We start from the raw sequence: 57,208 nt of genomic DNA, 5'->3' as shown, positions 1-57,208 counted from the left end.
CATCCACACCCAGGCCTTCCAACGGCGGATCCAGTGCGGGCGCCCCCGCTCGCGAGTGACCAGTCGAGCCGGTCGACGCCCGTGGTCGATACGGGCGGCGTAGGCCTCGCGGTGGACGCGGGGACGTTCCCGCCCCAGAAGCCGGCAGACGCCGGACTTCCGGAGTGACGAGCGTCCGCTCGCGCGGCCGTCGTGCCGTCCGCCCACCAGTCCCCCGTCCCGTTCGACGTGGGCGCGGCCATGGCGGCCCAGCTGCCCGGCAGCGTCGTGGTCGGCCGTGAGGGCGACGACTCCAGCACGTTCCTGTTCTCCCCGTGCGTGCGGGACGCCATGAACCGCTGCCTGACCACCCTCGCCCTGCCCGCCGCCGGTGCCACCTGCACCACCTGAGCCCGGATCACCCGCAGCGCGTGCCCCCGCCCGCCGCTCCGGCCGGGCTGAGGGCACGCGCTGATGCGCCACGACCGCCCGGGCGGCTCCGCCGCCCTCAGCCGAAGCCGCGGGCCACCAACTCGGCGTAGCGGGAGGCGAGATGGGCCATGGGCCCCTTCGCCGCCGGCCAGGACTGACCGCCACCGGACGGGCGCGGTGGCTGCCGCGACGTGTGGCGGGCGCCGGGGCGGGGACGAGGGCCGTTGCCGGTCGGTCCGGTTGGTAGCGTCGCGCCGGCTTCGGGGCCGTCCTGCGGACAGCCCCCCTTTGAGGACAGTGAGGTTCGGAAGTCATGCACAGGGCGACCCCTTTCACGGTCTGGCGCAACCCGTTGATCGGCGCCGGGCAGCTGCTCGGGGCCGAGCTCGGCGGCCGGCCGGCGGTCATCCGGCGGTCATCCGGCCGGTCTTCGCCCCGGTCCGGGGCTTCGCGGCGTACGACGCCGAAGACGGTTCCCTGGTAAGGGAGTTCGCGCTCGACGCGGGATTCACCGGCGGCCCGCTGTGCCGGATGCACCTCGACGCGGGCGGTGAACGGCCGGTGCTGGTGGCCCTGGAGGAGTCCCGGGGGCTGCACGGGACGGTGGTCCAGGTCGACCTGGTGACCGGCGAGCGGGCCTGTCCCGACACCTGGGGCAAGCGGCGCAAGCCATGGAGCTGCGGGTGTCCGCGGCGGCTTCCTGCCGCGGAGAAGACGGGCGGCGGACCCTGCTGCTCGGGTTGAGCGACGGCCGCGTGGACCGGGTCGACGCGGTGACCGGGGAGGTGGCCGGGCCTCGGATGCGCGGCACCGGCCGCACGGGCCTGCGGTCGCTGGCCGTCTTCACCGCGGCGGACGGCACGGCCCGCCTGGCCGGCGCGGACGCCGGCGGGCTGCGGCGCCTCGACGGCGCCACGGCGAGGAATGGCCCGCCGAACCGCCCATGCGGGAAGGGGACTTGTAACGGCGGCAGGTGGCGGGCTCCCCCACCCGGGCCGCCGGTGGAAACCGGGTTGCCCGGACGGTGGCCGGTCGAGGATCATCCTCAGGTCCTGCCCCTCCCGACCCCGGAGACACATGACCACCGAACTGTCCGAAGCCTGGGAGCTCTTCGAGTCCGGCGACCCGCAGGGATCGATGCGGGTGCTGCGCTCCGCGGCCGACCGGCTCCCGCCCGCCGGCATCGCACCGCTGGTGGCCGAGCTGGCCGAAGGCGCCGGTTTCGAGGACTTGGTGGAGGCTTCGACAGCACTGGCGGCCCGGCCCGGGGAGGCCGGCCGGCTCTACGCCTACGGCTACGCCTGCGTCGAGCGCGGCATCGACGCGGTGGCCGTACCCGCGCTGCGGGAGGCGCTGCGGCTGGTCCAGGCCCCGCCCGCCGCCCCGGCGCGCACCGGCCTGTTCCGCCGCAAGCCCCAGCCGCAGGCCGCCCAGGCGCTCGGCCCGCGCAAGGTGCTGCTGGAGCTGGTCTCCGCGCTGGAGGGCTGCGAGCGGCACGACGAGGCGCTGGCCGTGCTGCGGGAGCACGACGCCCGGCTCGGCGACTGGCCGGACCGGTACCTGACGGTCTACAACGCGCTGATGGCCGGCCGGATCTCCCTGGCCCGGGAGGTGTACGAGGCGCTGTCGGCCCCCGAGGGCGTCTGGGTCGGCCCGGCGCAGCGGGTCGGGCGGATGCTGGAGCGGGCCGCGGCCCTGCCGCCGGCCGACGGCCAGGACCTGCGCGGCTGGCACTACGTGCTCACCGGCGGCCTGCTCACCACCCTCTCCCCGCACGGGTTCGACCAGGGCATGACCGGCCGCTGGGCCTACCTGCAGGACGACTTCGAGCACTGCCGTTACGGCCTGGAGCGCCTGCGCGCCGTGCTGGCCGCCACCGACCGCGAGCCCGCCTCGGTCGGCCTGCTGCCCGACCGGGGCAGCCGGGCGCTCGGACTGGCGGCGGCGCGGCTGCTCGGCCTGCCGGCGGCACCGTACCGGCCGGAGGCGCCGGACGTGCTGGTGGTCGCGTACGACCTGAACGCGTGCGATCCGGACGTGGTGGCGCAGCTGCACGAGCGGGCCGAGGGCCAGTTGCTCTTCGAGCACGCCACCTGCTGGACCGACCCGCCCGCCGTGACGGCCGACGTCTCCACCCTGCTGGGGCAGATCGTGAACGCCCCGTGGGAGCCCGGCCTGCGGTTCGGTGAGGACGGCGAACCGCAGGAGGCCGGGCCCGACCGGCGTTCGGCCGAGGAACTCGCCGAGGCGGTCCTGGCCGCCGCTCCGACCGCCCCGGAGGGCGACGGCCGGACCCCGCCCGACCCGGACGCCGCCCTCACGGCCTTCGCCACCCGCGCGGCCGGCTGGCCCGCCGCGGGCCCGCGCGACCGCGTCCGCTCCGCCGGCCCGGTCCGCAGCTCCCGCTTCGCGTGACGCTCCGCGCCCGTGCGATCGAGGGCCCGTCCGGCGGGACGGGCCCTCGGTCGCACGTGATCGGCGCGGGGTGCCGGTGCCGGTGTCGGCGGCGCTGTCGCTGTCGTCCGAGGGATCGTGGCGCCGTGAGCGGTGCCGTCGCAGGTACCAGACCAGCAGGGTGAAGCCGACGCCCCAGGCGAGCCCGCCGAGGGCGTTGTGGAACAGGAACCGGCGGTACGGCATCCGGGACATCCCGGCCAGCGAGGGCACCAGCGGGCGGAAGAAGGCGACGAAGCGGCCGACGAAGACGGCGGCCGGCCCGCGCCGGCGGATCAGGTCCCGCGCCGTGTCGACCCGCGTTCGCAGCGGCGAAGTCCGGGGCGCGGGCCGGGATGTCACGCTACGGCCTGGGGTCGGTGCGCAGGAGGCCGTACATGGCGGAGTCGCGCCATTCGCCGGCGCGGAAGGTCACGGCGCGATGGACGCCCTCACGGGTGAAGCCGATCTTCTCCAGGGCACGCTGCTCGGCGAGGTTGCCGGTCTCGGTGTCCGCTTCCACGCGCATCACCGGTGTGCAGGCGAACAGGTAGTCCACCAGGAGGCGTTGGGCCTGGGTTCCGATCCCGCGCCCGCGTGCGTGCGGGGCCAGCTGGATCCCGATGTTCCAGTACGGCATGGTGGGCAGCAGGCCCATCCGGTCGGCGGCGACGAAGCCGCAGAACTCGTCGCCGAGGGCGACCGCGAAGATCCACTGGTCGTCGCCGAGCAGCCCGTGCTCCTCCCAGCGGCGGCGGAGCCGCTCGGGATCCCGCCAGCCGTGCCACTGGAACTCACCGGTCGCTTCCGGGTCGTTGATCAGCCGGCCGAGGGCGGGGAGGTCGGTTTCGGCTACCGGGCGCAAGGAGACCGCTTCATCGCTCACCCCGGTCACCCTAACCACCCGGAGCGCCAGGCTCCCTGACGCCCGCCTCGTGCGGCGCAACGCGCCGGCCGACGCCGGGTGGAGGGGGTGACGCCCCGGGCCGACGGGACGGAGAAGCGGTCGGGGTCAGCGGGCGACCGAGATCGCGAAGGGTGCGAATCCGGTGGACCGGATGACGCGCGGGACGAAGAGGATCGCCTGCACCCTCGGCTCACCCGTCGCTCGGCCTGGATCGCCGACCAGAACGCCGAACTTCCCGTCCTGCACGGCCTCGTGGTCCGACTGGCCGTGGAGCGCCTGCCCGGCGGACGGGACCCGGGCCCGGTGTGGCTGTGGTCCTCACGCCCAGGGGCCGACGCCCGCCACGTCGACCGGCTACGGGCGTGGAGCCGGACGCGGGCCAGGACCGGCATGCTCAGGTGCGGGAAGGGGTTCTCGCGCAGACGGGGAAGGCGACGGGGGCGGAGGACACGTCGGCGGGCGTGCCTGGGGCGCCGAGAGACTCCTCGACGGCTGGGAGAGGGTGCGGGGATCGTCCTCGTACGGAGCCGGTGCAGGACCGCGGAAGCGGGGCTACCGGGGGCGGTTGCGGCCTGACCGGCGGCATGGATGCGGTCGGCGTACCCGGACTCGTCCTCGATCGGCTCCGCAGCTGGTATTACTGTCACCTCTTTGAATGATCATTCAGCTCGGGGGGCAGTTCAGCATGGTGCAAGACAGCGCGGTCGTCGCGCTGACCGGAGTCCGGCGGGTGTACGGCGACGGCGAGAGCCGGGTCGCGGCCCTGGACGGGGTGACCCTGGAGTTCTCGGCCGGCTCCTTCACCGCGGTGATGGGGCCGTCCGGCTCCGGGAAGTCGACCCTGCTCCAGTGCGCGGCGGGGCTCGACCAAGTGGACGAGGGCCGGGTCCGCCTCGCCGGAGTGGACCCGCGCGGCATGTCGGAGACGGCGCTGACCAGGCTGCGCCGTGAGCGGATCGGCTTCGTCTTCCAGTCCTTCAACCTGCTGCCCACGCTGACCGCCCGCCAGAACGTCGAGCTGCCGCTCCAGCTGGCCAAGAAACCGCCCCGGCCCGCCGAAGTCGACCGGGTACTGGCCGAACTGGGCCTGGCCGCCCGAGCCGCGCACCTGCCGAGCGAGCTCTCCGGCGGCCAGCAGCAGCGCGTGGCCATCGCCCGCGCCCTGGTCACCCGTCCCCAGGTGCTCTTCGCCGACGAGCCGACCGGGGCCCTGGACTCCCGCACGTCCCGGGAGGTGCTGGCACTGTTGCGCCGGATCGTCGCCGAGCACGGGCAGACGATCATCATGGTGACCCACGACCCGGTGGCCGCCTCGTACGCCGGGCGGGTGGTCTTCCTCGCCGACGGCCGAGTGGTGGACGAGCTGGCCAACCCGACGGTCGACGCGGTCGCCGCCCGGATGGCCGCGCTGGAGCCGGCCGACGACGAACCCACCGGTACCGGCCACGGCCACGGCCACCTCGAGGAGGCCGCGGCGTGCTGAAGCTGGCCATGGCCAACCTGCGCAGCCGCTGGACCGCCTTCGCCGGGGTGTTCGCCGCCCTGGTCCTGGGCACCGGGCTGATCTCGATGATGTCGCTCGTCCTGGCCGCGACCGCCGGTACGCCCTACCCCGCGCCCCAGCGGTTCGCGGCCGCCACCGCCGTGGCCGTGCCCGCCGACGCACGCGGCGAGGCGGCCCGGCTTCCCACCGGGCTGCCGGCCGCCGTGGCGGGCGGGGCTCCGGCCGGGACCGTCGCCGACCGCACCTTCCCGGCCCGCCGCCCGGGCGGCCCGTCCGACGGCGTCGGGCACGGCTGGTCGTCGGCCGCCTTGACGCCGTACCACCTGACGGCCGGCCGGGCGCCGGTGGCGGACGACGAGATCGTGCTGACCGGCGGCGCCGAGCTGGTCGGCCACCGGATCGAACTCGCGACCGCGGCCGGACGCTCCGCCTACACCGTCGTCGGCGCCACCGAGCAGCGCTGGTTCGAACACGCGGCCTTCTTCACCGACGCCGCCGCCGCGCGGATCTCGCCACCGGTCAACGCGCTGGCCACCACCGGCCCCGCGGCCGCCCTGCCGACAGCCGACGGCGTGCTGCTGCTCACCGGGCCGGAACGCCGCCAGGCCGATCCCGACCCGTCCGGCGGCGCGGACCAGCTGCTGAACGCGCAGGCCATGGCCGCCACCACCAGCGCAATCGCGGTCTCGGTCGCGGTCTTCATCGTGATCGCGACCTTCGCCTTCTCGATCGAGCAGCGCGGCCGCGAGCTCGCGCTGCTCAGGCTGACCGGCGCCACCCCGCCCCAGGTGGCCGGCCTGGTCCTGGCCGAGGCCGGACTGGTCGGCGCGGCCGGGTCGCTGCTCGGGTCGTTGCTCGGGGTGGCGGGCGCCGGCGTGCTGCGCGAGTGGATGGTCGACCACGGCGTCGCACCCGGGTGGTTCGACGTCGGAGCCGATCCGCTCGCGCTGCTGCTTGCCGCACTGCTGGGCGTCGCCGCCGCGCTGTCAGGCGCCGCCGCCGTCGCCGTCCGGGCCGCCCGGGTGCGCCCGGTCGCGGCGCTGCGGGACTCCGCCGCGAACACCCGGGCGATGACGCCACTGCGCTGGGTACTGGCCCTGGGCCTGCTCGCCGGCGCCGTCGCCACCGGCTGGACGATCACCGCGACCTCGCCCGAGTACGCGGTGAACGCCCGCAAGTACGGTGCCGTTCCGCTGCTCTTCGTCGGCGGTCTCGCCCTGCTCGCGCCGGTGCTGCTGCGGCCCGCCGCCCGGCTGGCCACGTGGCCGCTGGCCCGGCTCGGCGCCGGCCCGCTGATCGTCCGCCAGAACACGCTCAACGCCAGGCGCCGGACCGCCGCCACGGTCACCCCCGTGGTGGTGGCCGTGGGGCTGGTCGCGGCCATGATGAGCATGCAGGGCGCCGGCGACGGGGCCCGCGCAGATCTCGCGCGAAGCCAGACCCACGCCGCCGCCGTGGTACTGCCCGTGGACGGCGGGCTGCTGGACCGGCCGACGGCCGCCGCGCTCGCGAACCTGCGGGCCACCACCGTCACCCCCACCCGGCTGGAGATCGGCGGCGCCGACGGCACGATCCTGGACTCGCTCAGCGGAAAGGCCGTCCGGCCCGACGCACTCGGCTCGGTGCTGACGCCGACCGTGGTCGCGGGCTCACTGACCGGGCTCGGCGACGACTTCCTGGTGGTCGACGAACACACCGCCCGCAGTGACGACCTGTCACCGGGGCAGACCGTGACCTGCTGGCTCCCGGACGGGTCACGGACCGCACTGCGCATCGCGGCGGTGGTCCGGACCGGTCTCAACGGCGACGACACCTACCTCTCGGCGGCACACACGACGGGCGCACTGCCCGCGCTGGCCTGGCTCGACACGCCCACCGACGCGGCAACGGCCCGTACGGCGCTCGGCGGCCTGGACGCCAAGGTCGGACCAGCCGACCTGTACTTCGACCGGTCGGCGGCCAAGCAGCGCGCGCAGTCGCGGAACGCGAGCGTGGTGGTGCTGGGGATCTCGGTCGGCTACTCGCTGCTCTCGGTGGCCAACACCCTGGTCATGGCCGCGGCCGGCCGACGGCGCGAACTGGCGGCACTCAACCTCGCCGGGGCGACCAGGGCCCAGACCCTGCGGCTGATCGCGGCGGAGTCCCTGCTTGCCGTACTGGTGGGCACACTGCTCGCCGCCGTGGCCGGCGCGGCGGTCGCGGCCACTCAGGCGACAGCGCTGCACCGCCTGGTGGACGGCTTCGCGGCCACCGTCCCGTGGACACCGGTCGCGCAGGCGGTGGCCCTGTGTGCCGCGGTCGCGGTGACAGCGGCCGTACTCGCCGCCTGGCGCACCACTCGCGGGCGCTCGATCGAAGCGGCGGGGGCACGGGAGTAGCGGGGCCCGGCCACACCGGCGACCCGCGGATCGACCGGACCAGAGGGGAGCTCCGTCCCCTGCGGTGACCTCGGCGACGGGGGCGAGGTCACCGTTCGGGAGCTGCCGAGAGCGGACGATGTCGATGACCGGGCTCCTGGGGTCGGCGAAGCGGACGGCCGCCCCTCGCCGCGCGGCACTTTCGGCGCTCACGACCTGTGTGTGGCGGCGTCCCTGGCGGTTCCTCGCCTTTCGGACGACCCGCGCGTCGCGCGACGCCGCTGCGCCGCTGCGCCGCTGCCGCTGTCAGTGGCGCGCGATGGCCTCTGCCTCGGCGGTGTAGAGCCGGGCCGGGTCGAATCCCATGCCGGTGAAGTGGCCGGCGAGTTCGAGGGACAGCACGCCGTGAAGGCGGGTCCGCCTCGACGCCGCGCAGTGCGAAGGCCGCGGTGCGGGTGCGCTCCAGCCGGCTCATGACCTGGCGCAGCGTGTCGGGGTCGAGGTGGCGGGTGAGGTCGCGGACGGCCTGGTGGTCGTCGTCGGTGAGCGCGTGGAGGCCGGCGCGGCCGAGGGCGGTGCCGAGGGGCTGGGCGGGGGGCAGGCGGCCAGGGGCGTGGAAGGCGATCGTCCCAGGGCCGACGGCCTCCGGCTGCTCCTTTGCCTCGCTGCCCGGGCCGCAGGCGCTGATGCCGTACCCGACTCGCCGGACTGGACACTCCCGACAACCTCGCTGCCTACGGCCAAAGCCAGGCCCACGCCCCGCCCGAACCGGGTGGAATCGACCCCGTCTGACAGGGCGCCCGGGCATGCTGGAGCGACCGAGATCGAAACACGGCAGACTGGCTGGCGCCGGTCAGCCGAAGACCACATGGAGGCGGACCATGGCCACCCCGGCAGAGCCCGGCCGCAATCTGTACGTGAAGGTCTACGAGGGAAACATCCCCGCCAAGGACCTCCTTGACAGCGACCCCTACGTACAGGTGACGGTCGGCGACGAGACGGTCGAGACCCCCGTCGACGACGACACGACCAAGCCGCGGTGGAACTGGTCGCACACCTTCCAGAACGTGACCCCGGACGCAAGGATGAAGTTCCACGTCTACGGCGACGACGCCACCGATGTCGACGACGACCTGGGGTCGATCCAGATGACCGTGCGCCAGTTCCTCTACAACAACGAGGACAAACGCCAGACCATCCACGCAGGCGACAGCCGCATCGACGTCAAGGCCCGCTGGGAGGCATAGCATCACAAGGCGCCGGCCGCCTGACCCTGCGCCCGGGTGCCCCGCTGCCCGGATCGGAGAAGCCGGCGGTGCGGCACGGGCGCGAGCACCTGCCCGATGTCGGCCGGATCCACGCCGCCTTCGTCACCGACGCCCGGGAGCGCGGCGAGGCCTGCGGCCCGCTCGACCTCCTCCCCGCCCCCGGACCTGCCCGCCGCCAGCGGCGGGGTGTACCGGCCCGCCGCCCGCCTCGCCGACACCGGCTACGACCGGCACCGGCTGCGGGCGTTCATCGAACGGCACCGCCCGGCGCCGGCGCCGAGCCGCACCGATCTGGCACCCGCTCAGCGGCAGCGGGCGGGCGGATGGACGGAGCTGTGGAGCGGTGAGCGGGAGCCGCGGGGTGGCCTGCCGCCGGCCGTCGACAGTCGCTGCTGCGACCGCTTGGGACGGCTCACGCTCGGCATGATCGGTGCGGGGTAGGCCGAACGCGGCCGAACCGCGAGTGACGTCCGTAGGGGCGTCGACGGCTTCTCAACGCCCCAGCGGCACGTGGGGCAGGCCGCCGGAGCCGAGCAGCGATGCGGACACCCAGAGGAACACGCCGCCCACCGCCGTGGCCGTGATCGGGAATCCCCAGGGGGCGATGCCGCCGATCCTGCGGGCGCGCTGCGGCTTCCCGGCCGGGTACCCGACCCGGACCGTCTCTCCGACCCGGCCGCGGACGTTCGTCTCGAAGCGTCGGGGAGTACCGGACTCGTCCATGAACTGAACCGTGCAGGAGCTGCCGCCGCGCCCGGCGGCGCTGATGCGCGTGATCATGCCACTGGTGCGGCGCCCCGCGCCGGCCTGCCACTGACGCGCCGCCTGATAGGCCGCGGCTCCCCAGGCGGCGGTCCCGGCTGCGCCGGTGAAGAGGGCTCCGGTGTCGACCATGGTTCCGCCTGCTCGGTGCTCGGTGGCCGCGGGCGGGGTCGCCGACGGCTGGGCGTGCAGCATACGCGGCGCGCTCGGCTTCCTTGGGGCGCGGGTGTGCCACCGGCGCAGGCCCTCGGCGTCGTGGCCGTGGCCCGGTGCCGCTGGAAGCGGATCAGCGGATCAGCGGATCAGCGGATCAGCGGCGGGTGCTCCACGGCTTCGGGGTCTGTCCGCGGGTCGTACCGGTCCGGGCCGCTGAACACCGACCGGTGAGCCTGGTCACGGCGGTTGGAACCGGTGAGGGTCGGTGTGCTGTGGTTTCCGGTCCGTGGGCCACGCTTGTCGGCACCGCGTGGTCACGCTTGGTGCGACCGACCGTGAGTTGTCAGTCTTCTTGGCACCCGTCACCGCCGCACAGCCGGTGCAGGGCCGCGCGGCTCTCGTCGTCCGCGGCGCGGTAGACCAGAAGCCGCAGCTCCGGATCCTCCAGCGGGAGCAGGACCTCGAAGTCGACGGCGATCGTCCCGACGGCCGGGTGCCGCAGCAGCTTGCGACCGCGACCGTTGACGCGGACCTCCCGCTCGGCCCAGAGCCGGGCGAAGTCCTCGTCCTGCGCGGTGAATTCGGCGATCAGCCCGGCCAGTGCCCGCTCCTCCGGGTGGGCGGCCCAGGCCGCGCGCAGATGGGCGACGCCGTCCCGCAGCACCCCCTCGCGGTCGGCGTAGAAGCCGCGCATCGGCGGGTGCAGCAGGCACAGCCACATCGCGTTGCGCCGCTCCGGCGGCACGGCGTCGAACTCCGGTAGCAGCCGGGCCATTTCGGGGTTCCAGGCCAGCAGGTCGTAGCGGTGGTCCAGCAGCGCGGCGGGCAGCGGGGAGAGTTCGTCGACCAGGTGGGCCAGCGACGGCGCCGCACCGGCGGCTGCCCCGCCGCGGGTGCCGCCGGGGCGGCGGTGTCCGGCCAGGTCGAAGAGGTAGTCGCGTTCGCCGGGTGCCAGCCGCAGGGCCCGGGCCAGCGCCGCCAGCACCTCCGCGGAGGGCCGAAGCCCCCGGCCCTGCTCCAGCCGGACCACGTAGTCGGTGCTGACCCCGGCCAGCTCGGCGACCTCCTCGCGGCGCAGTCCTGGCGTCCGCCGGGCCCGCCGGTGCGCGGGCAGCCCCAGCCGGTCCGGGTCCAGCCGTTCGCGCCTGCCGCGCAGGAAGGCGGCCAGTTCCTGGGTGGTGTCCACGGTTCGTGTCGTCATGACCGGTCCAACCGCCAGGGTGGGACCGGCCTTCCCAGGAAAGTCCCTCCCTTATCCGGGGCCCGCCGCCGCCGCAGACTCGGTCCCGGCAACGGAACACGAGCACACGCGAGCACAGGAGAACCTGATGGCACTGGCCCTCGACGACTACCGGCTGCTGGGCCGCTCGGGACTGCGGGTCTCACCGCTGGCCCTGGGCACCGCGACCTTCGGCACCGAATGGGGGTGGGGCGCGGAACGGGCCGAGGCCCGCAAACTGTTCGACCGCTACGTCGGGCTCGGCGGCAACCTCCTCGACACCGCCGACACCTACACCGACGGCAGCTCCGAGCGCCTGCTGGGCGAGTTCGCCCACGAGGAGCGCGAACGCCTGGTGCTGGCGACCAAGTACTCGACCCTGCGCCGCCCCGGCGACCCGAACTCCGGGGGCGGGCACCGCAAGGCGCTGTTCGGCTCGGTGGAGGGCAGCCTGCGGCGGCTCGGCACCGACTACCTCGACCTGCTGTACCTGCACGTCTGGGACTTCCGGACCTCGGTGGAGGAGGTGCTGCGCGGCCTGGACGACCTGGTCCGGCAGGGCAAGGTGCTGTACGTGGCGATGTCCAACACCCCGGCCTGGCAGGTGTCCCGGATGCAGGCGATCGCGGACCTGCGCGGCTGGTCGCCGCTGGTCGCGCTGCAGGTCGAGTACAGCCTGATCGAACGCACCGCGGAGCGCGACCTGATTCCGATGGCCCGGGAGCTGGGCCTGGGCGTGGTGCCGTACTCGCCGCTGGGCGGCGGGGTGCTCAGCGGCAAGTACGGCCGGGAGGACGTGGGCGCGACGGGCGCCGGCCCCGACGGGAGCACCCGCCGGAGCCACAATCTCGCCCTGGGCACCCTCACCGAACGCAGCCTCGGCGTGGCCGGGGTGGTCCGGGAGGTGGCCGGCGAGCTGGGGCACACCCCGGCCCAGGTGGCGCTGGCCTGGACGCTGCGGAAGCCGGGCGTGACGAGCACGCTGCTCGGCGCCCGCACCCCCGCCCAGTTGGAGGACAACCTGGGCGCCCTGGCGGTCGAGCTGACGGACGCCCAGCTGGCCCGGCTCGACGCGGCGGGCGCGATCGCCCTCGGCCAGCCGCACGAGCTGCTGACGAGCGAGCCCATCCGCCGGGTGACCACCGGCGGCCTGCGGATCGAGACCCGCCGCTGACCCGGCCGCCGGCGGCGGGAGCCGGGGTACGGAGCCGCGGTCGGTTCACCGTCCGGGCGAACCACGTCCGGATCGCTTCCGCCGTCGGACTCCGTCGAACCCGGCGAGCCTCACCGTTCTCACGCCCCCGACCGGAGGTGGTTGACCATGGACTGCGCGCGAGGGTCAGGGGCCGGGTCAGGACCGGCGCCGTCAGGACCCGGGCGTGGGTAGAAGAGCAGGAGTGGTCCGGGGTCGGGCCCGTGGTGTCGGTCATTCTCCCGCCAGGATGTCGGCGAAGACGATCACGGCCGCGCTCTCGCCGTACTTCGCCGACTTCTCCTGTCGGCGTTTGCCGCTCCGCACGAGGATCTGCCTGATGTGGATCTTGGTGCCGATGGGGAAGGTCATCTCCTCCTCGGACTGGTTGTTCCTGCCGAGCGCCCTCCCCCGGTGGCCCTCCGGGAGGCGGAACTCCCAGACGATCTCCTTGCCCGCCACGTACGTGTGGGTCAACGGATCGCCGTACGTGGTCGACAGGATCGCCGGCCACTCGATCGTCTGGTCCACCGGGACGTAACCGCCGTCCGGGTGGCCCTCCTGCTGCTTGAGGATGCCGCCGAACGACTCGTACAGGTGCTTGCTGTCGCCCCGCATCACGTTGCCGTCCGCGTTCGCGGGGGGCGTCGTGAAGTCGTCCCACACGCCGTTGATCCGGGCGAAGATGTCGAAGGTGTCCGCGAGGTGCTTCTCGTCCCACGACTGCGTGGTCTGCTCGTCCGCGTAACCGCGCGCCATGGCGACACTGCGCCACGTGTGGAGCACCTCGCTCTCCCTCGACTTGTAGGAGAAGCCGGGGGCGGCGATCTCGCCGGGGGCGAAGCCGACCTGCCCGAGGGCCGCGAGGAGCGGGTTGATCCGGCGGTAGTCGGCGCTGAGGTAGTTCTCGCCGAGGTCGAGGTCCTTCTGCTTCTGCTTGGCGGCGAGGACCGCCGGGTCCAGCTCCAGGGCGCGGGCCGCCTCGTAGTTCGCGCGGGAGGCCACCCGGTCCTCGACCGTCCCCCACGACTTGTCGCTGAGGGACGCCCGGGACCTCTTGCCGTCCGGGCCCTCGATCAGGTAGGACCCGAAGCGGGAGCTGAAACTGAGGATCGCCTGCCCCTCGACGTCCCCCTCGTCCGTGTGCCTGACGACCGGGGTCCCGTTCTCGAGGCCTGCCGCGAGGGTGCGCTGCACGGTCGCCTGCGCCGCACCGGCCGTCCCGGCCCCGGGGCCGGCCGCACGCTGCACGTCGGAGGAGGCCTGCGGGGCCGGGCGGCTCATCGCCGCGCGGGCGTTGGCCTCGGCCTCGCGCTCGAAGCGGTCGGAGGGGTCGGAGACCTTCAGCCCGTTGCCGTTGTCGGTGCCGCTGACCGGCCCCCGGCGCTGCTGGATGACATGGGTGAGCTCGTGGGCGAGGGTGTGCGCGTCGCCCCCTCCCTCGCCGATGACGACGTGGTTGCCGGAGGTGTAGGCACGCGCGCCGACCTCGGCGGCGGTGGCCCTGGCGGCGCCGCCGGTGTGGATGCGCACGTCGGAGAAGTCGGCGCCGAGGCGGGACTCCATGTCCGTACGGGTGGCCCGGTCCAGGGACCGGCCGGGGCCGCGCAGGACGTCGTGGACGGAGGAGCGCTGGACGGCGGGGGCCACGGCACGCCGGACGGCGGGGCCCTCGAAGCCCTCGTGTCCGCAGCCGCCCCCGTGCCGGTGCGCCTCCTCGTCCGGGCGGCGGCCCGCCCGGCGGAGCATCTGGACGACCGCCGCGTTGCCCACGGAGCCCTGGAGGGCGAGCAGTCGGGACCGCGGGCTCCCGGCGTCGACGGGCGCGCGCCTCGCCGCCCGGCCGGCCTTGGCCCTGGTCGCTTCCTCGTTCTCCCGCTCGCGCATCGGGCTCCGCCTCTCCTGGATCGTCGACGACCTCCCACTGAACCCGACCGCCGCGGCGCGGCGGAAGGTACTCCGGGGCAGAGTCGGGGATCTCCGCGACGGTCTCCGGCGGCACTTCCGTACTGGCGGCACGCCGGCAGGGGAAGGAGGCGGTCGGCGGTGCCGGGCGGGGTGGGACGACGCGGTTCGCCGGTGCGCGGGTCGAGGTCGGCGCGCCGGTGGGGGTGGCGGCCCGGGCGCACGCTGTTGACGCGGCCTTCGGGCGGCGGGCGGCGGCGGCAATCCGGCGGCGGACGCTCAGGTGTCCGGGGTGAGGAGGGGGATGTGACGGAGGGCGCGGCCCTGGGGGTCGAGGAGGCGGCCCATGCGCTTGTGGGTGCGGAAGGTCACGGTGCGGCCGTCGAGGCGCAGTTCGGGGGCACGGTCGGCGAGGACGGCCTCCACGGCGGTGATGTCGTCGGTGGTACGCAGCCAGACCGAGAAGAGGAGGTTGGTGGAACCGGTGACGGAGGCGCACAGGCGGGTCTGGGGAAGGCGGGCCAGCATCGCGCCGACGCGGTCGAGCGCGCCGTGCGGGACGGCCGCGCGGTAGCCGACCACGACGGGCCAGCCGGCGAGGCGCTGGGCGAGGTCACAGCGCAGTAGGAGTCCGCGCTGGCGCAGCCGGCGGTTGAGGTGGCGGCGGACGGTGGATTCGCCGATGCCGGTGCGGGCGGCGAGTTCGGTGTGGCCCGCACGGCCGTCCTCGCCGAGCGCGCGCAGGAGTGCCAGGTCGGTCGGGCTGTGGAGCAGTTCGGGGCCGGCGGCCGGCCCGTCGGGAGGGGTCCGCTGGGTGAGTTCGGCTCGGCGGGCCGGGGCCAGTGCCCGGATCTGCCAGGCGCTGCCTTCCAGGTAGGTGCGCAGGGAGAGCCGGGTGCGCACGGCACGGACCTCCGGGCGGGCGCCGATGTCCTGGACGAGCCGGCCGAGGCCCGGGAGGTCCGTGGCGCAGACGGACAGGAAGAGGTCGAACTCGCCGGCGACGTGTTCGATGCTGAACACCCAGGGCAGTTCGGCGAGCGCGGCGATGAGCTGTGCCACGGAACCGGCGTCGCACGTGACTTCCAGGTAGGCGACGGGCGCCGTGCCCGGGGCGGCGTACGCGGTGACCCAGGCGAGGCCGGCGGTGCTGAGGCGGTCCCAGCGGCGGGCGGCGGTGGTGGCGTCCACGCCGAGTGCGGGGCCGATCCGGGTCCAGGGCGCCCGGGGGTCGGCCTGGAGGGCGTCGATCAGGGCGAGGTCGATTTCGGAGAAGGGGTTGCCGGATTCCGGTGGGACGCCGGGTGCGGTGCCGTTTTCCTGCATTTCGGGCTCCTCTTCGCCGCCGGACCGGATTCTGTGTCCACCCTCCGCGTGCCGCGGCACGACCGCTGTCCGAGGCCCCGCTGTCCGACCGCCCCCACTGTAGGGAGGAACGCCCGTGGCCACACCCCCCACTGCTGCCACGCAGGCCCCGGTCCGCCGGGAGAGACTCGACCGAACGGCCCGGGTGACGGTGGCGCTGCTGTTCAGTGCCTGGCTGGTCGACTACGTGGACCGGCTGGTGATCAACCTGGCGCTGCCGTCGGTCGGCCGGGAGTTCGGCCTGGACCGCACGGAGCAGGGCCTGGCGGTGGCGGTGTTCTTCCTGGCGTACGCGCTGTGCCAGATCCCGGGCGGGCTGCTGGCCGACCGGTTCGGCGCGAAGCGGACGGCCGGCTGGGCGCTGCTGGTCTGGTCGGCGTTCACGGCTCTGACCGGGCTGGCGGGCTCGTTCGCGGTGCTGCTGGTGGTGCGGTTCCTGTTCGGCGCGGCCGAGGGGGTCTTCCCGGCGGCGGCGATGAAGGCGGTCAGCGAGCGCACCACGCCCGGCCAGCGGATGGGTGCCAACGGCCTGGTGTCCAGCTCGAACGCACTGGCCGCGGTGGTCGCGCCGGTGCTGGGCGCGCCGCTGATCGTGGCGTTCGGCTGGCGGTGGGCGTTCTTCTCGATCGCGGTGGTCGGCGTGCTGGTGTCCGTGGCGCTGCGGCTGTGGCTGCCCGCGCCGGCCGGCTCGGCGGTCGTGCCGGTGGGGCCGGCTCCGGGCGGGGTGCGGACCGTGCTCGCCTCCGCGGTGATGTGGCGGTTCGCCGCGATGTTCTTCGGCTACGACCTGATCGTCTGGGGCCTGAACACCTGGGTGCCGACGTACCTGAACGACGAGCGCGGCATCTCGCTGACCGCGGCAGGGGCCGCGGCGCTGGTGCCGGCGGTGGTCTCGGCCGTGGCGGCGGTGGCGGGCGGCCGGATCGCGGACCGTCTGGGCGGGCGGCACGCCCTGGTGGTGGCACCGGCGATGGCGGTGACGGCGGTCTGCGTGCTGCTGATGGCCTCGGCGCAGTCGCTGGCGGCGTTCGTCGGCTGGCTGACGCTGGCCGCACTCGGTGCGGGGCTGAGCTTCATGCCGATCTTCGCGGTGCCGATGCGGAGCCTGCCCGCCGAACTGGCCGGGGCCGGCTCCGGAATGATCATCTTCGGCGGCCAACTGGCCGGCGTGGTGGCCCCGGTGGTGATGGGCACGCTCGCCGACGCCGTCTCCTTCCGTGCCGCCTTCGCCTTCCTGGTGCTCGGCGCGGCCCTGGCCGCCGCCCTCGCGCTGACCACCCCTCAGGACACCGAGGGCTTCCTGTCCGCGCTCCACGGCCGGCGGCCCTCCGAGGTGGCGGCCGACAGCACCCGCACCGAAGCCGGAAGCACCGAAACCGACAACGAAACCGACAACGAGACCGACAAGGAACCGGCATGACGAACACCGATCGACTCCCCCTCGCCGCAGGCCTGGCCGCCCGCCTGCCGGAACTGGAGGCCCTGTACCGGGAGCTGCACCGCCACCCGGAACTGGCCTTCCAGGAGCACCGCACCGCCGCCGTGGTCGCCGCGCACCTGCGGGCGCAGGGCTGGGAGACCACGGAGCGGGTCGGCGGCACGGGCGTGGTGGGCGTGCTGCGATCGGGCGACGGGCCGGTCGTGCTGCTGCGCGCCGACATGGACGGCCTGCCGGTGCGGGAGGCGACCGGGCTGCCGTACGCGTCGACCGACACCGGTGTCGACGAGGACGGCGACGAGGTGCCGGTGATGCACGCATGCGGGCACGACATGCACGTGACCTGCCTGCTCGGCGCGGCGGGGCGGCTGGCCGCGAACCGGGACGCCTGGCGGGGCACGGTGGTGGCGGTGTTCCAGCCCGCCGAGGAGAACGGCGAGGGAGCGGCGGCGATGGCAGCCGACGGGTTCCTCGACCGGTTCCCGCGTCCCGAGGTGTGCCTGGGCCAGCACGTCGGCCCGCTGCCCGTGGGGGTGGCGGTGACCCGGCCCGGGCCGGTGATGTCGGCCTCGGACAGTTTCCGGGTGCGGCTGTTCGGCCGGGGTGGCCACGGCTCCTCCCCCGAGCACGCGGTCGACCCGGTGGTGCTGGCCGCCGCCGTGGTGCTGCGGTTGCAGACGGTGGTGTCGCGGGAGGTCGGCGCGGCACAGACGGCGGTGGTGACGGTCGGTTCGATCCATGCCGGCACCAGGCAGAACATCATCCCGGACGAGGCCGAGCTGAAGGTCAACGTCCGGACCACCGACATCCGGGTGCGGGAACGGGTGCTGGCCGCGATCGAACGGATCGTGCGGGCCGAGGCGGCCGCCTCGGGCGCACCGAAGGAACCGGAGATCACGCCGCTCACCGCGCTGCCGCTGACCGTCAACGACGCGACGGCCACCGAGCGGACGGTAGCGGGCCTGCGGTCCGCGCTGGGTGACGAGGCGGTGGTGCCGTTGCCGCGGCCGCTGACCGGCAGCGAGGACTTCGGCAACCTGGGCACCGCGTTCGGTGTGCCGTCGGTGTTCTGGCACTTCGGCGGAACGGACCCGGCGGCGTTCGGCGAGTCCGGGATCGCCTCGCTGATGTCGGGCGAACTGCCGGCCGGGATCGCCTTCAACCACTCGCCGCACTACGCGCCGGTGCCCGGTCCGACGATCGACCGCGGGGTGCGGGCGCTGCTGGGCGCGGCCGCGCAGTGGATCGGCCGGTAGGCCGGCCCGGGCGACGCGGCGCCCGCCGGATGCCGCGGGCCCGGCATGAGCTTGCGAGCGGATCAGGGCCGGGCCGACGCGTACGGCGCGGCGGGTCCGTTCGCGGTCGGCGGCGGTCGGCGGGTCGAGTGCCTCCACCCGTGAGCAGCGTCGCGTTCCCGTCGGCGAAGGCGTCCCGCAACCGCTCCGTCTTCGGGACCCGGCGGCAGTCGGCGCAGGTCAGGGCCCGCACAGGGTCGCGGTCGACTTGGCGTGCCTTCTTCTCCCGGGGCCTTCCGGTGTCGGTCGTAGGCGTCCCGTCCGGGGCCGTCGCATCGCATTTGTGCTGGGTGGGGTGCCCCGGTCATGATGTGCCCCCTCGCGAACAAAGGAACGAACGTGAACGTCCAGGTGGAGTACGACGCAGCACCTGAGGAACTCGCCGCCGCGGTGAGAGCCAACTTCCCGGCCCCGGCGGTGCGCTGGGCGGTCGCCGGCGCCTGGTTGCTGCTCTCCCTGCTCTGCCTCGCGGCGGACGGTGTCCTCTTCGCGATCGCCGCGCTCATCGCCTGCCTGCTCCAGGTCCAGAACATCACCGTGGTCGTCAAGAAGCTCGGCTCTCGTGCCGCCCAGCGCCAGGCCGGTCCCACCTCGGTCGCGCTGACCGATCAGGAGGCCGTCATCCGTACGGCGTCCGGGGAGCTGAGGTTCCCGTGGACGTCGGTCGCCCGGGCCACGGACACTCCCCTGGCCTGGTCGATCCTGGTCAAGAGGCCGAGCGGAGCGCCGGTGCCCACGACCGTCCTCAAGAAGGCCTTCACCGACGCCCAGGCCGCCGACGTCACGGCCGCGCTCACACGGCTGACCAAGGCCAAGGTCAAGGTACGCGGGTCGAACGCCCCCGGCGTCGCCTCCGGAGCCCCGGCCCGGTAGCAGAAGGCTTCAGGTCACACACACCGGCCCTTCGCCGAGCAGAGCCTCGTCCGGCCCTCCCACCGCTGGTCGTCCTGTTGTCGCAGGTGGCCGGGCGTGGCCGCCCCCACGCCCGGCCACATGGCACCTGCTCAGACCCGCGGCACAGCCCCGTGTCGCACCCCACCGCAAGACCGCGTGGCACCCATGGTCCACCGTGATCGGAAAGCAGCTCGCGGGACGAGCGCACACGCGACGGCTGGTATTACTGGGGCATGCAGGAAGAGACGGCACGCTCCGCGATCGATACGTTCATCTCCGCGTTCAACGCCTCGGACGACAGCTATGTGACTGCCCTGCTCTCCCAGGCCCTGACCTCAGACGTGGTCTTCTGGGGCCCGTTGGGTCGCAGCGAAGGAATCGCGGCGGTCGAACGGTTCGTGCTGGACATCCGGCGCCATCCGGCGGGGACCGGCACGATGGCACGCTGCTCGGCGGTGGACATGCCCGACGAGTGGGCCCGGTACCGGTGGGTCTTCACCACGCCGGACGGAGGCCCCCGCCTGGCGGGAACGGACGTCGTCCATCTGCGACGCAACCTCATCGACCAGGTCATCGTCTTTGCGGGAGAGATCGAGCCGTCCGCCTCCTGACTCGCCCTGAAGGACGGGGCATCCTGGGAGATCAAAGGTGAGAGTTCTCCGTTGGGCCCCGCTCACCAGGTCACGGGCAGCGACCGCATCCCGTAGATGAACGACTCGGTACGGAACCCGCGCTCGCCGGCCGGCCGCAGCCCCGGCAGCCGGCGGAACAGCGTCTCCAGGGCGATCTGGAGTTCGGCGCGGGCCAGCGGCTGGCCCAGGCACTGGTGCACGCCGAAGCCGAACGCCAGGTGCCGCCGGGCGTCCCGGTACAGGTCCAGCTCGTCCGTCGCCCGATGGCCGGCGCCGCCGAACACCGCCTCGTCCCGGTTGGCGGTGGAGAGCATCGCCATCACGCCCTCCCCGGCCCGGACGGTGACGCCGCCCAGCTCCACGTCCTCCAGGGCCACCCGGGGCAGGCCGGTGTGCACGATGGTCAGCAGCCGCAGCAGCTCCTCCACCGCGCCGGGCAGGGTGGCCGGGTCGGCCAGGCCGGGGATCTGCTCGGGGTGCTCCAGCAGCAGCGCGGTCGACAGCGAGATCATGTTCGCGGTCGTCTCGTGCCCGGCGACCAGCAGCAGCACGCCCATGGCGGCCGCGTCGTCCGGGGTCAGGTCGTCCCGCGCCGCGAGCCGGCTGAGGACGTCGTCCTCCGGCTGTGCGCGCTTGCGGGCCGTCAGGTCGCGCAGGTAGTCCAGGACCTCCTCCTGGGCCTCCCGGAGCTGCTCCACGGTGCTCTCCCGGTTGAGCATCGTGCGGCTCAGGCTCTGGAAGCGGTCGTGGTCCTCGTACGGCACGCCGAGCAGCAGGCAGATCACCAGCGAGGGCACCGGCAGCGCGAAGTCGGTGACCAGGTCGGCCGTGGTCCGGCCCGCGGTCATCCGGTCCAGTGCCTCGTCCACGATCCGCTGGATCTCCGGGCGCAGCGCCTCCACCCGCTTGACCAGGAATTCCGCGGTGAGCATGCGGCGCTGGCGGGCGTGCTCGGGGTCGTCGAGCCGCAGGAAGTCCGGATTGTCGGTGATCAGCTCGCGAGCGCCGGCGACCAGCAGCGGGAAGGCCGGGTGGCGTATGTCGGCACTGAACCGGCGGTCGGACAGCACGGTGCGGACCTCGGCGAAGCCGGTGACCAGCCAGCAGAGGTCGCCGTCGGGCAGCTCGGCCCTGGTCACCGGCCCGGTGGCGGCGGCCTCGGGGTACGCGGGCGGCGGGCCGAACGGGCAGCCGCCGGAGTGCCGGGCCGGCAGTGGGAGGACGGGGGTGGTGGGTGCGGTGGTCACGGCGGGGGTCTCCTCACGTCGCGGGTGTTCTCGTGGGGTGCGGGGCCCGGGAAGGTTCCCGGCGGCCTGCGGGGCCGGCGGCGGGGTCCGTCAGGCCCCGGTCCGCGCGGGCTCGTCCCCGGTGACGGTGATCGCCCGGCCCGGGCAGAGCTCGGAGGCGAGTCTGACGTCGTCGAACTGCTGGGGCAGCAAGACGGTCTGACGGAGCCTCACGAGACTGTCCCGGTCGTCCTGGTCGAAGACCTCGGGGGCGTTCGTCACGCACATGCCGGAGCTGCAGCAACGGTCCCGGTCGACGCTCACCTGCATGTCGGGCACCTTTCGCCAGGGCGGCGCCAACTGCCCTGCGGCCGCCTCTCGTTGTCACGGTCAACCTAGCCGTCACCGGTCCGTTGACGGAGGAGTACGGTGGCCGGATCGAGAACGGCTGATTCGGCCCCTGTGTGTGAACCCCCGTTGCGGCGCACCGCGTTTCAACCCGCGGTACTTCGCCGGACGGGTCGGCGGACCCGGCCGCGCGGACGGCCTCACAAGCCTTCGGCGGTGGCCGACTCCCGTACGGAGGCCACCGTGTCGGCCTCGGCGGCGCTCCTGTCCGGCCGGTAGCGCACCGCCCGGGCGAACCGCGGGGCCGGCCCGGCGGGGTGGCGGGGGGCTGCGCCGGAGGCCGTCGAAGGCGACCTCGACGACCGGTTCCTGCCGGACCGGCACCGTCCGGGCGTCCCGCCCGGTCTCCCGGGCGAGCGACTCGGCGGTCTGCCAGGCGATGTCGTCGAGCTCGACGTCAAGGCCCGGCGGCACGACGGCCACCGTCCTTGAAGCAGACATCGACAAGAAGGCCCAGGCCGGAAACGTCGTCTCCGTCCGGCTCCGCTTCCACTGCTGACGGCGGCTCGTCCCGCGCCTCGGTGCGGCGGCGGGCGCCGGCGCCCGCCTTCTCGGCAGGCCGCACCCCGGTCACGCGTGTCACCCGGCTCCGGTCGCGTGCTACCGCTCGTAGCCCATCTCGGGGAAGCGCGGCGACGGGCCGTCCAGGAGGTGGTCGTCGTGACCGCGCAGCCAGCGGTCGAAGAACGACGCGACGTACGAGCGGGTGGCCAGCACCGCGCGGTCCGGGCGGACGTCGCCGACGTCCTCGGTCAGCTTCGCCCCGCTGATCGCGCCCTGGCGGGCGAGCTGGGGCAGCAGGGACTGCGCGTCGGTGTAGGAGCCGTGGCGGGAGCCGGTGAGGGTCACATCGGCGTGCCAGCCGGTGCTGTGCTGCCACAGGGCGTCCCAGCCGGGTTGCCGGTGGTAGCTGCCGGAGTCGGGGTTCTGGGTGCCCATGAGCAGGAAGGGCCGGGTCAGGCCGTCCTCGGCGACGGTGGACAGGTGGACTCCGGTGCCGTCCGGGCCGGGGAAGTGCAGCTGGCCGTCGAGGTTGACGCCGGCCTTGAGGCGCGGATCGTCGTGCATGGTCTGCAGGGCCGTGGAGCCGCCCCCGGAGTGGCCGACCATGCCGATCCGGTCGAGGTCGAGCGAGGCGGCGAGGCCGGCCGGCAGCTGGTCGTCGTGGCGCAGCCCGGCGAGCCGGTCCAGGACGAAGCGGGTGTCGTCGACCCGGGTCTGCAGCGTCTTGCGCAGGAGGGTGCCGATGTCGAGGCCGGGTTGGGCCATCAGCTCGGGGAAGACGGAGGTGGCGAGGTCCCCGTCGGGGAAGGCGACCTCGGAGGCGTCGTAGGTGTGGTCGACGGTGACGACGACGTAGCCGCGCGAGGCGAGGTCCTCCACCAGGCCGGTGCCCCAGGTGCGCGGGTCGCCGAAGCCCGCCGAGTACAGCACGACGGGGTGCTTTCCCCCGGGGCGGGCGGGCGCGTCGGCGCGGGCGTGGGTGCGGATGCCCGCCCAGTCGGTGCGGCCGGGCTCGAAGCCGTAGTCGCCCTGGCCGACGCTCCCGGCGCTGCCGAAGTGGCCGGCGGCGGCGGGGAGCATGTACGGCGCGCGGTCGTTTCCGGTGGCGGGCCGGGTGGTCGGGTACCAGAAGCTGATCGCCAGCTTGCGGTGCTGCCCGGGCTTCCAGGGATCGTCCCTGCGGTCGTCCGTGAGCTGCAGGGACGTCGTGCCGACCGGGTACGGCCCGGTCGGCTGCGGCAGCCAGGCCCCGGCCTGCCGCTCGGTGCCCCGCCCCGCCGCCACCGCGCCCGGTGCGCCGACCACGCCCAACGTCGCCGTCGCCGCCAGCAGCACCGCCGCCACGGCCCGTCCTCGCCCGCTCATCGCCGTTCCTCCTCGTTCGGTTCCGCGTCCGCCTTCGACACGGGCGACGGTACGGGCGGGGAGGGACGGAAACCGTCATCCCGGGGTGCCAAGTCCCGCTGTAGCACCCCGGTATGACGGCGCTCGGCGCTACGGGGTTCCGGCCGCCCCGGCCCGGTCTCCGGGACCTCGCCCTCCAGGCCGTCGCGGACCCGTTCACCTTCGAGCGTCAGGAGCCCGGTAGGCCGGGGTCAGGGGCTCGGTACGGGCTGTTCCGGGGCGAGGGAGTTGCCGGCCGGGATGTGGCCGCAGTCGGAGGGGGCGGGGCGGCCGGCGAAGCGGTCGTTCAGCCAGGCGAGAGCCTGCGGGGCCCAGACGGCGGGGACGGCGAAGTGGCTGAGGGCGTCGTACTGCTGGTACGCGACCGCCGCGGTGCCGGTCGCGCAGTACTGGCGGGCGAGCGCCCGTACGTCCCCGGCGACCATCACGCCGTCGCCCGTGCCGATGCCGGGCGGGTTGGCGAAGGTGCCTTCGAGGACGCCGGCGTTGCCCTGGGCGAGGTAGCCGGGCACGGTCGGGGTCGGGGCCGAACCGAGGTTGGTCCGGTTGACGCCCGTGACGAAGGGCTCCACCGAGTTCGGGTCGGCGTACTGGGGCTTGGCCATCGCCTTCCAGCTCAGCCCGGGGTAGTGGCCCAGGGCGTCGGTGAGCGAGGCGTGCTCCAGCTGCCGGTAGACCGACCGGCCGTAGTCGTTCAGGTAGGGCGAGAGGTCGATGCCGTAGGAGCGCGAGACCCCGATCAGCGCCATCGGGATGATCCCGCTCCACACCAGCGAGCCGTCCATGTACCTGATGTTGTGGGCCGGGTCCACCAGCAGCCCGCCCTCGGCGTAGCCGACCAGCCTGGCGTTCACCTCGGGCGCGTAGCCGGGCGCGAGCGCGGCCGCCCAGGCGGAGGCGACGGCGCCGCCGGAGTACCCCATCAGCCCGACACGGGTGTCCGGGGTCAGGCCGGTCGCCGGGGATCCGGTCGCGGCCCGGATCGAGTCCAGGGTGGTGGTGGCGTACTCCGGCCCGGCTCCGAAGTCGGCGTTCTGGCCCTCGGTGTCCGGGACCACCACGTTGTAGCCCTGGGCGAGCAGCGGCACGATGAAGATCGCCTCGACGCTCGGGATCGCGCCGCCCAGGCTGAGGTTCCCGGCCACCGCCCGGGAGGGGCCGTCCGCCGGGTCGAGCGAGTCGTAGAAGGACTGGTACGAGACGGCTCTGCCGCTGTCCCCGGTCAGGCTGCGGAGCACGGTGGTGACGTTGGCGGCCGGACGCCCCTGGGCGTCGGTGGTGCGGTAGAGCAGTTGGACGGCCGTCACCGGGGTGGGCAGCCCCAGGACGTGGTACGGCAGGGTCCGCGTGCTGAGCACGGTGCCCGGCGCGAGCGAGGCCAGCGGGGTGCTGCCGTCGTAGGTGTAGAAGGGGTCGCTCGCGGCGGCGGAGCGCGCGGCGGTGGAGCGCGCCGTCGCCGAGGCCGGGCCGGCCGTGGCGGCCGTGGCGGTGGCGGTCAGGGCGGCGGTGACCGCGGCGGCGAGCAGCCTGGACGTGCGCTTGCGCATGACTCCCCCGGGTGGCTGGGATTCCTGATGGCCTGTCGTAGGACGCGTGTGGCCACGCTTCGTGTTACCGACCCGTAGCCGGCGTCCCGGAGAACATCATGGCGACGGCCGGGCGCGCTGTCTCCGGAACGGGCCACGGAAATTCCCGGTCCGGTCTGTGACCGGTCACGCCGCGGGTGATCAAGCGTCTCTTCGGGGCAGGCGGCGGCGTCAGCGGTGAACCGCCGCAGGCACGCCGGGGAATCGGGAGCGGCGATTACTTCGATCGGTACGTCGTCTTCGGGGCGCCGGACGACGATCTGCCCGACGCCGTGCTCGCCACCGCTCTCGCCCGGGTTGAATCCGCCTCGCTCCCCAGCGCCGAAGCGCCCCGGCCGCGGCGGGCGGCCTGGGTCTGTCCGGGCGATGTGCTGGGGTCCGGCCGACCTGAACGTCTTCCTCCGCCCCCCGCGCCGACGCCGCATGGGCCTGGTGGGCTTCACGCTCGCCGGGTAGGGAGCGCAGGTCCGCCGCCCGCTGCGAGCGACTCTGACGGCGGACCTGTTCGACATCAGCGGCACCGGCCGGGCGGCTGTCGAGCAATCGGCCGGGTCGGGACCGTCGGCGCGGGCACCCTATGGAGGGGAGGAGCGATTGCACCGGCCCGGCGGCATGGCGCTCGTCCGCGGCCGCGCACTCCGCGCGTCGTGGATACCGTCGCCGCGATCGGCAACCCGCGGGCCGGTCGCGGTCAGTGGCGTCGTCGCCGGGCGAGGCCGGCCAGGACCAGAACTGCTCCGGCGACTAGAGCTACGGCCGCCGCGGCAGCGGCGGTGACGGTGCCGCTCGCACCGGTGTGGGCGAGTTCCCCGTCAGCCGGGGTGGTGGAGGGTCCGGCCGGCTCGGCGGTCGTGCCGGTGGGGCCCGTGGCGCCGGTGGGGCCGGAGCCGGCTTCGTGGCTCGGTGTGCCGGTGGGGACGGAAGTCTGGGACGGGTGCGGTGAGCTGGACGCGGTGGGGTCGGGGGACGGCGCCGGATCGTTCCCGCCGTTGCCCGGCTCTTCCGGCTTGTTCCCGTTTCCGGGTTCCTCGGACTCGCCGTTTCCGGGATCGCTGGGGTCTTCGGGGTTCTCGGTGGGCGGTGGCGTGGGATCAGCCGCGGTCCACACCGCCTTCGCGGTCGCGCTGACGGGGACCCGAGCGTCACCGCCCACCACGAGGAGGTCCTGGCTGTCCGGGCTGGTGAGCGCTCGGCCCGGCGGGGCGGCGACGGCGGCGGTCGCGGTGACGGTCGCCTGGCCCGGCGTGGCGTCGGCCGGGACCTTCAGGAACAGTTGCCCACCGTTCTTCGCGGGGCGGGTCAGTGCGCCGTGGCCGTCGGAGAGGACGTTTCCTTCCTGGTCGGTGAGCGTCGCACCAGCCGTGACCGCTGCCGGGTCGAGGGATGCGGCAACCGGATCACCGCTGGAGGTGATCACGATCGGGCCGAGAACCGTTCCGGCCTTTCCGGTCACCGTGTCGGGGGACAGGGAGAGCGCGGCGGCCGGTTCCGGGATGTCGGCGGCGTGTGAGGTCAGGTAGTCGGCGAGCTTGGCCCCGACCGAGTCGAACGGCACGCCGGCGACGTGGTTGGTGATGCGCCAGATGGCGGCCTGGGTCGCGCCGGCCGCCGCGTCCTTGGACAGCTCGCCGCCGACCAGCTTGCCGAGCTCGCCCTCGGTGACGTTGGGGTAGCTGTGCTGGAGGATCCAGTTGACCTTCCCCGCATCGGGGTTGCCCTTCAGTGTGGTCGCACCGGATGGAGCGGTCTCCTGGTAGAGCGAGCCCTCCCGCACGTCGGTCTCGGTGTCCAGGCAGTACACGAGGAACGTTCCCCCCTCGGCGGTCCTCACCTCGATCAGACCGCCGGGCACACCGTCGTCCTCGTCGCCGCTGAAGCGGATGTAGTCGCTTTCGGCGAGCTCAGCAGCCGTGATGAGGGTGCCAGCGGCCGTTGCGGCCGGCCCCTTCGAGCCTTCGGTTGCCGCGGCGGCCACCGCCGGCGCCAGCCCGCCGCCGGCCAGCAACCCGGTCGCCAGTGCGACGGCTGCCGTTTTCGTTGCGCGATTCCACTTCACTGCCGGGTCTTCTCCTGTATCAGTGTCCGGGCTGAACAGCCCGTTTCCCATCGGCACAGCACTGCTGTCCGACCTCACCCTTCACGCCACGGCTGAGCCGGGGTAGGGGCGGCCGATCGATTACCCCATAGAGCTGTCGTATGGCCTGCCCGGGCTGACACCGGCGATTCGATGCCGGCCTTTTGCGAAACGTCTGATATCGCCGCCGGCAGTGGTGACTTCGAGCCCCTTCGGTGAAGGACCAAAGATTCCCCGGGCTGGGACCTAAGTCCCGTCTTCCGAGAAAGGCCGCAGAGCCACTTCCTTTTCCGTCGTCCCGTATGCCACAGTCCCGGAAGCAAGATCGCTTCGGCTCGGCCGCCCGTCTCCCGGTCCGCAAGCCGGCACTGCCAGGCACCGCGCCTGGGCATCGACGAGGCCGGCACCGGCGGCTCCGCAGGAATCCGCCAGGAACGGACCCCGTCCTCGGGCCGGCCGGGCGGGGGAAGCACGTCACGCGATCCCGCCATCGGCGGCGAATCCCGGCATGCCCGGATGCGTACGACCGGCGTCCCGCGCCGGATTTCAGGAAGCTGCACCGGAATCTGCAGGAAGCTGCGGCCTACTGCGGCCTGCCCGATTGCCTTTCCTGCGACAGATAGATTCAGGAGGCCCACTCGGGGCCTCACTGCCCAGCCGGCAGTAATTCATCGGAGGGACCAATGAATTCCCGGGTTCTTCGCCCGTTCTCGACCGCGCTCGCCGTGGTCGTCACCTGCTCGCTCCTGGCCGCCGCCGGAAATGCCTCGGCCGCCGTGGCGCTTCCCCGCGACAACGGCGCCGTCGCCGTCGCCCAGGCCGACCCAGCGCGGCAAGCCGTCACCGAGCAGATCCTCGCCGCCGTCGACGCCGCGCGCCAGGACGGCCTGCGGCCGGGCCGGTCCGTTCCGGTCTACACGGCGGACGCGGTCACCGTGGAGCTGGCCGACGTGGACGGCACCCTCGTCCTGCGTGCCGACACCGGCCCTCAGCAGCACGGCTTCTGCCACACGGCGGCGATGACCGCCGTCTACACCATCGGCGCGCCGGTCTTCGGCGCGGCGGCGCTGGCCGGGGGCATCACCGTCGTCGGGATCGCGATATCGGCGGAGGCCGCGGGGGCGTTGTCGTCCGCGCTCGCCGTCGGCTCCGGCGTCTCCGGTCTCGTCTCCCTCCACATCTGCTGAGGCCCGGTATGCGTGAACTTCTGGCATCACTCGCCGTGCTCGACATCGTCGTGGTGACCGGTGCGATCGTCACCCGGCGTGAGAGCGAAGGCCGCTCCGGCACCGCGTGGACGGCCGCGCTCATCGCCGTCAACGCCGCCCTGGGCGTGGCCACCCTGTGCTGGATGGCCCTCAGCGGCTGAACCCCGCCGCCACCAAGCCCGCGCAGCCCGGTACGTCCCGTCCGACGGCGGGCGGCGTACCCGGGCTCCGCCCAGACCAGCCAAGTGGGGCCGGCCGACCAGCCGGCGGCCGGCCCCGGACACTCCCTCACATCATGAGCCCGCTGCCGGGCCACCGACCCGGTCCGCCGCCGCCCCGCTCCGGAGCCCTGATGACCCGTACCCCTGCCCCGTCGCCCGCCCCCGCCCCCGGGGACCCGTGCGCGCCGTGACAGCGGACCCCCACACCCAGGCCGTCGAACAGCCTCCAGCCCGCTGGCTCTTCTCCTGCCCGGCCGCCTTCGCCGCACTCGGCCTGCTCACCCTTGCCGCAACGGCCGTCTGCGGTCCGTGGGTACGCCCCCTCGTCCCCTGGTACACGATGTGGCCGCTCCTCGTAGCCCTCGCCGCACGGCACCAGGCCAGAGGCCATATTGGCGGTGCGCCTCCCGCCTCCCTGCCGGACGGCGCCTGAGCTGCTGCCAGCGGAATGCCAGCGGTCTGCCAGCGGGGTGCGGAACTGTCACATGTGCCGGGCGGTGCGCCGCAACCGAGGAGCGCCTACGACTGCCCGGACCGTCGACGAAAGGGCACCCGCGTGACTCGCACCTCCCCTCCCACCGGCCCGGCCGCAGGACCGCGCCGACCCAGGGCCTCCCGCACCGCGAATCGGCGGGAGGCAGCCTGGCGGCTCGTCGCCGGTGCCGCCGCGGCCGCGCTGCTGGCCGCGGTGTGCCCGACGACCGCGGTGGCCGCGCCGGACACCGTCCCGGTGCCCCGACTCGCCTGGGCGGCGTGCGCGGACGGCTTCGAGTGCGCGACCGCCCGCGTCCCGCTGGATCACCACGACCCGCGCGGCGCCGGGATCGACCTCGCTGTCATCCGGCACCTGGCGCAGGACCGAGCCCACCGGATCGGCTCACTGTTCTACAATCCCGGCGGCCCGGCCGTAGCCGGCACCGTGGCCCTGCCCATGATGCTCGGGCAGTTCCCCGAAGAGGTGCGCCAGCGCTTCGACATCGTCAGCTTCGACCCGCGCGGCACCGGTGGCAGCGCTCCCGTCCAGTGCTTCGACGACCCGGCGGACGAGCAGGCCCTGCTGGCGGGCACGGCCGCCGGCTACCCCGAGGGCGCGGACCAGCAGAAGGCCTGGGCCGAGGCCTACCAGCGCCTCGCCCGGCAGTGCGCGGCCCGCAATCCCGCCCTGCTGTCGCACATCTCCACCGCCAACGTGGCCCGGGACATGGACCTGCTCCGCCGCGCGGTCGGCGACCGGCAGCTCAGCTACCTGGGCACCTCGTACGGCAGCTACCTCGGCGCCACCTACTCCAACCTGTTCCCCGGCCGGGTCCGCGCGATGGTCCTCGACAGTGCCCCGGACCCGGTGGCCTGGTCGACCGGTCACGGTGGGCAGGCCGCCACCACGGGCACCCTGCTGCGCAACGGCAGCGACGTGGCCGCCGGCCGCGTCCTGGACGCCTTCCTCGACCAGTGCGGCCAGGCCGGCCCCCGGACCTGCGCCTTCTCCGCCGGAACGGCCGCCGCCACCCGGGCCAGGTACGGCGAGCTGCTCCAGCGGCTGCGCACCCGGCCGGTCGTGGTCGACGGGGCGACCGTCACCGCCGGCTCGACCGTGGAGACGACGATCACCTACCTGTACGCCACCAACCCCGTCGCGAAGCTGCCCATCGACTGGAGCCAGCTCGGCACCAGGCTCCAGACGTTCTGGACCGCCACCGAGACCCTCTCCGCGCCGGGCACCCCGCTGCCGCCCGTCCCCCACCAGTCTCCGGACCAGGCGCTCGCGGTGGTCTGCTCGGACAGCGCCAACCCGACCGCCCGGGCCGACTACCCCGCTCTGGCCGCGTCCGCCCGGGCCCGCTCCGGTGAGGTGGGCCCGTACTTCGCCTGGGCCGACGAGCGCTGCGCCGACTGGCCCGTCCGGGACCGCGACCGCTACGACGGCCCGTGGAACCGGCCGACCGCCCGGTCGGTCCTGGTGGTCGCCAACACCGGTGACCCGGCCATGCCGTACGAGGGGTCCCGCGCGATGGCCCGCTCGCTCGCCCGCGCGCGGCTGCTGACCGTCGACGGCTATGGCCACACCGTGCTGGCCAACCCCAGCGACTGCGCCGCCGAGCACGAGACCCGCTACCTGATCGACGGCGTCCTGCCCGCTCCCGGTACGGTCTGCGCACCCACCAAGCCGCCGTTCAGCGGCTGATCGCACATCCGGCCAGCCCCCCCGGGGGGGCGGTCAGCCCGCCTCCAGAGCCAGCGACTCCGGCCGCGACAACGCCCGACCGCGCTCCCAGGCGGACCGGAAGCCGGCCTCCCCGAGAGCCTCGGCGCAGCCGTCCAGGACGGCCCGCAGCTCCGGATCGCCCGCGTCGTGGGTCCCGCGCAGGCCGTACGCGGCGCCCAGTGCCGCCGCACCGCGCGCTGCCTCGCCGAGGTCGAGGCAGTACTCGGCGAACCCCTCCAGCACGTCCGCCCGCACTGGTTGGTCGCCGCTCCTGGCGGCCAGCTCCAGGGCCCGGCGGTGCAGCGGGCCGGCCGCGTCCGGCGCGCCGCGCCGCTGCTGGGTGCGGGCCAGGCTGGTGTGCAGCAGGGCGAGCAGGTGCAGGCGCGCGGGGGCGCCGGGGCCGGTCGTCGGCAGTTGCTCCAGGCGCCGCAGCGTCTCCTGCTGGCCGTGCAGCGATTCCCCCAAGTCCCCGGTGCGGCGCGCGAGTTCACCGAGCGCGTAGCGGGCCGCGGCCTGCAGGTGCGGGTCCCGGGCCCGTTCTGCTTCGGCCAGCGCTCGCTCCAGGTCGGCCCGGGCCGCGGCCGGTTGGCCGCAGCGCGCCCGCAGGCGGCCAGACAGCAGCGGTGACAGCGGCGCCTCGCCGGAGCCGCCCATCTCGGCGTCCCGCTCACCGGCTTCTGTCAGCGCCGCGAGGGCCTCGTCGGCCGCGCCGGTGACGGACAGCAGCGCGGCGAGCGTGACCAGCGCCATGGCCGTCGCCCAGCGGTCACCCAGGGCGCGGAAGCCGTCCACCGCGGTCCGCAGGCAGTGTTCGGCGTGCCCGATCCGGCCCGCGCCCAACTCGATCCGGCCGAGCACCAGATGGGCGGCGGCCCGCATCCACCGGTCGGGGTGCTCGGCGTACCGCTGCGCGGTCGCGCCCACTGCTTCCGGCGGTCCCGCCATGGCGAGCAGCAGCGCGGCGGCCAGGGCAACCGGGTGGTCGGCCTGCTGTGCCGTGACCAGTGCCGCGCCCATCGCCTCCGGTGGGATCGCGGACTCGCCGCTCTCCCGGAGCGGGGCGGTGAGCTGGGCCAGGACCACGCACAGGGCGTGTGCCTGCTCCAGGTTGGGCGGCGGAGTGCAGCCGTGGGCAGCGAGAACGGCCGCCGTCCACTCACCGGCCTCACGACCCTGACCGCGCATCAACCAGGGCCAGGCCCGGGCGGCCGTCAGCCGCAGCGCGTGTTCCGGTGGGCCGACGGCGACCGCCCGGCGCAGTGCCGCGTCCAGGTTGCCCTGCTCCGCGTCGAGCCGGGCCAGCCAGCCGGCCTGGCCGTCCGTGCGCAGCCGGGGTTCGGCGTTCTCGGCGAGCTCGACGAAACAGCGCAGGTGGGCGGCGCCGGTTCGGTCGTCCTCGCCGGCCTCGGCGAGCCGTTCGGCGGCATAGGCGCGGACCGTCTCCAGCAGCCGGTAGCGCACCGTGCCGGTCTCCCGGCCGACGGCCGCGACCAGGGACTTGTCGGCCAGGGACGCCAGCAGGTCCTCCACGGCCGTCGGGTCGGGCGCCGGCCCGCCCGGCCAGTTGTCGGCGCAGACCAGGTGTGTGTCGGGGAGGGTCGCTCCGCCGGCGAACACGGATAGCCGTCGCAGCAGGGCGCGTTCGTCCTCGTCGAGCAGTTCCCAGCTCCAGTCGATGACGGCGCGCAGAGTGCGGTGCCGGTCGGGAGCGGTGCGTGGGCCGCGGTCCAGCAGCCGGAGCCGGTCGTGCAGCCGCGCCGCGACCTGTCCGGGGCTCAGGGCCCGCAGCCGGGCCGCCGCCAGTTCGAGGGCCAGCGGCAGGCCGTCCAGCTCCCGGCAGATCCGGACGACCGGCTCGACGGTGTCGTGGTCCAGCGTGAAGCTGGGGCAGGCTGCAGCAGCCCGTTCCGTGAAGAGGTCGACGGCCGGGTGCGCGAGCGCTTCCTGGGCGGTGGAGCCGGGCTCGGGCACGGCGAGCGGTGTCACCGGCCAGAGCGCCTCGCCGGTGATTGCGAGCGGTTCGCGGCTGGTGGCCAGCACGGTGAGCCGGGGCGCGGCGGCCAGCAGTCGATGGGTCAACCGGGCCGCGTCCTCGATCAGGTGCTCGCAGTTGTCCAGGACGAGCAGGACCTCTCGGCCCTCCATGGCCCGGACGATCCGGTCGACGGGGTCCCCGGCCTGCTCGCCGGCGGGCAGGCCGCCGGCCAGCACGCCGGCCTCCGCCGGGCGGCAGACAGCTGTCAGTACGGCCTGGGTCACTGCGTCCGGCCCGTCGACGCCCGCGAGTTCGGCGAGCCGTACGTCCGTCGCGGGCGGGGCGGCCGTCGCGGCCGCAATCGCCAACCGGGTCTTTCCGACACCGCCCGGCCCGGTGAGCGTCACCAGGCGGGACCGGTGCAGGCGCTCCCCAACCGCCGCCAGCGCCTCGTCGCGGCCGACCAGAGCGGTGAGCCAAGTGGGCAGTGCCGCACGCCCGGCCGGGAACCCTGTGGGAGCTGGGGCCGGCCTGGGCGCCGGCGACCCTGCGCCGGACAGCACCTGCAGGTGGGCGTCGCGCAGTTCGGCGGACGGGTCGGCGCCCAGTTCCTCGGCCAGTGCCCGCCGGGTACGTTCGTACACCTTCAGCGCCGCCGCCTGCTGCCCGTCCGCGTGGAGCGCGCGCATCAGCCTGACGGCGGCCCGCTCGCGCAGCGGATGCGCGACGCAGAGCCCGGTGAGCTCGGCGACCAGCCGCGGCAGCGCTTCGGTGCTGCCGAGCGCGAGCAGGGCGTCTGCCCGGTCCTCGAGCGCCGCCAGCCGCAGCTCCGTCAGCCGGGCCGCCGGCGCGGAGGTGAACCCGGCGCTCGCGGCGTCCGTGAACGGTGCCCCGCGCCACAGTTCCAGTGCCCCGTCCAGCAGCGCGACCGCCTCGGCGGACCGGCCCGCCGTCAGCGCCGCCCGCCCTGCGGCCACCCGCTGCTCGAAGTCCCAGGCGTCCACGCTCGCCCGGGGCCGGTCCAGCAGATACCCGGCGGGGTGCGAACCGATCACGGTCCGGTCGGCCCCCAGCGCCCGGCGGAGCCGGGAAACCAGGGACTGCAGGGCGCCGGCGGGCTCCTCCGGCGGGGTGTCTCCCCAGAGGTCGTCCACCAGACGCTCACGGGTGACCACGCGCCCGGGGTCGAGAGCCAGCCGGACCAGCAGCAGCCGAAGCCGCGCCCCGCCGACCTCGAAGTCCGCCCCGTCCCCACCCCGCACAACCTGAAGCGGCCCCAGAACGTTGATCCGCACCCCGCCCGCCCCTCGCCCAGCACCAGCCAGCATCCAAGATCATTATCCCGATGTCCCACCAGACCCGGACGGCAGGGCACGATCCGAGCGAGGCCTCATGGCCGCACCACGGGACGGCGTGTAGAACGTCCCGTCCAGTGACGAACGCGTAGCGCATCCGAGCCCGCCTGACGGCGTGCTGGTCGGAGTTGATGAGCGGCGGAAGACCAGTCGTCAACCTGGTGCGCCGTTCATTCGTGACACCAGGACGGTGGCATCGCAATGTCCCACAGCCCAACAGGCACCCGCAGGTCGACCCATCCGCGCCCAGGCCCTGTGCCTCATGAGACACCCGGACTGTAGAGAACACGCCCACCCACCGCCGGCGGGTGACCTCCAGGCGCAGCGTGGCGGTGGGCTGGGGGCGGCCGTGGCAGATCACGGCGGCAGCGGTGCGGCTCGGTGCGGGCGGCTCAGCGCAGGCAGCCGGTGATGCGGACGTTGGTCTGGGTCCGGCCGGTGAGGCCGTTGGCGGGGTCGCGGGCGGTGAGGACGAGCGGGTAGGTGCCGTCGGCGAGCAGCGGGACGGTGAAGGTGGCGGTGGTGCCGTGGCCGAGGGTGAGCGGTCCGTTGGGCCCGATCAGCTGCCAGGTGGTGGCCTGCGGGTCGGTGATCGGCTGGTTGCCGGGCCGGGTGTGGGCGGTGCCGCTGAAGTGCTCCTCGCAGCCACGCCGCAGGGTGCCGCCGGAGGCGGGCTGCTCGATGGTGACGGCCGGTGGCTGCGGTTCGGGGTTCGCGGTGGGCGGGCTGCTCGGGGCGGTCGACGGGGCTCCGGTCGGGCTCTGGCTGCCGGGCCGAACGGACGGGGTGGTCTGCGGGGCTCCGGTCGGGCCGTGGCTGCTGGGCCGACCGGACGGGGTGCTCGGCACGGCGGAGGGGCTGGGCGAGGGCGACTGCGGCGACCCGGACTGCGAGGGCGAGGTCGACGGCGGGGTCGACGGCAAGACGGAGGGCGGGACCGTCGGTACGACGGCGGGTGAGGCGATCCCCCCTGGGACGTCCACGGCGGGCGGCGGTTTCGGCAGCCCGGTGGCGACGTGGACCGCGCCCGGCTCGGTGGGTTCGGCGTCGATGGTGGCGCAGACGGCGGCGGCGACCATGTGCTGGCTGTCCGGTGCGGTGGTGCCGCGCAGGAGTTGGTCGTCGGCGCCGTGCGGGTGGCTGTCGAAGTAGACGTTGCCGGTGGAGGTTTCGCGGTCGCTGTGCTCGATCCACACCGAATCCTCGTACTGGGCGCCGGCCTGCTGCCGGTTACGGCCGGTGATCTGCCAGTCCTTGACGGCGTGCCCGCTGGCGCCGGGGGTGGGCCCGGAGGCCGGGGCGTACAGCCAGCCGTCGCTGTGGAAGCGCGGGGCGCCACCGACTGCCTTCTCCCGGAAGCTGTACCCGCCGCCCACGACGAAGCGGCCCTTGGGGCAGGCGACGGCGGCCGCGGCGGTTCCGCCGGCGGGAACGTCCACCGCGCCGGTCACGATGGTGGCGGAGGGCAGTTTGGCGCAGATCGGCCGGACACCGACCGCGTAGTTGGCCTCGGGCGGCTGCGGATCGACGATCCGGGTCATGCGCTCCGCGCCGTCACTGTCGCCCAGCGGGAACGGTCGGGTGCTGAGCGCGGTCCCGGGGTTGGTCTTGGCGGCCCAGTAACTGGGGGCGCTGGAGCCGGTGTCGGCGGAGGCCGAGTTCAGTTCGGCCAGTGGTACGGGTGCCACCGCCCGTCCGGTGACCAGGCGGGTGGCCCGGAACTCCACGCCGAGCTGAACGAGTCCGCCACCGTCGCAGTAGGGCTGTGCCATCGACTTCGCGGTCAGCCCGGCGAACGGGCCCTGCTCGGTCAGGTCGCCGCCCCCGATCTTGTCGCTGCTGCGGTCCTGGAAGGCGTGCGCCTGCATGGTGTACTCGCCGCGCGGAGCGAACTCCACCGATGCGTTGACGCACAGCACGTAGGCGGTGAGGGTGACGGAGGTGCCCCCGGGGTTGTACGCGGACACCAGCCAGTCGGAGCCGCCGAGGAACTCGCTGGTGGTGGCGAACCCGTCGCCGTCGACGGCGTACCCGCCGCTGAGCGCGGTCTCGTGCTTGGCGCAGCCGGCCACCGCGGTCTGTTCGCCGCCGCCCGCCACCACGACCTGCGCACTGCGCTGCACCACGTGGAGCGCGGGGCCGTGGACGGCCCACCAGACGCCGGCGCCGGCCGCCGTCAGTCCTCCGGCGGCGATCAGTGCGGCCGTCCGCCCGCCGATCCCTCCGCCGAGCTTCGCCAGGACCCCCGAGCCCATCCCCGCCGCCTCCCACCCGCGTCCGTCCGCAAGCCCCGCTGCGGTGCGGGAACTGTAGCGCCGGGGCGACGCCGGGCACAGGGCCCGCGCACGGCGGTCGCAGAAGACGGACGCGACCGGTTCGTAGTGCATCTGCGACTTGAGGAACCGGTGCGCGGCGAGGGAGCCGGTGCCGGTGGCCACCGCGGCGACCATCAGCAGCGGTACGGTGCTCTCCAGTCCGACGACGATGCTGACGGCGAGGCTGCAGCCGGCGATCGGCAGGCTGGTGATCAGTACGACGTTGGCCGGCTGCCGCCAGTCGGCCGGCTCCTGCTGCTGCGTGTTGCCCCAGTCGCCGACGGTGCGGGCCGTCTTCTGCCCGTTGTCGTCGTCGCGCAGCCGCACCTGCCAGACGTCGGCGGTGCCCTCGCAGTCGGTGGGCGACGCGGTCAGCTGGATGCTGTTGCCGATGGCGCGCAGGTCGAGGTGGCGGGGCCCGTCCTCGTTGTTCAGCGCGGTGGCGTACCGGTCGCCCGCAGGCCCGATCTCCAAGCGGGCGGCGTTGGCACGCAGGTCCGTCACCTGTGCTGGATCAGCAGGATGGCGGCCGCTGTGGCGCTCACGCCGACAGCGCAGGCAGCACCTCGAACGGTGCCGAGGCGAGCAACGGCGCTCAGACACTTGACCGTTGGGTGCGGGCGGTGAAACCGTCCACAGGTGATCAATACTGCGGGGGAATCGACTTCGGCCCGACCGGACGACCGCGCCGCGTCCGTTCTGCGCTTCGCGGTGGAACTCGTCGCATGGGTGGCGACGCCCTGGGTGCTGGCCGGCCACTCCTGGCTGCTTGCCGCTCTGTCCGTGGTACTCCTGGTCGGCCTTCCCACGTGCTTCTCCACTCCAGGTGACAAAGCACAGGTGATCATCGCAGTACCGGGCTGGGTCACGATCCTTCTGGTGCTGCTCCAACTCGCCTCGGCCGTGGCTTCCTCATGGCTGGCCTGGCCTGTGTGGGCGGCCGGCCCCGTGACCCTGCTGGCCGCCGCGACTCTGGTCACGGAGCGCCGACGCTGGCGGTGGCTGGTCTCCGGCGAACCGACTCGTCACCCAGGGCACTCATCCGCCAGCTGAAGCGCTCAGTCACAACAGCCGGACGCCAGCGGCCTCCGGCCGCGAAGGCTACAGCTCGACGTCCATCCGTGCGACGTCGTTGAGCTCGACGTCGAGTCCGCCGGCGCGGCGGCCGCCGTCCTTGAAGTACTCGTCGCGCAGGGCCTCGGCGAGGATCGCTCCCTGCCGGGCCTGGGGTCTTTCCGGCGCCCGGGGCGAGGCCTGTGGCCCGCTCGACCTCGTCCCCGCCCCGGAGCTGTCCGCCGGCGGCGCGGGGTGTACCGGCTCGCCGCCCACCTCGCATACACCGCCGGCACCGGCGAGGAGCGGCACCGTCTGCGGGCGTTCATCGAACGGCACCGTCCCTCGCACCGAGGACGGGCAGACCGCGGCGCACCTGGCGACCTGCGCCGGGGTGTGGGAGAAGGCGGGGAGGGCCGGGCGTGGGAGCGGCGCTGGCGCTCGTTTCCACAGCTGGTGGTGGTCCTGGTCGGCACGGCGGCCTCCCGTGCGCGCTGTCGGTGCCGCGTTCTAGGATCAACTTCGTGTACCGAACACCGGTACGACAGGTGAACACGGCAGGGGGGACCACGATGAAGCGGACGAAGACGCGCACGCTCGCCGCAGCGGCCGGGGTGCTGGGGGTGACGCTGGCGTTCGCCGGGACGGCGTCGGCGCGGCCCGCCGATCCGGCACCGGCACCGGACGAGCCCTTCGGCCAGCCGGGGACGGGCCGGATCCTGCCGCCGGCTTCGGACGAGGACACCATGTTCTCGATCCCCGACTGGATCGGGAACGGCGGCGCGGTGACGGCCTCGGTGATCGAGACGCTGCCGATCGCCGTCACCGTCGGCTGTCAGGGCGGCGGTTCGGTGCAGGTGCACGTCGGCGGTCCGGCTCCGGCCGACTTCACGGTGCAGTGCCCGGTGGACTCCGTCGGCGTCGGCTCGGTGGACATCCCCGCCCGCCCGGGCCGGGACTTCCAGTTCACCGTGCACACCTCGGACCCGTCGATCCACTGGGGCATCAACGCCCTCCAGGTCCGCCCCGTCCACTGACCCGGAGCCCGGGGCCGGGGCCTCGGCCTCGCTCCGGGGGGTGACGGCCGTACGCAAACGTGCCCACCCGGGTGCGCGGTTCGCGGTCGGCGGCGAGCACCATGCGAGCCCGCGCCGGATCCCCGGGGCGGGCCTCGCGGGCCCGTTCCACGATCCGGTCGGCCCCGCTGCCGCCCGGCAGCAGGAGCCCGGTCACGCGACCCGCCTGGTCTCGGGTCTGGAAGGCGGCGTGGTCGTCGCGCCACTGCTGCGTCGGCCGGGTCACCGGCGCCGGCACGGCCCGTCGGGGCGGCCGGTGGCGGCCGCCCCGACGAGTGGTCAGGTGTCGGGGTTCGCGCTGGTCCGCTGCGGGCTCAGGTGGTGGTCTGGCCCGCCCCGTCCATCTCCGTCTTCCAGATGGGGGCACCCGCACCCAGGTAGTGCCCCTGGGTGTCGGTACCGACCACGCTGGTCGGGCGCCGCTGGCCGTCAGGGGCGTCGGCGCCGTCGCTGACGGCCGCGGCACCGACACCGACGAGCACCGCCGTGGTCAGGCCGGCAGCGGCGACGGCGTGGGCCAACCCACCACTCCAGTCAGGCATATTGATCATCCCCCGTAGTTCGCGGCCCGTCCGGTGACAGGCTCGACTGACGCAAAGTCAAGCACCGACATCGGGCTCGGACAAGGCGCAGACGGATGCGCTCGGCACTACGCGGCGGGTCGAACCTCCGACTGAACCCTGGAAAGGACAACGGCTGCACGGGTCAAGGGAGTTGGCGCGTGAGTCTGGGGGCTCAGCGGCTGGTGAGCCAACGGAGGCGGTGCGCCGGACGGGGCTGCCCGGGGCTGAGCGCTTCGACGGGCGGATCGTCAGCGGCAGCGGCGACCGTCACCGCCCTGCCCTCTGGCAGCGGTGCGGTGCCCACCTGTAGCTTCCCCATCTACCCGAACCTGTGACAGCCGTCGACCGAAGAGGAACGATCGCAGCATGAGCAAGCATCCTCAGAGCCGCCGCCGGTTCCTGGCCCGGGCCGGAGCGGCGGGCATCGCCCTGGGCGGGGCGGCGGCCGGCGCCGGTGGCGGCCTGTCCGGCGCACAGGCCGCCACCCCGGCGGGCGGCACGGCGAGCGGCATGTTCGGCTACACCGACGACGGCCGCGAGTACACCGTGCGCACCGGCGCCGACCTGGTCTTCCGGGTCAGCAGGAGCACCGGCGACCTGACCTCCCTGGTCTACCGGGGCACCGAGTACCAGGGCTACAACGGGCAGAACTCCCAGGTCGAATCCGGCCTCGGCCAGTCCACGGTGAGCATCGCCCAGCACGGCGGGACCATCCTGGTCAGCGTCGCCCACGGCACCCTGCGCCACTACTACGCCGCACGCCAGGGCGAGAACAACGTCTACCTGTGGACCGACAAGGCGGACGACTCGATCACCGTCACCCGCTACATCGTGCGCGTCCCCCCAGGCCTCTTCCCCAATGACAACCCCGACTCCTGGGACTCCACCCAGGACGTCCTCATCGAGGCGCAGGACGTGCGCCGCCGGCCCGACGGCACCACCCGGTCCAAGCACTACTCCAACCAACGGGTCATCGACTACCGGTACGTGGGCTGGAGCAAGCCCGGCGTCGGCCTGTGGATGGTGCGCAGCAACCACGAGAAGGCGTCCGGCGGACCGTTCTACCGCTCCCTGATGCGGCACTCCTACGAGAACGGCGCGGGCCTGTACGAGATCCTCTACTACGGCGAGAACCAGACCGAGCCGAAGCGCTTCGGCCTCCAGGGGCCGTACGTGCTCGCCTTCACCGACGGCGGCGCGCCCTCGTCGGAGCTGTGGCACGAGCGCGTCGATACCTCCTGGGTGGACGGTCTCGGCTTGGAAGGCTGGGTCGGCGACAGCGGCCGCGGAGCCGTGGCCGGGGTGGGCATTTCGGGCCGCGACCCCTCCCTCGCCTACACCGTCGGGTTCGCCAACGCCGACGCGCAGTACTGGGCGGCCGCCGCCCCGGGCACCGGCGCGTACGCCGCCCGCCGGATGCTGCCCGGCGACTACACCTGGACGGTCTACCAGGGCGAACTCGCTGTCCGCACCGGCACCGTGACCGTCCGGCCCGGCAGCACCACCGCCCTGCACACCATCACCCTCACCCCCTCCGACGACCCGGGCCGGGCTCCGGCGATCTGGCGCATCGGCCGCTGGGACGGCACCCCGGCCGGCTTCCGCAATGCCGGCCTGGTCACCCACGCACACCCCTCGGACGTGCGCGCCGAGCCGTGGACCGGCGACTTCACCGTGGGCCGGTCCACGGACGCCGACTTCCCCGCCTACCAGTGGCGGGACGTCAACGACGGCCGGAAGGTCACCTTCGACCTGACGGCAGAGCAGGCCGCCGCCCCGCGCACCCTCAACATCGGCATCACCACCGCCTTCCTCAACGCCCGCCCCCGGATCCGGCTCAACGACTGGACCTCACCCGTCCTCCCGCCCAGCCCCGAACCGAGCACCCGCTCGCTCACGGTCGGCTCCTACCGCGGCAACAACCACACCTACGCCTTCACCGTCCCCGCCTCCGCCCTGCGGCCCGGCACCAACACGCTCACCGTCACCGTCGTCTCCGGCAGCAGCGGCTCGCGATTCCTCAGCCCCGGCTTCGCCTACGACTGCGTCGAACTGCTCACCTGAACCCGGCACCAGACGGAGCCGCCCCAGCCACGGGCGGCTCCACCGGATGCCTCCGCGCACCCCCCGGGAAGCGCCCCGGACCGCCCGGCCCGATCGGCAGTCCCGAAAACGCGCCGACCCCGTCTCCGCGCCCGGGGAACGAGGCCCGGGGAACGAGGCCCAGCAGCCCGCGCCCGCCGGACTGAGCAGGAAAGGCCGGGTCGGCGGCGGGGGCCGGGGCCCTCTTGATCGTCGGAGTGGTGCGGGAAAGGATCGACAAGCCGTGTCGGCCCGAGCGGCCGACGACGCACACGAACGACGGGGTGGGGCGGGATGAGCGAGCACGGCCAGCGGCGGCGTCACCGTACGGTGGACCGGGTCGTGTGGATCCTGGAGGCCGCCGCGCGGGCGCCGGGCGGGGTGACCGTGGCCGAGTTGGCGCGGGCGGTCGAGGCGCCGGCGAGTTCGGTGCAGGATCTGGTCAACGGCCTTGTCGCGACCGGTTTTCTGCTGGAACAGCACCGGCGCTTCCGGCTTGGGCCCGCCCCGCACGTCCTCAATCTCATCGCAGGCCGGGTCGTCCCGCGGATCGGCCAGGCCGAACTCGACGAACTGAGCCGCGTCGCGGGGACCCCGGTGCTGCTCACGGTGCGGGTCGGGCTCGACGCCGTGCACCTCGCGCGCGGCGGCGAGGACGAGATTCCCCGGCTCGTGCCGCTCGCCGACGAGCACATGGCCCGGCCGCTGCTGCGTACCGCCGCCGGCCGGTTGCTGCTGGCCTTCACCGACGAGGTGGAGCGCCGTGGGCTGCTCGACGAGCTCGCCCGCCACGACCCCGAGGGCGTCGCCGAGTTCCGCCGCGCGCTCCCGGCGATCCGTGCGTCGCGGATCAGCCGCAGCGAGGGTCTGGCCGACCCCGAGGTCAGCGCGCTCGCGATCCCCGTCACCGAAGGCCCCGTCGTCACGGGCGCCCTCGTTCTGACGCACCGGCGTCGCGGCCGCTCGGAGCGTCTGGGTCTGGACCGGGCGGCGGCCCGGCTCCTCGCGCACATCCAGGAGGGGCGGAGGTGACGTTCGCATCAGTTCACGGATATCCGTGAACGCGGGCGCCCGTGCGGTACCGGGAACGAGCATCCCGGCATGACTTCGAACCCGCCCACCACGACCGGGCCGACGCCTCCGCCGTCCACCGGCGAGATGGTCTCCCGGCTGCTGCACACCCTCGGCGACCCCGACCCGGCCCGGGGAGCCGAGGACATCACCGTCGTCGGGGCCGATCCCCTGGTGCCCTCGGTGCACCGCCTCGCCGATGCCATGTCCGCCGCGATCGGGGTCTTCGGGCGGCAGACGGCGGCGCTCGGCGAACAGCGCGGCCACCCGCACCAGAGGGTCCGGGTGCGGGCCGGGGCCGCGATCGACCAGCTCATGGCGACGTATCACACGACGCTCTCGGGACGCCCGCTCGGTGCTCTCCTCGACGATCCGACGCTGCTCGGCAACAACGACTTCTACCGGGCCCGCGACGGCCGGTGGATCTTCATCATCACCACCTATCCGCATCTGCGGGACGCGGTCCACTCCGTGCTGAGGTGCGGGCTCGACAAGGTGGGGATCGCGCGGGCCGCGGCCGGCTGGGACGCCTTCACGCTGGAGGAGGCCGTCTGCGCGCGGGGCGGCGTCGCCTGCGTCGTGCGCACCCGCCACGAGTGGCTCGCGCACCCCGCCGGGCGGTACGTGGCCCGGCGTCCGGTCGTCGAGATCGAACGCGTCGGAGACGGACCGGTCCGGCCGCTGGAGCCGGTCGGTGAGGCCGAGGAGGCGCTCGCGGGCGTGCGGGTGCTCGATCTCACCCATGTCATCGCGGGTCCCGTCGCGGCGCGGCTCCTCGCCCAGTTCGGCGCCGACGTGCTGCACCTGTCGCGCCCCGACCGCCCCGACCCGATCCCGATGATCGCGATGACCGGCGGCGGAAAACGCAACGCCTACTGCGACCTGCGCGACGATCATGACCGCGCGGCCTTCCACGACACGCTCCAGGACGCGGACGTCTTCGTGCACGCCTACCGGGGACTCGCCCGGCACGGGGCGTCGACCGAGGAGCTCGTCCGGCGCCGCCCCGGACTCATCACCCTCGAATACCACGCCTGGGGCGCCGACGGCCCTTGGGGCGAACGCGGCGGGTTCGACCAACTCGCCTGCTCCGCAACCGGATTCGCCGTCGATGAGTGGACCGACCGGCCCTCGCTGCCGCCGACGTACCTGCTCAACGACTACCTCGCCGCCTACCTCGGGGCCGCCGCCGTCGCAACGGTCCTGCGCCGACGTGCGACCGAGGGCGGCTCCTGGCGGATCCGCGTGACCCTGGCCGGGGTGTGCCACTGGGTGCAGGAACTCGGACTCCTCGCGCGGGAGAGCGTACGCGACCTGCCCCGGCCCGGGCGGGCGCCACTCGCCGCGCTGTCGACCACCGACACGGACTTCGGCCCGCTCACCGAACCGGCGACACCGTTCGCGTACAGCGGGCGCCCGGTCCCCCAGCCCGGTCGGCGCTCCCCGCTCGGGTCCGCCGCCCTCCGGTGGCGCTGAGCGCTCCGCGGCACCGGAGTGCGCCACGCGCGGGCCGGTGAGGGCCGGTCGCGCGGTTCACCGCACCCCCTCGCGGCGCGATCCCGCCCGCCGTTCGCCGTTCGCCCGTCCCGCCCCGTTCCCCAAGGAGGACCGGAAGATGTCCGAGAAGCCGAAGATGTCCAGGAAGCCGAACAGCCCGTCCGGCCGAGGACTCCTCGCCGGAGTCCGCGTCGTCGAACTCGCCGGCGTGATCATGGCTCCGTACGCCGCCCAGCAACTGGGAGACCTGGGCGCCGACGTGATCAAGGTCGAGCCGCCCACCGGTGACATGACGCGCCACTACCCGCCACAGCGCCACCCCGGCATGGGCGGGGCGGCACTCAACCTGAACCGCAACAAGCGCAGCGCCGCCATCGACCTCAAGGCCCCGCACGGCCGCGACGCCCTGCTCGCCCTGCTGCGCACCGCCGACGTCTTCATCACCAATGTGCGCCCGCAGGCCCTGGAGAGGCTCCGACTCGGCTACGACGACGTCGCGGCCGTCAACCCCGGCCTGATCTACGCCAACGCCCAGGGCTTCCGCAGCGACAGCCGCTACGGCACCCACGCCGCGTACGACGACGTCATCCAGGCGGCCAGCGGCCTGGTCTGGCTCAACCACCAGGTCTCCGGCCAACCCCACTACGTCCCCACCGTGCTGGCCGACAAGATCTGCGGCATGCAGATCGCCCAGTCGGTCCTGGCCGCGCTGCACTACCGGGAGCACGGCGGCACAGGACAGCACATCGAGGTCCCGATGGCCGACACCATGCTCGCCTTCAACCTGGTCGAGCACCTGGGAGCGGCCGCCCTGGACACCGACGGGGCGTTCGGCTCGCCCCGCTCGCTCAGCCCGCGGCGCCGCGCCCTGCGCACCGCCGACGGCTGGATGTGCATCCTGCCGCAGAGCGACCGCAACTGGCGGGACTTCACCGCCTTCGTGGGCCGCCCCGAACTGGCCGTCGATCCGCGCTTCGCCACCGGCCCCGACCGGGCGGGCAACGCCGACGCGTTCTATCCGCTGCTCGCCGAGCTGACGCCACTCCACACCAGCGCCGAGTGGCAGGAGTTCTGCGACCGGGCGGGCATCGCCGCCGCTGCCGTGCTCGACCTGGCCTCCGCCGCCACCACCGCCTACGCCCAGGAGGGCGGCCTGCTGTACGAGGCCGAGCACCCCACCGAGGGCCGCTACCGGGTCATCGGCAACCCGGTGCGCTACTCGGCCGACCCCGAGCCTCGGCTGCGCCCCTGCCCGGCCATAGGCCAGCACACCGACGAGGTCCTCCGCGAAGTCGGCTTCGACCCCTCCCTGCTGCACCCCACAGGCTGACCGAAGTCCCGTACCGAGAAGAAGTCAACCGCTCGTCCACCAGCCCAGGAGCGAATGAACCATGTCGCCTTCAACGCCTTCAACGCCTTCAACGCCTTCACCGATGGCATTCCCCGACGTCGTCCTGCCCGAATCGGCCTGCCGGCTCCGCGCCGAGGTCCGCGCCTTTCTCGACGAGGAGCGCGCCCGCGGCACCGTACTCGGCCGCCCCGACTCCTGGCTGGCCGGCTGGGACCCCGACTTCAGCCGCCGCCTCGCGGAGCGCGGCTGGGTCGGCATGGCCCTGCCCGTCGAGTACGGCGGCGCCGGCCGCGGCTTCCTGGAGCGCTACGTGGTGATCGAGGAACTGCTCGCCGCCGGCGCCCCGGTCAGCGCCCACTGGGTCTCCGACCGGCAGGCCGGCCCGTCCGTCCTCCAGCACGGCACCGAGGAGCAGCGCCGGTTCTTCCTGCCCCGGATCGCCGCCGGGCGGTGCTTCTTCTCCATCGGCATGAGTGAGAAGGGCAGCGGCTCCGATCTCGCCTCGGTCGCCACCCGTGCCGAACGGACCGCCGACGGCTGGCGGCTGACCGGTACCAAGATGTGGACCGGCGGCGCCCACGTCAACGACTACGCCATCGTCCTCGCCCGCACCGACGACACCGAGGACAGGCACGCCGGTCTCAGCCAGTTCATCGTCGACCTGCGCGCCCCGGGCGTTCGGGTCGAGCCGATCCGGCTGATGAGCGGCGAGCACCGCTTCAACGCCGTCCACCTCGACGGCGTCGACGTCCCCGACGGCATGCTGCTCGGGCAGCGGGGCGGCGGCTGGAAGCAGGTCACCGGCGAACTCGCCTTCGAACGCAGCGGCCCCGAACGCTACCTGTCCACCTTCCCCCTGCTGGTCTCCCTGCTCCGCGAACTGGAGCGGCGCCCGGCCACCGCCGAACAGCTCACCCAGGTGGGCATTCTGACGGCCCGTCTGCACGGCATCCGCCGGCTGTCCCTCGGCGTGGCCGCGGCCCTGGACGCCGGAGCCTCCCCCGACACCCAGGCCGCCCTGGTCAAGGACCTGGGCACCCGGCTGGAGAGCTCGCTGGTCGACACCGTCCGCGGCATCCTGCCGACCCCGGCCGATCCGTACGCCACCCCCGGTACCCACCCGGAACTGCTCGCCTTCGCCCTGCTGCACAGCCCCGGCTACACGCTGCGCGGCGGCACCAACGAAATCCTTCGCGGCATCGTCACTCGCGGTCTGGAGCAGCACCGATGAACACCCACACGATCGACACCAGCGCCCCCGTCATCTCCGCCGACGCCTACGACACCACCGCCTTCTACGCCGACGCGGACTCCATCGCCGTCGTCACCAACACGACCGCCCCCGACGCCGTGGCCCTCCCCTCCCCCGGTGCCTCCACCGCCCAGCTCCTCGCCGCCGCCCAGGAAGCAGGACGCCGCGCCGTCCCCGGCCCGCTCGCCGAGACCGCCCTGGTCGCCCGCCCCCTGCTGCGCCGCGCCGGCCTCCCCGTCCCCGACGGCCCGCTCGGCTACGCCGTCGCCCCCGAGCTGACGATCCGCTACGCCCGTCCGGCCGCCTCCCCCGTCGGCTCGGCCGGCTGCTCGGGCGACGACGACACCCTGCTGGTCACCGGCACCCTGCGCCGCGTCCCCTGGGCCCGCACCGCCACCGCCGTGGTCGTCCTGGCCACCGCCCCCTCCGGCCCCGTCCTGTTCACCCTCGCCCCCGACCGGGCCGTCCTCGCCCCCGGTGTCAACCTCGCCGAGGAACCCCGCGACGACCTGCACCTCGCCGCCGTGGAGATCCCCGCCGCGCAGGTCCGCCGGGTCTCCCCGGAACTACTCGACGAGGCCCGGCTCCGCGCGGCCCTGGCCCGCGCCGCCCTGATCGCCGGAGCCGCCGAACGCTGCGTCGACCTGACGGTCGCCCACACCACCGCCCGCACCCAGTTCGGCCGTCCGCTCAGCCGCTTCCAGGCCGTCAAGCAGGAAGAGGCGCGGCTGATCGAGGAAGCCGCCTTGGTCCGCGCCGTGGTCCAGGCCGCCGCCGTCCCGCTGGACATCGGCGGCCCCGCCGCGCACTTCGCCGTCGCCGCCGCCAAGACCCAGGCATCCGCCTCGGCCGCCGAGATCGCCCGCATCGCCCACCAACTCCACGGCGCCATCGGCATCACCCGGCTCAACCCGCTCCACCTCGCCACCACCCGCCTGTGGTCCTGGCGCGACGAAGACGGCGACGAGACCTATTGGGCGCCCCGCCTCGCCCGGCCCCTCACAGCCACCACCCTGTGGCCCGCCCTCACCGCCACGCCCTGACCCCTCGCCCCCACGCCCTGCTCGCCACCGGGGCCCGTCAGGGGTCTGGTGGGCGCCAGCTGTCCCCGCCCCCGCGCCTGTCGTCATTCGACCGAGCATTCGACCGAATGACGACAGGCGCCTCGCTGACGGTCGCCGGGCAGATCAGCGAGTGGGCGGGCCGCGGCCAGGACCTTCTCTCCGAAGCCGGCCGCGTTCCGGCAGCGCCCTCGGTTCACGGGGTGGCGACGATGAGGACGCAGCCGCTCGCGCCGGCGGTCCCGTTCTCACCGTTCTGCCCGTGGGGTTGTGCTCTCCGGCCGCCGTTGCCGCCGCGTCCGCCGCTTCCGCCGTTGCCTGTCGTGGCGCCGGCGGGACAGTCGCTGGTGACGGCGGGAGGCAGGGTGACGGTCCCACCGGTGCTGCCGGTCTGACCGTCGGTCACCGCGGCGCCGGCGGTGCCGGTGTAGAGGGTGGGGGTGGCGTTCACGCCGGTGGCGGTGGCCGCGCAGACCGGGTCGGTGCCCTCCTGGCCGCCGGTGGCCTGGGAGAAGCCGCCGGAGCCACCCGCCCCGCCGCCCTGGCCCGCCGGGCTGCCGGCGGTTCCGGAACCGCCCGGAGGCCGGTTGGCGGAGCCGTGACCGCCGGCTCCGCCGCCTCCGCCGGGCGCGAGGATCTCGATTCCACCGGGGCCGGTGACGGACGCGGCTTGGCCGCCCTTGCCGCCGTGGCCGGGGTTGCCGGCGGTGCCACCGTAGCCGCCCGCCCCGCCGGAAGTGGCGAAGGGCACCGTGACGTCCAGGACGGTACCCGGCTGAAGCCCGGTGAAGGTGCACGTGAGGGCTGCCGCCGCCCGTGCCGCCCTGGCCGCTGACGCCGTCGCCGTAGATGCCGCTGGCATCCTGACCGCCGCCGCCGCCGCTACCCGCGGCGCCCACGGCCATGACGGTCAGCGTGCCGGCCTGGGCCGGGACGGTGTACTGGGCGAGGCCGGGGGCGCAGACGGATGTGGAACCGCTGGGAGGACAGGACAGGACGGGAGTGATCAGGACGCATCCCGGCAGACCGTCGCCGAATCCGGGGAGGCCCAAGCCGTCCCAGGCACCCGGGCCGCCCGGGCCGCCGAAGCCGGCCCCGGGGCACTGGGGTGCGAGACCGTCAGGAGAGATCGTCCCGCCGCTGCCGCCGTCCAAGCCGGGTTGCCCGGCCGTGCTGGTGGCGGCCGGGCCCGCGACGGCCGTCAGCCCGTTGCCGGACGCGGTACAGGTCGGTGAGGTGCCCGGCTGGCCGGCGGTCGCCTCCGGAGAGCCGTTCACCGAGCCGCCGGCGCCCCCGCCGTCGCCGCCACCGGCACCGGCACCGCCGTTGACGCCGTCGATCTCGTCGACGCTCCCGGCGCCTCCTCCGCCACCGGCGGCGGAGACGACCAGACCCGAAGCGGTGACGGAGGCGGCCTGGCCACCTCCGGCAGGACTCAGGATCTGCGAACTCTCCTCCAGCGCACCGGCGTTGCCGCCGGCCTGAGTGCGCAACGGCGGTCCTGCGCGGCGTCATGACCGACCCGGCCCGACCCGCCCGGAGCGCCCCGACCTCGATCGAGGGGTTCCGTGCTGGGGAGTCAGCCCCAGGTGAGCGGGTCGAGGTGGAGGTAGAAGCGCAGACGTTGGTGGTCCAGGGTGATGCCGTACCTCTTGGCGAACGCCACGTCCGCGGCCTGTGCCTGCTCCTCGTCCGTCCACGTCTCCCGCGCGTCGGCCAGGAGCAGTGCCAGGTCGGCGTAGCGGTCGGCCCGGCCGAGGCGGCCCAGGTCGATGAAGCCTGACACGTCCAGGGCCTGTGGATCGAGCATGATGTTGGGCAGGCACAGGTCCCCCCGGCAGACGACCGCGTCGTCGTCGTACCAGTCGAGGGCGGCCGGGCCCAGTACCTCCTGAGCGCTCAGCCACACGATCCGGTCGCGCTCCGCCGCCAGGTTCGCCGCGTCCACGGCGGGCACGCACTTGGCGTACCGGCGGGCGTCCGCACTGCGGAAGACGAAGGCCTCCGACTCGCCGGTGGTGACAGGCAGCCAGTCACCGCCGATGCCGAGCAGTGCCGGTGACACGACCCGCGGGCCCGAGCGATCGTCCATAGCGGCCACCCTGTCCAGCACGGCCTTCCCCCTGGGCCGGCCCGGTTCCGGCCGACGGTACCCGAACTGCCTGGTGCGCCGTGCCTGCCCGTCGGATCGGCACGGTCCTCCCCGAGCCGTTCCCCCACCGGCCTCGATCCGGCCGCGCCGCGGCGACGGGCCCTGCCCGGCTACGCCTTGGTGCAGGTCAGGTCGGCCTCCGGCAGGCGCCCGGCGGCCAGGTAGGCGTTGACCGCGTCGTCCACGCACGCGTTGCCGTACGTCCCGTAGAGGCCGTGCTGGTCGGCGCCCCGCAGGGTCAGCAGCCGGGAGCCGGGCAGCATCCCGTGCAGCGCGACGCCGTCCCGGTAGGGGGTGCGCGGGTCCCCGGTGGCGGAGAGGATCAGCGCCCGGGCGCCGCGGCGCACCTCGGTGGACGGCTCGCGCGGGGGGTCCAGGAAGGCGCACGGGGAGATGTTGTCGAGCAGCGGGCCGGACAGCGGGTACCGGGCGCGGTCGCGCTCGATCCGGCGCCAGTAGTCCTCCGGGTCGCGCGGCGCGGTGCCGTCCGCGCACAGGATGGCCTGGGAGACGCTGCCGGACGGCGACCCTTGCGGGGTGAACAGGAAGCGCAGGAGGGCGGTGGTCCCGTCCGAGGGGGTGACCGGCCTGCCCTCCGCGGCCTCGGCGAGCATCGCCACCAGCTCGGCGAGGACCGCCCGTTCAGCGTCGGAGTCGCCCGCGAGGTTCCCGAACAGCAGCAGCGGCACCCGGGTGTCGTCGAGCTCGAAGGCGCCCGCGCCGGTGCCGACGACGAGCGGGCGCGCCGCGGCCGCCCGGACCGTTCGCAGCACCCCGGCGACCACCTCCTCGCGGGTGCGGCCCAGCCCGTACGTGTCGTGGCGGGCCGCCGCCCAGTCCGCCCAGTCGGCGAACGCCCGCTCGTTCTCCGGCGCCATGTTGGGGAGCAGCTCCGGCCCGGCGTGGGCCGGGGCCAGCGCGCTGTCCAGGACCACCCGGTCGTAGCGGCCGGGGAACATCTGGGTGTACACCGTGCCGAGGTAGGTGCCGTACGAGAGGCCGAGGTAGGAGATCTGCCGTTCGCCGAGCGCGCCCCGCACCACGTCCATGTCGCGGGCCGCGTCGCGGGTGCTCGCGTGCGGCAGCAGGTCCCCGGCCGCCGAACGGCACCTGGTCGCGAGGTCCCGCTGGAAGGCGACCTGGCGTTCGAAGGAGGCCCGGCTGGTCCCGGCGGAGGTGATGCTGTAGCCGATCGGCCAGTCGCAGTCGAGGGGGGCGCTGCGGCCGACGAAGCGCTGGTCCAGCCCGACGATGTCGAAGCGGGCGGCGGTGTCCTTCAACGCGGCGTGCACCCGCGGCGGGGCGCCGAGCGTCGGACTGCCGGGGCCGCCGTCGTTGAGCAGCAGCGTGCCGACCCGGTGGCGGATGTCGGTGGCCTTGATCCGGGAGAGCGCCAGCGTGACGGTGCGTCCGCCGGGGTCGCCGTAGTCGAGCGGGACGGTGACCTCCGTGCAGCGGGCGCCGGCCCGGTCCAGAACGGCGCCCTCCTCGTCCTGCGGGCCCTGGGCGCAGCTGTGCCAGGCCGGGCGCTGCTGGTAGTAGCGGTCGAGCCCCCGGGGGATGCCGGCGGCCTGTGCGGCGGCTTCCGCCGGTGCGGTGGCGGCGGCCGTGGTCAGGCCGGCCACGAGGGCGAGAGCGGCCGCGGCGGCGCGGCGGCGGAGGTGGGTCATGCCGTCTCCTCGGCGGTGCGGGGCACCCTCTCATCGTCCCTCACGATCGTTACCGGGTGGCGGTTTTCCTCAGGGGCTCGGCCCGCCGCCCCTGGCGGCCGACCTCGGTCCGAGCCGCCTGCACCGGCGGCCGGGCCCCGCGATTCGAGCGGAGGACCCCCGCCGCCGGGCTGGGGGTGGTGCACGGGCCGGGTTCTACGCGGTGAAGCGCAATCCGATCGTCCCCCTTCCCCTGGTGGGCCGGGAGCCGACGGCGGTGAACATGTCGTGTTCCGTACAACTTCGGGGTGGTTTCGCGGCTGTCCGGCTCCGGCCGGGCGGCTCGCGCCGCCGTTGCGTCCGACGGCCATTCTCTCCATGGGCCGCGATCACACCGGCGCCTCGACATCCCGATACTCGACCGAAGGATTCCCCATGCAGATCGGCAGGAAGCTCCTCACCCTCACCGCCACCGCCGGCCTCGCCCTGGCCGGGCTGGCCGTGGCGGCACCGGCGAACGCCATCGGCGGAGTGGGCTGCCCGACGAACGGGCTCACGGTCACCACCAGCGGCAACGGCAACTTCTGCGCTGCGGGCTCCATCGGCTACAAGAACACCAGCAGCCTGTTCGGGATCGGCCAGATCGACCACGTCATCTACGAGTCGACCAACTGGAACTGGGCCGCGTTCTACAACTCCAGCGGCGTCATCAAGCTGAAGCCCGGTCAGTCCACCGGCTACCTCGGCGGCGTGATCACCTACGCGCTGGAGATCGACAACCCGAACTGGACGTGATCCCCGGCCCCACCGGTCCGTGAATCCGGCACCCGCCACCGACCCGCGGTCGCCCGTGGCGGGTGCCGCTCCGCCGCGCCCGCTCCCGGAGGACGGAAATGAAGCGCTCCACGACCTCGGCCCTGACGCTCGTCCTGCTGACGGCCCTCGCGGGCTGCGGCACGGGCGGCACCCGCACCGCTCCCCCGCAGCTGGGCGAGATCCCCACCATCACCGGCGTCGGCCAGGTGGTGCGCCCGATCGACGTCTACCTCCCCACCACGGCGCAGACCCGGACCGTGGAACGGGCCGCCTACCTGACGAGCGCCCTCTGTCTGCGACGGCTGGGCATCACGGAGCCTCCCGGCCCGGACCCGGCCCGCGCCGAACCCGCCGACCGGGACGTCCGGTCCCAGCTCTACGGGTACTTCGCCCCCGACCGCGTCGCGACCACCGGATACGACGCCGTCGTGGCCACCGGCACCGGGCAGCCGACCTCCGCCGCCACCGTGCAGGTACTCACCGGGCGGGACGCGGCCGGCACCCCCGTCACGGACTTCCAGGGCCGGGCCGCCCCCAAGGGCGGCTGCCTCCAGGAGGGCCTGGACGCCGTCGGCGGAGCGGTGTTCCTGAGCTCCGACCCCTCCGCCCTGCCCGGCGGCGGGCCGAAGGAGCCCCTGACGGATCCTCGCGTCGTGGCCGCCGACCGGCAGTGGAGCAGCTGCATGAAGGACCACGGCTTCACCTACGCCACCCCGGCGGACGCCTACATGGACCCGCGCTGGCGCGACCGCACGCACGGCGCCGCGGCGTCCGCCGCCCACACCCCGGCCGAGCTCGCCACCGCGGCCGCCGACGACGCCTGCAAGCGGTCCACCAACTTCATGGGGATCGCGGTCGCCGTCCAGGCCGCCTACGACCGGCAGTACATCGCGGCGCACCCGCAGGAGCTGGCGACGTTCGCGCAGGGCGTCAGCCGGCACGTCGCCGACGCGCAGAAGGCCGTCGCGGAGGGCGCGGCCGGGTAGCGCAGGCCCGGGTGGCCCGGGTGGCCTGGGACGGGGGCGGTTTCCGGGCCCGGGCCCGGGTTCGGGCCCGGGTTCGGGCCCGGGTTCGGGCGCTGGGCTGGGCCGGGCCGGGCGGATTCGCCTCTCGGGTGCGGGGCGGCCGGTAGGGGCGGCGGGTGGTCCGCTGCCGGGGGTTCCGCTGGTCGGTCGCCGGTGGGGACGGGCGGGGGTGCTGCCGTCAGCGGGTACCGGTCGGGGACGGGTGGCTCGCGCGGGCGAGGGCTTGCCGGCGCAGGCCGCGGAGTTGGTCGAGGAGGGGCTGGTCGGTGCCGAGCACGGTCTTCTCGACGTCGGACTGGATCTGTTCCACGGTGGCGGCGAGGCCGGACTGGTCCTGGCAGCGGGCCGAGGTCTTCGCGAGGGAGAGCTCGCCGCCGATGAGGTCGTGGGTCTTCGCCGGGTCGCCGCCGTCCTGTTTCACCCGTTGGTCGATCACGGCCACCGGGTCCGCCAGGTGGGCGGCGCTCTGGTGGGCTGAGGACATGCAGTCACGCCAGTGGCCTTCGGCGGTGGTGTACCGACCGTCGGCCTGGACCCCGCTGACGACCTTGTTGCCGAGCACCTGGAAGGTGTTGAACAGCCGGAAGTAGTCGGGGCCGTAGAGGGTGTCGCGGGCCTGGGTGAGGCAGGAGTCGCTGTTGTAGTAGAACTGCTGGTGGTCGGGCAGGTCGACGGTGACCTGGTGCGCGTCCGTCCCCAGCAGGGCGGCCTTCCATGCCTGGTCGGCGTCGTGGTCCTGGTTGGGGTCGGCGGCCTGCTTCAGGTTCAGCGCCGTGCTGATCACGCCGAAGCCGTCGTCGGCGGCCTGGTCGCCGCTGAGCAGCCCGTACGGGTTGGCGTCGACGCGGTGGTCGCCGGTGACGAGGCCCTGGGGGCGGTAGGCGAAGCCGCGCTCTCGCATGCATCCGGTGACGAGGACTTCTTCGGCGTCGTGCAGGGCGGCGCGCTGCCGCTCGTCGTAGTGGGTGACGCCGCCGAAGGGACGCGGCAGGGCCCCGGGCGGGGTGGTGCCGCCGGACGAGGAGCATCCGGCGGCACCGAGGCCCAGGAGGACCGCCGCGAGGGCGAGGGTGGTCCTGGTCTTCATCACTGGATCAGACCGTGCACCAGCGGTTGGAGAGGATCGTGGGCAGGTTGTCCCCGATCAGGGTCCAGCCCTGGCCGCGGTAGAGGATCCAGCCCTGGCCCTGGGCGTTCTTGTCGGCGTAGACGACGACGTTGCAGCTGTTGCCGTTGTTGAACGCCGAACCGCCCTGGCTGTGGGCGAAGTTGGTGTACTGGCTGAGGTCGTTGTTGTCCTGGTAGACGGTCTGGACGCCGCCGCCGTAGTTGGCGTTCCAGTACACGCAGAGGCCGCCCGCGTTGCAGCCGGACGGCGCGGCCTGGGCGGCGGGGGCGGTGCCGACCAGGGTGAACAGGGCGGCGCCGGCGACGGCGGTCGCGGCGGCGGCCTTGGCGATGCGCGACTTGATGGTCACGGAGGTGTCCCTTCCAGGGTGGTGTGAGCGCTGGCTCGGATTCGTGTGCTGGTGCCGACGGCCGGTCGATTGCTTCCGGCCGCCGCGTTCCGGGGAAGAGCCTCTCCGGATCGTGATCACGCCGCTATCCGCTTTCGTGGTGGCGGGTTTTCCCGTCTTGTGGATAGCGGAGCGGGGCGGAGGCTCTTACACACCCGGACGGGCGGCCGCTCGGGTCGCTCGGTCGCTGGGTCGCTCAGGTTGCTCGGTCGCTGGGTCGCTCAGGTTGCTCGACGGCTTCGGCGCAGCGTCTCGGACGGCGGCTGTCCGAAGGACTTGCGGTACGCCGCGCTGAAGCGGCCGAGGTGGGTGAAGCCCCAGCGGCAGGCCACGTCGGTCACCGTGCCCTGCGCCTGGCCGCCGGCGATGGCGAGGAGGTCGCGATGGGCGTGGTCGAGCCGCAGCTGGCGCAGATACGCCCGGGGCGTGGTGTTCAGGTGCGTGCGGAAACCCTCTCTCAGGCTCGGCAGACTGGCGCGCGCGGCGAGGGCGATGTCCGCCACCGAGACGGCCTCGTGCACGTGTTCCTCGCAGAACGCCTTGGCCCGGCGTACGGCGGGTGGCAGGGCGGCGGCCGAGTCGCCGGCCGTCAGGGTGCCGCTCTGAGTGTGGTGTCGGGCGTCCGGTGGGCCGTCGATCGGGAGCTGTTCGACGTGCCGTGCTCCCAGCGGAGAGCGGCGAGTCGACGGCGATGCGAGGAACTCGTTGAATCCCCGGACGAGTTCGATCCACGCGCCGGCCAGCGGGTCCTGCTCGTCGAGCACGGGGTCGGAGCTCCCCGAAGCGATGGAGGACTTACCCCTGTGTGCTTCCAGGGCCTGCGCGACGACCCAGCCCGGAATGGTGAGGACGTAGTTCCGTGCCTCGCCGTTCCACGTCATCGAGACCCGGCTGCCCGGGCCGGCGGTACTCCGCGTGGACGGCAGGGCCATGCCGTCCACGGTGACGACGCCCGTACCCGACAGGGGCAGCTGAACGGTGTGGATCCCCGCGCGCGGCCGGACGCTCCTGGCGAGGCGCCGCGTTGCCCGTCGCCCCATGACGAACGTGGGGAACGTGGGGAACGCCCACCGCCGCGGACGCGATGCCGGAGGTCGTGATCGGACTCGCCACGGCGAGCGCGTCGTCGGATGAGCGTGATTCGCCGTCCGCAACGATGCCCGAAGCCCACGAGGGCGAACACCCCCGCTCCGTCCCACCCGGCGGCCCCGCTCCGTCCCACGCCGCCTGGCCGCGGTGTGCGACGCGATCCGGCAAGGGATCGAGACCGCCGCGACCTTGGCGGGACAGCCGCAACCGCGGCTCCGCCGGCGGCCCATGACCCGGCCGCGGCGGACAACGGGCCGGGTCCGGGCCATGGCCCTCAAGGTTCCCGGCTCCGCGGGGACGGCGTGCCCGACTTGAACGGGCCGGTCGACCGTGGTCACTGACAGCTCCGACCAGGCAGCGTTGATCGCGAAACGGCGCGAGGGGAGGGTGATCTGACGGCCAGTCCGATGCTGATCTCGCGCATGGTGTTTCCCTCCCGTTGGCGTGCGCGCCGTACCGGCGGCGCATCGTGTGCTCCGAGACTAGGCAGCAGGTATGCCTCCGAGGGGTATCCAATTGAGCGCCGTTCCCGTGGGCCATTCGGACGGCCGGAGGCCGCTCACCTGGCCCCTTCCCCGTTGCCCGGGGCGGCCGGAAGCCCCTCCCCTCCGCGAAGGCGAGACGAACCCCGCGCCGCCGAGGACCGGGCGCTATCACCGCTTGGTCCCGCCCACCGCCGAACACTGCGGGCGCCGCGGGAGCAGCGGGAGCAGCGGCGGGTGCTGGGGCCGGTGACGCCCGGACCTGCCCGTCGAGGGCGGCCGGAGCGATCTCGCACCGGGCGGTCTTCCCGGGCCGCTCGCCTGCACGTTGCGGCGGGGCCGCGACGAGTCGGTCCCCGTCGCGGCCCCGCCACGGCGCTGCTCCCCGGGGTGAGGGCGACGGCCCCCGTGACCGCCGCCACGATGATCGACAATCTGCGCATGACGCACTCCTCCCGAAACCCGCGCCCACCCGCCGGGGCGTGCACGCACCAAGCTACGAGGAGCGGCCGGTTGGTATCCATGACCGCGTACCGGTAACCCGTTCGGCCGTATTGAGCGGACGATATGCCTGTCAGATCAAACGGCCGTCACATGAGCGCTTCCCGGGCAGCGCCAAGGAGCCGTGGGCGGCTGAGGCGCATTGGGCCGCGCGCGCTGTGCCGGGTGCGCCGTCGTCCGAGGCGCATCCACTTCCGGGACATTGACCATTCCTGGCTTGCGAACGAATACTGTGAGTTGCCGTTCGGGTGACGTCGCCCATGGTTTCGCCGACGAAGTGGAAATGTCCGAAGGCTTGATCCGCTCACGATCCACGAACGTCGAGGAGTTCCCATGAAGTCGCGATTCGTACGTGCCGCCGGGGTGGCGGCCCTGGCGGCCGGACTGCTGACGGTGCCGGCGTACGCCGTCCCGACGGTACAGACGGCGGACCTGGCCGCCGACACCTACCTCACGAACGGGCAGGGCACCGGCAGCTGCCCGTCGGGCCGACTGTGCCTCTACCGGGACGCCAACTACAACGGGGGCGGCAGCGCCCCGATGCTGGTCACCCGCTCGAACGTGTCCTACCTGGGTGCCTACAACTTCAATGATGCAGCCAGCTCGTACTACAACAACACCAACCTGCCGGCGGTGCTCTACGAACACGCGGACTACGCGGGCGGACAGCTGGCGATCCGATCGTGGGGGTACGGCAACCTCGACAGCTCCTGGAACGACAAGGCATCCTCCCTGCAGTTCTTCTCGTAGCCCC

Annotated in this window: 47 protein-coding genes and 1 pseudogene; 26 read left to right on the top strand and 22 right to left on the bottom strand. The window is 74.0% G+C overall.

What is annotated here, in order from left to right; all coding sequences use genetic code 11:
- Positions 1–192 precede the first annotated feature (192 nt).
- The 3 genes from IE332_RS31130 to IE332_RS31120 all read left to right on the top strand — a co-directional run bounded on the left by IE332_RS31130 (position 193) and on the right by IE332_RS31120 (position 2,826).
- Positions 193–390 (top strand): alpha/beta hydrolase, encoded by a 198-nt coding sequence (locus tag IE332_RS31130; protein ID WP_229929055.1) that lies wholly within the window; start codon positions 193–195, stop codon positions 388–390.
- A gap of 552 nt (positions 391–942) precedes the next feature.
- Positions 943–1,155 (top strand): hypothetical protein, encoded by a 213-nt coding sequence (locus IE332_RS31125; protein WP_189922943.1) that lies wholly within the window; start codon positions 943–945, stop codon positions 1,153–1,155.
- Positions 1,156–1,488: 333 nt separating this feature from the next.
- Positions 1,489–2,826 carry a hypothetical protein gene (locus IE332_RS31120; RefSeq protein WP_189922941.1) on the top strand — a complete coding sequence of 446 codons (1,338 nt, stop codon included), beginning with the start codon at positions 1,489–1,491 and terminating at the stop codon, positions 2,824–2,826.
- Between the two features lie 162 nt (positions 2,827–2,988).
- Here the strand turns inward: IE332_RS31120 and IE332_RS31115 are convergent.
- Both IE332_RS31115 and IE332_RS31110 read right to left on the bottom strand, forming a co-directional pair.
- Positions 2,989–3,207: pseudogene (locus tag IE332_RS31115) on the bottom strand (DedA family protein); the annotation flags it as partial.
- A gap of 1 nt (position 3,208) precedes the next feature.
- A complete protein-coding gene (locus IE332_RS31110) occupies positions 3,209–3,730 on the bottom strand; it encodes a GNAT family N-acetyltransferase (protein WP_189922939.1) in 522 nt (173 codons plus the stop codon).
- 706 nt (positions 3,731–4,436) lie between these two features.
- On the opposite strand from IE332_RS31110, the gene IE332_RS31105 reads away from it, so the two are divergent.
- Both IE332_RS31105 and IE332_RS31100 read left to right on the top strand, forming a co-directional pair.
- The gene (locus tag IE332_RS31105; RefSeq protein WP_189922937.1) at positions 4,437–5,234 is read left to right on the top strand and encodes an ABC transporter ATP-binding protein; all 798 of its coding nucleotides are present in this window, start codon (positions 4,437–4,439) and stop codon (positions 5,232–5,234) included.
- Positions 5,228–7,633, top strand: coding sequence for an FtsX-like permease family protein (locus IE332_RS31100; protein ID WP_189922935.1), 2,406 nt, complete (start codon positions 5,228–5,230; stop codon positions 7,631–7,633). Before IE332_RS31105 ends, IE332_RS31100 begins: the two co-directional genes overlap by 7 nt.
- A gap of 285 nt (positions 7,634–7,918) precedes the next feature.
- On the opposite strand, the gene IE332_RS31095 is transcribed toward IE332_RS31100, so the two are convergent.
- Positions 7,919–8,014: a hypothetical protein gene (locus IE332_RS31095; protein ID WP_373313891.1), complete on the bottom strand. Its 96-nt coding sequence runs from the start codon at positions 8,012–8,014 to the stop codon at positions 7,919–7,921.
- Between the two features lie 479 nt (positions 8,015–8,493).
- Between IE332_RS31095 and IE332_RS31090 the strand changes: the two genes are divergently transcribed.
- Together IE332_RS31090 and IE332_RS31085 are read left to right on the top strand one after the other, a co-directional pair.
- Positions 8,494–8,859: a C2 domain-containing protein gene (locus tag IE332_RS31090; RefSeq protein WP_189922933.1), complete on the top strand. Its 366-nt coding sequence runs from the start codon at positions 8,494–8,496 to the stop codon at positions 8,857–8,859.
- 96 nt (positions 8,860–8,955) lie between these two features.
- A complete protein-coding gene (locus IE332_RS31085; protein ID WP_189922931.1) occupies positions 8,956–9,321 on the top strand; it encodes a hypothetical protein in 366 nt (121 codons plus the stop codon).
- A 51-nt stretch (positions 9,322–9,372) separates the two neighbouring features.
- On the opposite strand, the gene IE332_RS31080 is transcribed toward IE332_RS31085, so the two are convergent.
- Positions 9,373–9,774 (bottom strand): DUF3592 domain-containing protein, encoded by a 402-nt coding sequence (locus IE332_RS31080; RefSeq protein WP_189922928.1) that lies wholly within the window; start codon positions 9,772–9,774, stop codon positions 9,373–9,375.
- A gap of 367 nt (positions 9,775–10,141) precedes the next feature.
- Positions 10,142–10,999 (bottom strand): helix-turn-helix domain-containing protein, encoded by an 858-nt coding sequence (locus tag IE332_RS31075; protein ID WP_189922926.1) that lies wholly within the window; start codon positions 10,997–10,999, stop codon positions 10,142–10,144.
- 127 nt (positions 11,000–11,126) lie between these two features.
- On the opposite strand from IE332_RS31075, the gene IE332_RS31070 reads away from it, so the two are divergent.
- Complete coding sequence (locus IE332_RS31070; RefSeq protein ID WP_189922924.1) at positions 11,127–12,191, top strand: aldo/keto reductase; 1,065 nt, start codon at positions 11,127–11,129, stop codon at positions 12,189–12,191.
- 252 nt (positions 12,192–12,443) lie between these two features.
- Here IE332_RS31070 and IE332_RS31065 read toward each other — a convergent pair whose 3' ends face one another.
- Complete coding sequence (locus IE332_RS31065; RefSeq protein WP_189922922.1) at positions 12,444–14,096, bottom strand: eCIS core domain-containing protein; 1,653 nt, start codon at positions 14,094–14,096, stop codon at positions 12,444–12,446.
- A 297-nt stretch (positions 14,097–14,393) separates the two neighbouring features.
- Complete coding sequence (locus IE332_RS31060; RefSeq protein ID WP_189922920.1) at positions 14,394–15,440, bottom strand: Lrp/AsnC family transcriptional regulator; 1,047 nt, start codon at positions 15,438–15,440, stop codon at positions 14,394–14,396.
- Positions 15,441–15,555: 115 nt separating this feature from the next.
- Between IE332_RS31060 and IE332_RS31055 the strand changes: the two genes are divergently transcribed.
- From IE332_RS31055 to IE332_RS31040, 4 genes are all read left to right on the top strand, one after another.
- Complete coding sequence (locus tag IE332_RS31055) at positions 15,556–16,899, top strand: MFS transporter (RefSeq protein ID WP_189922919.1); 1,344 nt, start codon at positions 15,556–15,558, stop codon at positions 16,897–16,899.
- A complete protein-coding gene (locus IE332_RS31050; RefSeq protein ID WP_189922917.1) occupies positions 16,896–18,173 on the top strand; it encodes an amidohydrolase in 1,278 nt (425 codons plus the stop codon). Before IE332_RS31055 ends, IE332_RS31050 begins: the two co-directional genes overlap by 4 nt.
- A 378-nt stretch (positions 18,174–18,551) precedes the next feature.
- Positions 18,552–19,085, top strand: a complete 534-nt coding sequence (locus tag IE332_RS31045; RefSeq protein ID WP_189922915.1) for a hypothetical protein — start codon at positions 18,552–18,554, stop codon at positions 19,083–19,085.
- Positions 19,086–19,339: 254 nt separating this feature from the next.
- Positions 19,340–19,717 (top strand): nuclear transport factor 2 family protein, encoded by a 378-nt coding sequence (locus tag IE332_RS31040; RefSeq protein ID WP_189922913.1) that lies wholly within the window; start codon positions 19,340–19,342, stop codon positions 19,715–19,717.
- A gap of 62 nt (positions 19,718–19,779) precedes the next feature.
- On the opposite strand, the gene IE332_RS31035 is transcribed toward IE332_RS31040, so the two are convergent.
- The 5 genes from IE332_RS31035 to IE332_RS31015 form a co-directional block, all read right to left on the bottom strand.
- Entirely contained in the window at positions 19,780–20,985 is a 1,206-nt protein-coding gene (locus IE332_RS31035; protein ID WP_189922911.1) for a cytochrome P450, read from the bottom strand.
- Between the two features lie 90 nt (positions 20,986–21,075).
- A complete protein-coding gene (locus tag IE332_RS31030; protein ID WP_189922909.1) occupies positions 21,076–21,294 on the bottom strand; it encodes a ferredoxin in 219 nt (72 codons plus the stop codon).
- A gap of 678 nt (positions 21,295–21,972) precedes the next feature.
- Entirely contained in the window at positions 21,973–23,241 is a 1,269-nt protein-coding gene (locus IE332_RS31025) for an alpha/beta hydrolase family protein (protein ID WP_189922907.1), read from the bottom strand.
- Positions 23,242–23,471: 230 nt separating this feature from the next.
- Positions 23,472–24,827 (bottom strand): lipase family protein, encoded by a 1,356-nt coding sequence (locus IE332_RS31020; protein WP_189922905.1) that lies wholly within the window; start codon positions 24,825–24,827, stop codon positions 23,472–23,474.
- A 730-nt stretch (positions 24,828–25,557) separates the two neighbouring features.
- Positions 25,558–26,922, bottom strand: coding sequence for a thioester domain-containing protein (locus IE332_RS31015; protein WP_189922903.1), 1,365 nt, complete (start codon positions 26,920–26,922; stop codon positions 25,558–25,560).
- 701 nt (positions 26,923–27,623) lie between these two features.
- On the opposite strand from IE332_RS31015, the gene IE332_RS31010 reads away from it, so the two are divergent.
- The 3 genes from IE332_RS31010 (at position 27,624) to IE332_RS31000 (ending at position 30,551) form a co-directional block, all read left to right on the top strand.
- Entirely contained in the window at positions 27,624–28,127 is a 504-nt protein-coding gene (locus IE332_RS31010) for a hypothetical protein (protein WP_189922901.1), read from the top strand.
- An 8-nt stretch (positions 28,128–28,135) separates the two neighbouring features.
- The gene (locus IE332_RS31005; protein ID WP_189922899.1) at positions 28,136–28,309 is read left to right on the top strand and encodes a hypothetical protein; all 174 of its coding nucleotides are present in this window, start codon (positions 28,136–28,138) and stop codon (positions 28,307–28,309) included.
- Between the two features lie 616 nt (positions 28,310–28,925).
- Positions 28,926–30,551, top strand: coding sequence for an alpha/beta hydrolase (locus tag IE332_RS31000; protein WP_189922897.1), 1,626 nt, complete (start codon positions 28,926–28,928; stop codon positions 30,549–30,551).
- Positions 30,552–30,584: 33 nt separating this feature from the next.
- On the opposite strand, the gene IE332_RS30995 is transcribed toward IE332_RS31000, so the two are convergent.
- Both IE332_RS30995 and IE332_RS30990 read right to left on the bottom strand, forming a co-directional pair.
- A complete protein-coding gene (locus IE332_RS30995) occupies positions 30,585–33,809 on the bottom strand; it encodes an AfsR/SARP family transcriptional regulator (RefSeq protein ID WP_189922895.1) in 3,225 nt (1,074 codons plus the stop codon).
- Positions 33,810–34,294: 485 nt separating this feature from the next.
- The gene (locus IE332_RS30990; RefSeq protein ID WP_189922893.1) at positions 34,295–36,721 is read right to left on the bottom strand and encodes a hypothetical protein; all 2,427 of its coding nucleotides are present in this window, start codon (positions 36,719–36,721) and stop codon (positions 34,295–34,297) included.
- 135 nt (positions 36,722–36,856) lie between these two features.
- Between IE332_RS30990 and IE332_RS30985 the strand changes: the two genes are divergently transcribed.
- Positions 36,857–37,270 carry a hypothetical protein gene (locus IE332_RS30985; RefSeq protein WP_189922891.1) on the top strand — a complete coding sequence of 138 codons (414 nt, stop codon included), beginning with the start codon at positions 36,857–36,859 and terminating at the stop codon, positions 37,268–37,270.
- 48 nt (positions 37,271–37,318) lie between these two features.
- Here IE332_RS30985 and IE332_RS30980 read toward each other — a convergent pair whose 3' ends face one another.
- Positions 37,319–37,546 carry a hypothetical protein gene (locus IE332_RS30980; protein WP_189922889.1) on the bottom strand — a complete coding sequence of 76 codons (228 nt, stop codon included), beginning with the start codon at positions 37,544–37,546 and terminating at the stop codon, positions 37,319–37,321.
- A gap of 296 nt (positions 37,547–37,842) precedes the next feature.
- Here IE332_RS30980 and IE332_RS30975 point away from each other — a divergent pair, with 296 nt between their 5' ends.
- Positions 37,843–38,307 carry a hypothetical protein gene (locus tag IE332_RS30975; protein WP_189922887.1) on the top strand — a complete coding sequence of 155 codons (465 nt, stop codon included), beginning with the start codon at positions 37,843–37,845 and terminating at the stop codon, positions 38,305–38,307.
- Between the two features lie 353 nt (positions 38,308–38,660).
- Here IE332_RS30975 and IE332_RS30970 read toward each other — a convergent pair whose 3' ends face one another.
- The gene (locus tag IE332_RS30970; protein WP_189922885.1) at positions 38,661–38,888 is read right to left on the bottom strand and encodes a hypothetical protein; all 228 of its coding nucleotides are present in this window, start codon (positions 38,886–38,888) and stop codon (positions 38,661–38,663) included.
- 387 nt (positions 38,889–39,275) lie between these two features.
- Between IE332_RS30970 and IE332_RS30965 the strand changes: the two genes are divergently transcribed.
- From IE332_RS30965 to IE332_RS30940, 6 genes are all read left to right on the top strand, one after another.
- Positions 39,276–40,973: a rhamnogalacturonan lyase B N-terminal domain-containing protein gene (locus IE332_RS30965; RefSeq protein ID WP_189922883.1), complete on the top strand. Its 1,698-nt coding sequence runs from the start codon at positions 39,276–39,278 to the stop codon at positions 40,971–40,973.
- 312 nt (positions 40,974–41,285) lie between these two features.
- On the top strand, positions 41,286–42,023 hold the full coding sequence (locus IE332_RS30960; RefSeq protein WP_189922881.1) for a helix-turn-helix domain-containing protein: 738 nt from the start codon (positions 41,286–41,288) through the stop codon (positions 42,021–42,023).
- A 69-nt stretch (positions 42,024–42,092) separates the two neighbouring features.
- On the top strand, positions 42,093–43,538 hold the full coding sequence (locus IE332_RS30955) for a CoA transferase (RefSeq protein WP_189922879.1): 1,446 nt from the start codon (positions 42,093–42,095) through the stop codon (positions 43,536–43,538).
- A 139-nt stretch (positions 43,539–43,677) separates the two neighbouring features.
- Positions 43,678–44,889, top strand: a complete 1,212-nt coding sequence (locus IE332_RS30950; RefSeq protein ID WP_229929054.1) for a CaiB/BaiF CoA transferase family protein — start codon at positions 43,678–43,680, stop codon at positions 44,887–44,889.
- 103 nt (positions 44,890–44,992) lie between these two features.
- Positions 44,993–46,141 carry an acyl-CoA dehydrogenase family protein gene (locus tag IE332_RS30945; RefSeq protein ID WP_189922877.1) on the top strand — a complete coding sequence of 383 codons (1,149 nt, stop codon included), beginning with the start codon at positions 44,993–44,995 and terminating at the stop codon, positions 46,139–46,141.
- Entirely contained in the window at positions 46,138–47,205 is a 1,068-nt protein-coding gene (locus IE332_RS30940) for an acyl-CoA dehydrogenase family protein (protein WP_189922870.1), read from the top strand. Before IE332_RS30945 ends, IE332_RS30940 begins: the two co-directional genes overlap by 4 nt.
- 214 nt (positions 47,206–47,419) lie before the next feature.
- Here IE332_RS30940 and IE332_RS30935 read toward each other — a convergent pair whose 3' ends face one another.
- From IE332_RS30935 to IE332_RS30925, 3 genes are all read right to left on the bottom strand, one after another.
- Positions 47,420–47,974, bottom strand: coding sequence for a hypothetical protein (locus IE332_RS30935; protein WP_189922868.1), 555 nt, complete (start codon positions 47,972–47,974; stop codon positions 47,420–47,422).
- Positions 47,975–48,802: 828 nt separating this feature from the next.
- Positions 48,803–49,315, bottom strand: a complete 513-nt coding sequence (locus IE332_RS30930; RefSeq protein ID WP_189922866.1) for a phosphotransferase — start codon at positions 49,313–49,315, stop codon at positions 48,803–48,805.
- 170 nt (positions 49,316–49,485) lie between these two features.
- A complete protein-coding gene (locus IE332_RS30925) occupies positions 49,486–51,045 on the bottom strand; it encodes an alpha/beta fold hydrolase (RefSeq protein ID WP_189922864.1) in 1,560 nt (519 codons plus the stop codon).
- A 414-nt stretch (positions 51,046–51,459) separates the two neighbouring features.
- Here IE332_RS30925 and IE332_RS30920 point away from each other — a divergent pair, with 414 nt between their 5' ends.
- Positions 51,460–51,819, top strand: coding sequence for a hypothetical protein (locus tag IE332_RS30920; RefSeq protein ID WP_189922856.1), 360 nt, complete (start codon positions 51,460–51,462; stop codon positions 51,817–51,819).
- Positions 51,820–51,917: 98 nt separating this feature from the next.
- Positions 51,918–52,826 carry a hypothetical protein gene (locus IE332_RS30915; RefSeq protein ID WP_189922853.1) on the top strand — a complete coding sequence of 303 codons (909 nt, stop codon included), beginning with the start codon at positions 51,918–51,920 and terminating at the stop codon, positions 52,824–52,826.
- Positions 52,827–53,043: 217 nt separating this feature from the next.
- On the opposite strand, the gene IE332_RS30910 is transcribed toward IE332_RS30915, so the two are convergent.
- From IE332_RS30910 to IE332_RS30900, 3 genes are all read right to left on the bottom strand, one after another.
- The gene (locus IE332_RS30910) at positions 53,044–53,952 is read right to left on the bottom strand and encodes a hypothetical protein (protein WP_189922851.1); all 909 of its coding nucleotides are present in this window, start codon (positions 53,950–53,952) and stop codon (positions 53,044–53,046) included.
- Between the two features lie 7 nt (positions 53,953–53,959).
- Positions 53,960–54,343, bottom strand: a complete 384-nt coding sequence (locus tag IE332_RS30905; RefSeq protein WP_229929053.1) for a peptidase inhibitor family I36 protein — start codon at positions 54,341–54,343, stop codon at positions 53,960–53,962.
- Positions 54,344–54,603: 260 nt separating this feature from the next.
- On the bottom strand, positions 54,604–55,314 hold the full coding sequence (locus IE332_RS30900; RefSeq protein ID WP_189922849.1) for a helix-turn-helix transcriptional regulator: 711 nt from the start codon (positions 55,312–55,314) through the stop codon (positions 54,604–54,606).
- Positions 55,315–56,787: 1,473 nt separating this feature from the next.
- Between IE332_RS30900 and IE332_RS30895 the strand changes: the two genes are divergently transcribed.
- Positions 56,788–57,204, top strand: coding sequence for a peptidase inhibitor family I36 protein (locus tag IE332_RS30895; protein WP_189922847.1), 417 nt, complete (start codon positions 56,788–56,790; stop codon positions 57,202–57,204).
- Positions 57,205–57,208: the final 4 nt, after the last annotated feature.

Source organism: Kitasatospora xanthocidica (assembly GCF_014656195.1).
Classification (GTDB): Bacteria; Actinomycetota; Actinomycetes; order Streptomycetales; family Streptomycetaceae; genus Kitasatospora; species Kitasatospora xanthocidica.
This window is presented reverse-complemented; position numbering and strand designations above follow the sequence as displayed.

Bases quoted from the DNA above. Each gene is read 5' to 3' on its own strand.
- IE332_RS31125 (WP_189922943.1), top strand. From the start codon at position 943: ATGCACCTCGACGCGGGCGGTGAACGGCCGGTGCTGGTGGCCCTGGAG.
- IE332_RS31120 (WP_189922941.1), top strand. From the start codon at position 1,489: ATGACCACCGAACTGTCCGAAGCCTGGGAGCTCTTCGAGTCCGGCGAC.
- IE332_RS31105 (WP_189922937.1), top strand. From the start codon at position 4,437: ATGGTGCAAGACAGCGCGGTCGTCGCGCTGACCGGAGTCCGGCGGGTG.
- IE332_RS31090 (WP_189922933.1), top strand. From the start codon at position 8,494: ATGGCCACCCCGGCAGAGCCCGGCCGCAATCTGTACGTGAAGGTCTAC.
- IE332_RS31085 (WP_189922931.1), top strand. From the start codon at position 8,956: ATGTCGGCCGGATCCACGCCGCCTTCGTCACCGACGCCCGGGAGCGCG.
- IE332_RS31080 (WP_189922928.1), bottom strand. From the start codon at position 9,774: ATGGTCGACACCGGAGCCCTCTTCACCGGCGCAGCCGGGACCGCCGCC.
- IE332_RS31075 (WP_189922926.1), bottom strand. From the start codon at position 10,999: ATGACGACACGAACCGTGGACACCACCCAGGAACTGGCCGCCTTCCTG.
- IE332_RS31070 (WP_189922924.1), top strand. From the start codon at position 11,127: ATGGCACTGGCCCTCGACGACTACCGGCTGCTGGGCCGCTCGGGACTG.
- IE332_RS31065 (WP_189922922.1), bottom strand. From the start codon at position 14,096: ATGCGCGAGCGGGAGAACGAGGAAGCGACCAGGGCCAAGGCCGGCCGG.
- IE332_RS31060 (WP_189922920.1), bottom strand. From the start codon at position 15,440: ATGCAGGAAAACGGCACCGCACCCGGCGTCCCACCGGAATCCGGCAAC.
- IE332_RS31050 (WP_189922917.1), top strand. From the start codon at position 16,896: ATGACGAACACCGATCGACTCCCCCTCGCCGCAGGCCTGGCCGCCCGC.
- IE332_RS31040 (WP_189922913.1), top strand. From the start codon at position 19,340: ATGCAGGAAGAGACGGCACGCTCCGCGATCGATACGTTCATCTCCGCG.
- IE332_RS31030 (WP_189922909.1), bottom strand. From the start codon at position 21,294: ATGCAGGTGAGCGTCGACCGGGACCGTTGCTGCAGCTCCGGCATGTGC.
- IE332_RS31025 (WP_189922907.1), bottom strand. From the start codon at position 23,241: ATGAGCGGGCGAGGACGGGCCGTGGCGGCGGTGCTGCTGGCGGCGACG.
- IE332_RS31020 (WP_189922905.1), bottom strand. From the start codon at position 24,827: ATGCGCAAGCGCACGTCCAGGCTGCTCGCCGCCGCGGTCACCGCCGCC.
- IE332_RS31010 (WP_189922901.1), top strand. From the start codon at position 27,624: ATGAATTCCCGGGTTCTTCGCCCGTTCTCGACCGCGCTCGCCGTGGTC.
- IE332_RS31005 (WP_189922899.1), top strand. From the start codon at position 28,136: ATGCGTGAACTTCTGGCATCACTCGCCGTGCTCGACATCGTCGTGGTG.
- IE332_RS30975 (WP_189922887.1), top strand. From the start codon at position 37,843: ATGAAGCGGACGAAGACGCGCACGCTCGCCGCAGCGGCCGGGGTGCTG.
- IE332_RS30970 (WP_189922885.1), bottom strand. From the start codon at position 38,888: ATGCCTGACTGGAGTGGTGGGTTGGCCCACGCCGTCGCCGCTGCCGGC.
- IE332_RS30965 (WP_189922883.1), top strand. From the start codon at position 39,276: ATGAGCAAGCATCCTCAGAGCCGCCGCCGGTTCCTGGCCCGGGCCGGA.
- IE332_RS30960 (WP_189922881.1), top strand. From the start codon at position 41,286: ATGAGCGAGCACGGCCAGCGGCGGCGTCACCGTACGGTGGACCGGGTC.
- IE332_RS30955 (WP_189922879.1), top strand. From the start codon at position 42,093: ATGACTTCGAACCCGCCCACCACGACCGGGCCGACGCCTCCGCCGTCC.
- IE332_RS30950 (WP_229929054.1), top strand. From the start codon at position 43,678: ATGTCCGAGAAGCCGAAGATGTCCAGGAAGCCGAACAGCCCGTCCGGC.
- IE332_RS30945 (WP_189922877.1), top strand. From the start codon at position 44,993: ATGGCATTCCCCGACGTCGTCCTGCCCGAATCGGCCTGCCGGCTCCGC.
- IE332_RS30940 (WP_189922870.1), top strand. From the start codon at position 46,138: ATGAACACCCACACGATCGACACCAGCGCCCCCGTCATCTCCGCCGAC.
- IE332_RS30930 (WP_189922866.1), bottom strand. From the start codon at position 49,315: ATGGACGATCGCTCGGGCCCGCGGGTCGTGTCACCGGCACTGCTCGGC.
- IE332_RS30925 (WP_189922864.1), bottom strand. From the start codon at position 51,045: ATGACCCACCTCCGCCGCCGCGCCGCCGCGGCCGCTCTCGCCCTCGTG.
- IE332_RS30920 (WP_189922856.1), top strand. From the start codon at position 51,460: ATGCAGATCGGCAGGAAGCTCCTCACCCTCACCGCCACCGCCGGCCTC.
- IE332_RS30915 (WP_189922853.1), top strand. From the start codon at position 51,918: ATGAAGCGCTCCACGACCTCGGCCCTGACGCTCGTCCTGCTGACGGCC.
- IE332_RS30910 (WP_189922851.1), bottom strand. From the start codon at position 53,952: ATGAAGACCAGGACCACCCTCGCCCTCGCGGCGGTCCTCCTGGGCCTC.
- IE332_RS30900 (WP_189922849.1), bottom strand. From the start codon at position 55,314: ATGGCCCTGCCGTCCACGCGGAGTACCGCCGGCCCGGGCAGCCGGGTC.
- IE332_RS30895 (WP_189922847.1), top strand. From the start codon at position 56,788: ATGAAGTCGCGATTCGTACGTGCCGCCGGGGTGGCGGCCCTGGCGGCC.